Origin of the sequence: Citrobacter sp. CK199, from assembly GCF_030333285.1 — a bacterium.
In the GTDB taxonomy this organism is placed as follows: Bacteria; Pseudomonadota; Gammaproteobacteria; order Enterobacterales; family Enterobacteriaceae; genus Citrobacter_B; species Citrobacter_B koseri.
Genome location: NZ_JAOWGF010000024.1, coordinates 575,670 through 632,386 on the forward strand (window position 1 = coordinate 575,670; position 56,717 = coordinate 632,386).

General features: G+C 52.8%; 56 protein-coding genes, 5 tRNA genes and 1 pseudogene (2 of these 62 cut by a window edge). 19 read left to right on the top strand and 43 right to left on the bottom strand.

The window, feature by feature from the left end:
• The 5 genes from OGX75_RS06815 to OGX75_RS06835 form a co-directional block, all read right to left on the bottom strand.
• Window positions 1-354: the 5' end (the start) of a fimbrial protein gene (locus OGX75_RS06815; protein WP_047462854.1), read on the bottom strand. It extends 642 nt beyond the left edge of the window; only the first 354 of its 996 coding nucleotides appear in the window; the start codon lies at window positions 352-354; the stop codon falls past the left edge of the window.
• Window positions 345-2,831, bottom strand: a complete 2,487-nt coding sequence (locus OGX75_RS06820) for a fimbria/pilus outer membrane usher protein (protein WP_012131867.1) — start codon at window positions 2,829-2,831, stop codon at window positions 345-347. The genes OGX75_RS06815 and OGX75_RS06820 overlap by 10 nt, the downstream gene beginning before the upstream one ends.
• Before the next feature lie 11 nt (window positions 2,832-2,842).
• Window positions 2,843-3,544, bottom strand: a complete 702-nt coding sequence (locus OGX75_RS06825) for a fimbrial biogenesis chaperone (protein ID WP_058669310.1) — start codon at window positions 3,542-3,544, stop codon at window positions 2,843-2,845.
• A gap of 95 nt (window positions 3,545-3,639) precedes the next feature.
• Window positions 3,640-4,248 carry a fimbrial protein gene (locus OGX75_RS06830; protein WP_049011647.1) on the bottom strand — a complete coding sequence of 203 codons (609 nt, stop codon included), beginning with the start codon at window positions 4,246-4,248 and terminating at the stop codon, window positions 3,640-3,642.
• Window positions 4,249-4,857: 609 nt separating this feature from the next.
• Window positions 4,858-4,947: transfer RNA gene (locus OGX75_RS06835), tRNA-Ser, on the bottom strand.
• Between the two features lie 93 nt (window positions 4,948-5,040).
• Between OGX75_RS06835 and mtfA the strand changes: the two genes are divergently transcribed.
• Together mtfA and OGX75_RS06845 are read left to right on the top strand one after the other, a co-directional pair.
• Window positions 5,041-5,838 carry a DgsA anti-repressor MtfA gene (gene mtfA, locus OGX75_RS06840; RefSeq protein ID WP_012131863.1) on the top strand — a complete coding sequence of 266 codons (798 nt, stop codon included), beginning with the start codon at window positions 5,041-5,043 and terminating at the stop codon, window positions 5,836-5,838.
• Window positions 5,839-5,938: 100 nt separating this feature from the next.
• Window positions 5,939-6,014 (top strand) — tRNA-Asn (locus tag OGX75_RS06845).
• A 37-nt stretch (window positions 6,015-6,051) separates the two neighbouring features.
• Here the strand turns inward: OGX75_RS06845 and cbl are convergent.
• Window positions 6,052-7,002, bottom strand: coding sequence for an HTH-type transcriptional regulator Cbl (cbl, locus tag OGX75_RS06850; RefSeq protein WP_058669458.1), 951 nt, complete (start codon window positions 7,000-7,002; stop codon window positions 6,052-6,054).
• Window positions 7,003-7,103: 101 nt separating this feature from the next.
• Entirely contained in the window at window positions 7,104-8,021 is a 918-nt protein-coding gene (gene nac / locus OGX75_RS06855; RefSeq protein WP_047462844.1) for a nitrogen assimilation transcriptional regulator NAC, read from the bottom strand.
• A gap of 327 nt (window positions 8,022-8,348) precedes the next feature.
• Here nac and OGX75_RS06860 point away from each other — a divergent pair.
• Window positions 8,349-8,424, top strand: a tRNA-Asn gene (locus OGX75_RS06860).
• 98 nt (window positions 8,425-8,522) lie between these two features.
• On the opposite strand, the gene OGX75_RS06865 is transcribed toward OGX75_RS06860, so the two are convergent.
• The 3 genes and pseudogenes from OGX75_RS06865 to OGX75_RS06875 all read right to left on the bottom strand — a co-directional run bounded on the left by OGX75_RS06865 (window position 8,523) and on the right by OGX75_RS06875 (window position 11,338).
• Window positions 8,523-9,533 (bottom strand): FecCD family ABC transporter permease, encoded by a 1,011-nt coding sequence (locus tag OGX75_RS06865; protein ID WP_286451244.1) that lies wholly within the window; start codon window positions 9,531-9,533, stop codon window positions 8,523-8,525.
• Window positions 9,530-10,486: an ABC transporter substrate-binding protein gene (locus tag OGX75_RS06870; protein WP_130029182.1), complete on the bottom strand. Its 957-nt coding sequence runs from the start codon at window positions 10,484-10,486 to the stop codon at window positions 9,530-9,532. Before OGX75_RS06870 ends, OGX75_RS06865 begins: the two co-directional genes overlap by 4 nt.
• A gap of 19 nt (window positions 10,487-10,505) precedes the next feature.
• A pseudogene (locus OGX75_RS06875) lies at window positions 10,506-11,338 on the bottom strand (ABC transporter ATP-binding protein).
• A gap of 229 nt (window positions 11,339-11,567) precedes the next feature.
• On the opposite strand from OGX75_RS06875, the gene shiA reads away from it, so the two are divergent.
• The 3 genes from shiA to OGX75_RS06890 all read left to right on the top strand — a co-directional run bounded on the left by shiA (window position 11,568) and on the right by OGX75_RS06890 (window position 16,250).
• On the top strand, window positions 11,568-12,884 hold the full coding sequence (gene shiA / locus OGX75_RS06880; protein WP_275375001.1) for a shikimate transporter: 1,317 nt from the start codon (window positions 11,568-11,570) through the stop codon (window positions 12,882-12,884).
• A 117-nt stretch (window positions 12,885-13,001) separates the two neighbouring features.
• Complete coding sequence (locus OGX75_RS06885) at window positions 13,002-14,456, top strand: AMP nucleosidase (RefSeq protein ID WP_110494095.1); 1,455 nt, start codon at window positions 13,002-13,004, stop codon at window positions 14,454-14,456.
• Window positions 14,457-14,471: 15 nt separating this feature from the next.
• Window positions 14,472-16,250, top strand: a complete 1,779-nt coding sequence (locus OGX75_RS06890) for an aminopeptidase P family protein (RefSeq protein WP_286451243.1) — start codon at window positions 14,472-14,474, stop codon at window positions 16,248-16,250.
• A gap of 212 nt (window positions 16,251-16,462) precedes the next feature.
• Here OGX75_RS06890 and OGX75_RS06895 read toward each other — a convergent pair whose 3' ends face one another.
• From OGX75_RS06895 to OGX75_RS06925, 7 genes are all read right to left on the bottom strand, one after another.
• Window positions 16,463-16,861 (bottom strand): P-loop nucleotide/nucleoside kinase family protein, encoded by a 399-nt coding sequence (locus OGX75_RS06895; protein WP_308385077.1) that lies wholly within the window; start codon window positions 16,859-16,861, stop codon window positions 16,463-16,465.
• Window positions 16,862-17,430: 569 nt separating this feature from the next.
• Complete coding sequence (fdnI, locus tag OGX75_RS06900) at window positions 17,431-18,081, bottom strand: formate dehydrogenase-N subunit gamma (protein ID WP_058669333.1); 651 nt, start codon at window positions 18,079-18,081, stop codon at window positions 17,431-17,433.
• Window positions 18,074-18,955, bottom strand: coding sequence for a formate dehydrogenase subunit beta (gene fdxH / locus OGX75_RS06905; RefSeq protein ID WP_286451242.1), 882 nt, complete (start codon window positions 18,953-18,955; stop codon window positions 18,074-18,076). The genes fdnI and fdxH overlap by 8 nt, the downstream gene beginning before the upstream one ends.
• Window positions 18,956-18,966: 11 nt before the next feature.
• Window positions 18,967-22,017, bottom strand: coding sequence for a formate dehydrogenase-N subunit alpha (gene fdnG / locus OGX75_RS06910; protein WP_072025323.1), 3,051 nt, complete (start codon window positions 22,015-22,017; stop codon window positions 18,967-18,969).
• Between the two features lie 455 nt (window positions 22,018-22,472).
• A complete protein-coding gene (locus OGX75_RS06915; protein ID WP_112001967.1) occupies window positions 22,473-23,168 on the bottom strand; it encodes an alpha/beta fold hydrolase in 696 nt (231 codons plus the stop codon).
• Window positions 23,169-23,209: 41 nt separating this feature from the next.
• Window positions 23,210-23,518, bottom strand: coding sequence for an AzlD family protein (locus OGX75_RS06920; RefSeq protein ID WP_286451241.1), 309 nt, complete (start codon window positions 23,516-23,518; stop codon window positions 23,210-23,212).
• Window positions 23,515-24,222, bottom strand: coding sequence for an AzlC family ABC transporter permease (locus OGX75_RS06925; RefSeq protein WP_047462808.1), 708 nt, complete (start codon window positions 24,220-24,222; stop codon window positions 23,515-23,517). Before OGX75_RS06925 ends, OGX75_RS06920 begins: the two co-directional genes overlap by 4 nt.
• 145 nt (window positions 24,223-24,367) lie before the next feature.
• On the opposite strand from OGX75_RS06925, the gene OGX75_RS06930 reads away from it, so the two are divergent.
• Entirely contained in the window at window positions 24,368-25,219 is an 852-nt protein-coding gene (locus OGX75_RS06930; RefSeq protein WP_225622019.1) for a LysR family transcriptional regulator, read from the top strand.
• Window positions 25,220-25,374: 155 nt separating this feature from the next.
• On the opposite strand, the gene OGX75_RS06935 is transcribed toward OGX75_RS06930, so the two are convergent.
• The gene (locus OGX75_RS06935) at window positions 25,375-26,154 is read right to left on the bottom strand and encodes an SDR family oxidoreductase (protein WP_286451240.1); all 780 of its coding nucleotides are present in this window, start codon (window positions 26,152-26,154) and stop codon (window positions 25,375-25,377) included.
• Window positions 26,154-26,480: a nuclear transport factor 2 family protein gene (locus tag OGX75_RS06940; RefSeq protein ID WP_286451239.1), complete on the bottom strand. Its 327-nt coding sequence runs from the start codon at window positions 26,478-26,480 to the stop codon at window positions 26,154-26,156. The genes OGX75_RS06935 and OGX75_RS06940 overlap by 1 nt, the downstream gene beginning before the upstream one ends.
• Window positions 26,481-26,570: 90 nt before the next feature.
• Here OGX75_RS06940 and OGX75_RS06945 point away from each other — a divergent pair, with 90 nt between their 5' ends.
• Window positions 26,571-26,897: a winged helix-turn-helix transcriptional regulator gene (locus tag OGX75_RS06945; protein ID WP_012131813.1), complete on the top strand. Its 327-nt coding sequence runs from the start codon at window positions 26,571-26,573 to the stop codon at window positions 26,895-26,897.
• A gap of 175 nt (window positions 26,898-27,072) precedes the next feature.
• Here the strand turns inward: OGX75_RS06945 and OGX75_RS06950 are convergent, their stop codons facing one another.
• Entirely contained in the window at window positions 27,073-28,806 is a 1,734-nt protein-coding gene (locus tag OGX75_RS06950; RefSeq protein WP_166792737.1) for an ABC transporter ATP-binding protein, read from the bottom strand.
• 304 nt (window positions 28,807-29,110) lie between these two features.
• Here OGX75_RS06950 and OGX75_RS06955 point away from each other — a divergent pair, with 304 nt between their 5' ends.
• Together OGX75_RS06955 and OGX75_RS06960 are read left to right on the top strand one after the other, a co-directional pair.
• Window positions 29,111-29,584 (top strand): cold-shock protein, encoded by a 474-nt coding sequence (locus OGX75_RS06955; protein ID WP_012131811.1) that lies wholly within the window; start codon window positions 29,111-29,113, stop codon window positions 29,582-29,584.
• 127 nt (window positions 29,585-29,711) lie between these two features.
• Window positions 29,712-30,251 (top strand): DUF2058 domain-containing protein, encoded by a 540-nt coding sequence (locus tag OGX75_RS06960; RefSeq protein ID WP_012131810.1) that lies wholly within the window; start codon window positions 29,712-29,714, stop codon window positions 30,249-30,251.
• A gap of 101 nt (window positions 30,252-30,352) precedes the next feature.
• Here the strand turns inward: OGX75_RS06960 and OGX75_RS06965 are convergent.
• From OGX75_RS06965 to OGX75_RS21215, 3 genes are all read right to left on the bottom strand, one after another.
• Window positions 30,353-30,428, bottom strand: a tRNA-Asn gene (locus OGX75_RS06965).
• A gap of 87 nt (window positions 30,429-30,515) precedes the next feature.
• Window positions 30,516-32,015, bottom strand: coding sequence for an EmmdR/YeeO family multidrug/toxin efflux MATE transporter (locus OGX75_RS06970; RefSeq protein WP_233593963.1), 1,500 nt, complete (start codon window positions 32,013-32,015; stop codon window positions 30,516-30,518).
• Window position 32,016: 1 nt separating this feature from the next.
• Window positions 32,017-32,169, bottom strand: a complete 153-nt coding sequence (locus OGX75_RS21215) for a DUF5951 family protein (protein WP_353622028.1) — start codon at window positions 32,167-32,169, stop codon at window positions 32,017-32,019.
• Between the two features lie 6 nt (window positions 32,170-32,175).
• Between OGX75_RS21215 and OGX75_RS06975 the strand changes: the two genes are divergently transcribed.
• From OGX75_RS06975 to OGX75_RS06995, 5 genes are all read left to right on the top strand, one after another.
• Window positions 32,176-32,251: transfer RNA gene (locus OGX75_RS06975), tRNA-Asn, on the top strand.
• Window positions 32,252-32,477: 226 nt separating this feature from the next.
• Window positions 32,478-34,565 carry a TonB-dependent siderophore receptor gene (locus tag OGX75_RS06980; protein ID WP_286451238.1) on the top strand — a complete coding sequence of 696 codons (2,088 nt, stop codon included), beginning with the start codon at window positions 32,478-32,480 and terminating at the stop codon, window positions 34,563-34,565.
• Window positions 34,565-35,578 carry an ABC transporter substrate-binding protein gene (locus OGX75_RS06985; RefSeq protein WP_286451237.1) on the top strand — a complete coding sequence of 338 codons (1,014 nt, stop codon included), beginning with the start codon at window positions 34,565-34,567 and terminating at the stop codon, window positions 35,576-35,578. The genes OGX75_RS06980 and OGX75_RS06985 overlap by 1 nt, the downstream gene beginning before the upstream one ends.
• Entirely contained in the window at window positions 35,508-36,257 is a 750-nt protein-coding gene (locus OGX75_RS06990) for a class I SAM-dependent methyltransferase (RefSeq protein ID WP_047462788.1), read from the top strand. Before OGX75_RS06985 ends, OGX75_RS06990 begins: the two co-directional genes overlap by 71 nt.
• Before the next feature lie 32 nt (window positions 36,258-36,289).
• Window positions 36,290-37,267, top strand: a complete 978-nt coding sequence (locus OGX75_RS06995; protein WP_172958466.1) for a FecCD family ABC transporter permease — start codon at window positions 36,290-36,292, stop codon at window positions 37,265-37,267.
• A gap of 87 nt (window positions 37,268-37,354) precedes the next feature.
• On the opposite strand, the gene OGX75_RS07000 is transcribed toward OGX75_RS06995, so the two are convergent.
• Window positions 37,355-37,918 carry a flavin reductase family protein gene (locus OGX75_RS07000; RefSeq protein ID WP_104868499.1) on the bottom strand — a complete coding sequence of 188 codons (564 nt, stop codon included), beginning with the start codon at window positions 37,916-37,918 and terminating at the stop codon, window positions 37,355-37,357.
• 243 nt (window positions 37,919-38,161) lie between these two features.
• Between OGX75_RS07000 and OGX75_RS07005 the strand changes: the two genes are divergently transcribed.
• The 3 genes from OGX75_RS07005 (at window position 38,162) to OGX75_RS07015 (ending at window position 40,494) form a co-directional block, all read left to right on the top strand.
• Window positions 38,162-39,286 (top strand): YbdK family carboxylate-amine ligase, encoded by a 1,125-nt coding sequence (locus OGX75_RS07005; RefSeq protein WP_047462784.1) that lies wholly within the window; start codon window positions 38,162-38,164, stop codon window positions 39,284-39,286.
• Window positions 39,287-39,622: 336 nt separating this feature from the next.
• Window positions 39,623-39,991 carry an NlpC/P60 family protein gene (locus OGX75_RS07010; RefSeq protein WP_200096892.1) on the top strand — a complete coding sequence of 123 codons (369 nt, stop codon included), beginning with the start codon at window positions 39,623-39,625 and terminating at the stop codon, window positions 39,989-39,991.
• A complete protein-coding gene (locus OGX75_RS07015; RefSeq protein WP_012131801.1) occupies window positions 39,991-40,494 on the top strand; it encodes a YqhG/Tai3 family protein in 504 nt (167 codons plus the stop codon). Before OGX75_RS07010 ends, OGX75_RS07015 begins: the two co-directional genes overlap by 1 nt.
• Before the next feature lie 478 nt (window positions 40,495-40,972).
• Here OGX75_RS07015 and dctP read toward each other — a convergent pair whose 3' ends face one another.
• Complete coding sequence (dctP, locus tag OGX75_RS07020) at window positions 40,973-42,028, bottom strand: TRAP transporter substrate-binding protein DctP (RefSeq protein ID WP_286451236.1); 1,056 nt, start codon at window positions 42,026-42,028, stop codon at window positions 40,973-40,975.
• A gap of 48 nt (window positions 42,029-42,076) precedes the next feature.
• Window positions 42,077-42,667: a nuclear transport factor 2 family protein gene (locus OGX75_RS07025; RefSeq protein ID WP_286451235.1), complete on the bottom strand. Its 591-nt coding sequence runs from the start codon at window positions 42,665-42,667 to the stop codon at window positions 42,077-42,079.
• Between the two features lie 110 nt (window positions 42,668-42,777).
• Here OGX75_RS07025 and OGX75_RS07030 point away from each other — a divergent pair, with 110 nt between their 5' ends.
• On the top strand, window positions 42,778-43,680 hold the full coding sequence (locus OGX75_RS07030) for a LysR substrate-binding domain-containing protein (RefSeq protein WP_071258852.1): 903 nt from the start codon (window positions 42,778-42,780) through the stop codon (window positions 43,678-43,680).
• On the opposite strand, the gene ldtA is transcribed toward OGX75_RS07030, so the two are convergent.
• From ldtA to OGX75_RS07115, 17 genes are all read right to left on the bottom strand, one after another.
• Window positions 43,655-44,584 (bottom strand): L,D-transpeptidase, encoded by a 930-nt coding sequence (gene ldtA / locus OGX75_RS07035; RefSeq protein WP_058669460.1) that lies wholly within the window; start codon window positions 44,582-44,584, stop codon window positions 43,655-43,657. The two genes, OGX75_RS07030 and ldtA, sit on opposite strands and share 26 nt — an antisense overlap.
• Before the next feature lie 112 nt (window positions 44,585-44,696).
• Complete coding sequence (gene cobT / locus OGX75_RS07040; protein ID WP_286451234.1) at window positions 44,697-45,755, bottom strand: nicotinate-nucleotide--dimethylbenzimidazole phosphoribosyltransferase; 1,059 nt, start codon at window positions 45,753-45,755, stop codon at window positions 44,697-44,699.
• A gap of 25 nt (window positions 45,756-45,780) precedes the next feature.
• Entirely contained in the window at window positions 45,781-46,524 is a 744-nt protein-coding gene (gene cobS, locus OGX75_RS07045; protein WP_058669344.1) for an adenosylcobinamide-GDP ribazoletransferase, read from the bottom strand.
• Window positions 46,521-47,066, bottom strand: coding sequence for a bifunctional adenosylcobinamide kinase/adenosylcobinamide-phosphate guanylyltransferase (gene cobU / locus OGX75_RS07050; RefSeq protein WP_047462761.1), 546 nt, complete (start codon window positions 47,064-47,066; stop codon window positions 46,521-46,523). The genes cobS and cobU overlap by 4 nt, the downstream gene beginning before the upstream one ends.
• The gene (locus OGX75_RS07055) at window positions 47,063-48,583 is read right to left on the bottom strand and encodes a cobyric acid synthase (RefSeq protein WP_114848173.1); all 1,521 of its coding nucleotides are present in this window, start codon (window positions 48,581-48,583) and stop codon (window positions 47,063-47,065) included. The genes cobU and OGX75_RS07055 overlap by 4 nt, the downstream gene beginning before the upstream one ends.
• A complete protein-coding gene (locus OGX75_RS07060) occupies window positions 48,580-49,395 on the bottom strand; it encodes an energy-coupling factor ABC transporter ATP-binding protein (protein ID WP_286451233.1) in 816 nt (271 codons plus the stop codon). Before OGX75_RS07060 ends, OGX75_RS07055 begins: the two co-directional genes overlap by 4 nt.
• An 8-nt stretch (window positions 49,396-49,403) precedes the next feature.
• Window positions 49,404-50,081, bottom strand: coding sequence for an energy-coupling factor ABC transporter transmembrane protein (locus tag OGX75_RS07065; RefSeq protein ID WP_047462753.1), 678 nt, complete (start codon window positions 50,079-50,081; stop codon window positions 49,404-49,406).
• A complete protein-coding gene (locus tag OGX75_RS07070) occupies window positions 50,068-50,349 on the bottom strand; it encodes an energy-coupling factor ABC transporter substrate-binding protein (protein ID WP_012131789.1) in 282 nt (93 codons plus the stop codon). The genes OGX75_RS07065 and OGX75_RS07070 overlap by 14 nt, the downstream gene beginning before the upstream one ends.
• A 1-nt stretch (window position 50,350) precedes the next feature.
• Window positions 50,351-51,088: a cobalt ECF transporter S component CbiM gene (gene cbiM / locus OGX75_RS07075; RefSeq protein WP_012131788.1), complete on the bottom strand. Its 738-nt coding sequence runs from the start codon at window positions 51,086-51,088 to the stop codon at window positions 50,351-50,353.
• On the bottom strand, window positions 51,085-51,798 hold the full coding sequence (locus tag OGX75_RS07080; RefSeq protein WP_012131787.1) for a cobalt-factor II C(20)-methyltransferase: 714 nt from the start codon (window positions 51,796-51,798) through the stop codon (window positions 51,085-51,087). Before OGX75_RS07080 ends, cbiM begins: the two co-directional genes overlap by 4 nt.
• A complete protein-coding gene (gene cbiK, locus OGX75_RS07085; protein ID WP_134769266.1) occupies window positions 51,795-52,589 on the bottom strand; it encodes a sirohydrochlorin cobaltochelatase in 795 nt (264 codons plus the stop codon). Before cbiK ends, OGX75_RS07080 begins: the two co-directional genes overlap by 4 nt.
• A gap of 10 nt (window positions 52,590-52,599) precedes the next feature.
• Window positions 52,600-53,385, bottom strand: coding sequence for a cobalt-precorrin-6A reductase (locus tag OGX75_RS07090; RefSeq protein WP_153257697.1), 786 nt, complete (start codon window positions 53,383-53,385; stop codon window positions 52,600-52,602).
• Window positions 53,382-54,107, bottom strand: a complete 726-nt coding sequence (locus tag OGX75_RS07095; RefSeq protein ID WP_012131784.1) for a precorrin-3B C(17)-methyltransferase — start codon at window positions 54,105-54,107, stop codon at window positions 53,382-53,384. Before OGX75_RS07095 ends, OGX75_RS07090 begins: the two co-directional genes overlap by 4 nt.
• The gene (gene cbiG, locus OGX75_RS07100) at window positions 54,107-55,162 is read right to left on the bottom strand and encodes a cobalt-precorrin 5A hydrolase (protein WP_047462746.1); all 1,056 of its coding nucleotides are present in this window, start codon (window positions 55,160-55,162) and stop codon (window positions 54,107-54,109) included. The genes OGX75_RS07095 and cbiG overlap by 1 nt, the downstream gene beginning before the upstream one ends.
• On the bottom strand, window positions 55,143-55,916 hold the full coding sequence (locus tag OGX75_RS07105; protein ID WP_012131782.1) for a cobalt-precorrin-4 methyltransferase: 774 nt from the start codon (window positions 55,914-55,916) through the stop codon (window positions 55,143-55,145). The genes cbiG and OGX75_RS07105 overlap by 20 nt, the downstream gene beginning before the upstream one ends.
• On the bottom strand, window positions 55,909-56,478 hold the full coding sequence (locus OGX75_RS07110; protein ID WP_012131781.1) for a decarboxylating cobalt-precorrin-6B (C(15))-methyltransferase: 570 nt from the start codon (window positions 56,476-56,478) through the stop codon (window positions 55,909-55,911). The genes OGX75_RS07105 and OGX75_RS07110 overlap by 8 nt, the downstream gene beginning before the upstream one ends.
• Window positions 56,468-56,717, bottom strand: partial view of a cobalt-precorrin-7 (C(5))-methyltransferase gene (locus tag OGX75_RS07115; protein ID WP_047462737.1) — the 3' end only. The gene runs 356 nt beyond the window's last position; 250 of the gene's 606 nt are visible here — the last part of the coding sequence; its start codon lies off the right edge, out of view; its stop codon occupies window positions 56,468-56,470. The genes OGX75_RS07110 and OGX75_RS07115 overlap by 11 nt, the downstream gene beginning before the upstream one ends.

Here is a 56,717-nt window from a genome sequence, read left to right on the forward strand (position 1 = left end):
CGGGTAGACAATATTGACCGTTGCGCCACCGCGGCTAAAACGCAAGCCGATGCCGTCTACGTTTGTCGAATAAATTTTATTCCCCAGGTCGGTGGCTCCGGGCACGACAATTTTCGCCGCAAAACGGTTAGTACCGGCTGAACAGCTATAGCTTGCTCCACCCGACGCCGACATTGTCCAGTCACGGGACACAATCACTGAGCCCACCGGCAGATCCGGCGGAACAACCACTCGCCCGATGGCCATGTCTAATGTCACCGTCGGCTGTGAAAGGCGCGAGCAGAAAGCCCATGCCGATGTTGTCCCCAGCGCCATTAATCCAATAAAAAGCGTCAGTCTTTTACTCAGCGACATAGCGTTTCCTTTGTTTTTGCCTGACTCAGATCCACCGTACATTGCCCGCCATTCCACTTAACCGTGGCTTTTGACGCGCTGGCGTCGCTGATAAACATCATGCTGCCCTGCCCCACAACACCGATCTCTTTTCCGCTCGGGTCAAAAATCGTGGCGGCGAACGGCAACGGCAGGCCATTCGCCTGGCGCGCCTGCACCGTGATGTTGTTTTGCACCGTGGTATTGAAGGCAACTTTGACTACGCTCCCCTCCCACGGCACAACCTGCGCCACGGTACGATCGAAAGCGATATCGTCATTACTGCCTTTCGGGTCAATTTCAACGGCGTTAATCCGGTAAGGCCGCAGATACGGCAGAATGGCGTAGCCGTTGCTGTCAATGCGGGTCCCCGGCGAACCTGGCAACATGGCGCCTGCGGCATCTTTCGCTTCGATCAGCGCCATCGTGGTGCCGCTTTCCGGCGAGAACACCACGCCGTGCTGATGGGCAATCAGCGTCCCGCTGGCGCCCAGCCCGCTCTGACGATACCCTTCGCCCTGACTATAACTGCCGTTCAGCGTGGTCCACGGGGTACGGTAGCTGCCGTTCAGCGCCACATCGTGCTGGCCTCCGGTCGCGGTGGTGGTCGACACGCCATAGTTGAGGTTGTTTTCACTGTCCAGCGAGCCGTTGACGCCAATCTGCGAACTGGCGAAGTGCGAGTTGTTGAACGAGGTATTTGACGTCAGATTCGCGGTGCGATTCTCGCCGAACCACAGCGGGTAGCTAAAGTTGAGCGAAACGCGATCGTCGCGACGATGACCGGAGCTGTCCGGCGTATAGACGCGCTGAGCGCTGACCGACCATGAGAGGCGACCGAACATATTGTTATAGCTGAGCTGATACTGCTTCTCCGTGCCTGAACGGTTCCAGTAATCCGACACCCGACCGCTTAAGTAGAAACCGCCCCAGCCGTCAGGTAGGTTCTGGTTTACGGTAAAGGTCATGCTGTTTTTCTGTCGCCACACGGTGTAGTTGCTGTTGTGGTTCTTTTCCTGATCGACGGCGTACAGCGCGTCGTTCAGGTTGTAGTAGCCTTTGGTGGAGTACCGATACGCCGCCAGGACAATACTGGTCTGCGTTTCGGTGAACATACGGTTAAAGGTGGCGCGGTAGCTCTGACCATGCTCGTCAAGGGTATCGCTCTTTAACCGCGAATGGGTGACATCGAATGACAAGGCGCCGACGCCGGTGTTCATCCCGGTCCCCAGCAGGAATGCCTGATAGTCATCAAAACCGGTCACGCCAGCATAGCCGGTGAACAGGTTATTTAAGCCCTGTTGCCAGGTTGCCTGGTAGAGCATCGGTTTATTACGCAGCGAACTATCATCAACCTTACCGGCAGAGAGCGCATAGCGGGTCATCCCCGGACGCAGTAATTGCGCTACCGAGGCATAAGGCACGCTGAACACCTGTACCGAGCCATCGGCTTCTTTTACTGAAACCTCAAGGTCGCTGCCATAGCCGGAGGGGTAAACATCCTGTAACGTAAACGGTCCCGGCGGCACGGTGGTCTGATAGATAATATTGTTGCCCTGACGTACCGTCACCAGCGCGTTACTTTGCGCCACGCCGCGAATTTCCGGGGCATAGGAACGCATACCGTCCGGGAACATATTGTCATCGGTCGCCAGATTTACCCCTCGCAGGCCGATGGTGTCGAAAAACTCACCGTTGGTAAAAATCTGCCCACCGCTGACAATCGAGTTAATTTGCGGAATCGGACGTTGCAGGTAGGTCTGGTTGCTGTTCCAGTGCGCCTTCCCCTGCTGCTGTTGCCAGTTCAGGTTACCAATGTGTTTGAGCAGCCAGCCGTCCCAGGAAAGACCCGCGTTAACGCCAAGATAGGCGCTGCTGTTATCTGACCCGTTGGCCGATGACGTGTGGCTGTTCCAGGCGTTAGCCATCCAGCCTAAATTCAGCGCCGCAACGCCTTTATCCCAGAACTCCGGGCTGACAAAATTCTTAAAGCGCTGATCTTCGTAGATTTGCGGTACGGAAATATCCAGCCTCAGAGAGGACTGAATCAGGTTGTCGCTGACATTTTCTTCGTTACGCCACTCTTGCAGTCGTCCGCAATAGCCCTCTTTCGCGCTAAGCTGTGGGTTAAATTTTTCTGGCGAGATACCGTATTGCATCAGCATCGCTTTGGTGTAGCAGACGCCCATTTTGCCGTCTTTTCCACGGGTGATATTCAGGTCGTAGCGGCCTTTCCACTCACCATTGGTATACACATCAAGTGAGTAAACACCCTCGGAGATAGCGCTCGTGGAAAAGCGCGACAGATCGACCTTTTCGCGACTGCCGACAATAAAGCCATCGTTAAACTGATAAACCGTTCCTGGGTTTTCCTGGCCGCTTGAAAATGGCGGAAAGCAGTACAGTGCAATCGCAATTGCCGTACTTAATCTTTCCGGGCGGATTGACCTCTGCTTCATGATCGTTTCCCTTATTTAACGGCAACTTTCACTGCGACATCTGCGCCATAGTCATTAATGTTGTTAACAGTCAGGGTCTCGCCTTTGTTCACTGTCGAGGAAAGCACGATAGTCTGACTGGACTGTGGGGCAAACATCACCGTTTTGCTGTTCAGCGCTTTGCCGCCGTCACGAGAGATACGGCTTACGGTGATATAAAAAGGCGTGGGATTGTTGACGGACAGACTGCTGCCGTTGGCGGAAAGCACCAACTTTTCCGCCGCCGCATCACGGTTGCCTAATCCATTCGGACGATAGATAAACTTAAAGCGAGAACGAATCGCCAGTTGCAGGATATTCTGCCCTTCATTTTTCTGGTTAGCCTCTACCGGCGGAATTTCCAGAAGATTCAGCCACCATAATGTCTCTTTATCTTTAGCGAGCCCTGCATTGCTGCCGAGCTTAATACGCAAAGTCTGACCGCTTTTAGCGTCAACGCGGGAAATAGGTGGTGTAATAATAAATGGTGTAGTAATCGTATCCGGCGTCGCATCGGCATTACCGTTATCCAGCCAGGCTTGTGCCAGTGCCGGACGATCTGCGGTATTAGAGAGCTGCACCGTTATTTCTTTTTCATTTCCTGGATAAATAAAGCGGGTGCCATTAACAATAATGTTATTAGCATTAGCCGCAAAACTAAAAATGAAACAGAAAAAAAGGGCAATAAGCTTCATGCTGACCTCTGAATAAAAAATAAGCGGCAGCAGCGGCCGCTTTATTATCGTTTTATACCGCCCCGGCGCGAGGCGGTTTTATCTCTCAGCCGATATTACTGGTAGGTAATTTCGTAAGTCGCATAGCTATTGACCACACCGGTTGTCACGCTGTTAGGCGTGCTGGTGGCATAACCAACATAGTAAGTGAAACGCGCGCCATCCTGAACGGCAGCCGCGTCGCCAGTCGCTTTCGGTTGATCGGCGTCGCCCGGGATGATTTTCTTGGCCAGCGTGGTGGCGTTATCGGTAGACAGAACCAGTTGGATATCCTTCGCGCCAGCCGCTTCCGTATTGGCCAGGTAGCCCTGTTGTTTGCCGGAAGCGCCCGCCAGCAGGTTGCCGCCGGTCCAGTTCACACCCAGTTTGCTCACGTCATCTTGTGGATCACCATTCGCCGCCTGGCAGTTAGAAACATCGATGGTGAAAGATTTTGGTTTCAGATAGGTATCCGCAGCCGCAGCTTTAACTTCCGTTAACGTTACCGGAGACAGATAAACATTAGCATCGCTGCCCTGGCCGTTTACGGAAACAGTACAAGATACGTCGGTAACTTTACCGAAGAAATTAACCTGACCGCCGCCGACATTAGTATCAGCAGCATTTGCCGCAGCCATGCCAAAAAATGCAGTCGCGATTGCAGCAGAGAGAAGAACCTTTTTCATTGCCATTTCCTTGTCAGAGTGAATTAAGTATCAATGAGCAAACAGTGAGTTCACACAAAAATCAGAAGCGATATGCGATTCTTACTTGTGCGACTGTTAATAGAAACTTCGACTGACCGGAAGCTGCTATATTTAAGGTATCAAAAACGAACTCGATAAAAACTCGTTGATGCTGTCGGCGTCAAAGAATGCTATTTCGGAGTCAAATATACATTTTTTCATATCTTGATTGAGGCCGTTTAACAGGATTACACCTATTAATCCTCACCTGAAAAATAGAAAAATCCACTCAATGGCATATTGCTATCTTAAAACTTCTACAATTTCTCTCTGTACTGCCTGTCAGTGCTTCACCAATATTGCCAAATATAATCACCGGTTAAATTCGCGGCGAACCCGGCAAAGAGAAGCCGTTATTCTCCGGTCATAAAACGGAAAGCCAGAGGTTTGTTGCCGATCGCAAAGCGCAAGTGTTCCCCGACGCTGACTCGTCCTGTTCTGGAAAAATCGGAGGAGGATGATGGCGAGAAGCATACCCGGTGAATATACCAACACTATACCAAGTGTGACGGGGGTCGTTGAAAGGGAGTGAACTAAGTGCTTGAATAGTGGCGGAGAGAGGGGGATTTGAACCCCCGGTAGAGTTGCCCCTACTCCGGTTTTCGAGACCGGTCCGTTCAGCCGCTCCGGCATCTCTCCGTTCTGGTGGTTGCCATGATGCCAGGTAATTTGGCATTTTAACAGACCCTGTTCCTGCAATTTTGTTCAAGTGACGAGTTTGCGAGCAAAACGATGATTAAGTGGCCCTGGAAAGTACACGAAACAGACCAGAATGCGGCCTTGCCGTGGGATGACGCCCTGGCAATTCCCCTTCTGGTCAACCTGACCGCGCAAGAGCAAGCCAGATTAATTGCGCTGGCCGAGCGTTTTTTACAGCAAAAAAGGTTGGTCGCTCTTCAGGGATTTGAACTGGATGCGTTGAAAAGCGCGCGTATTGCGCTGCTTTTTTGTCTCCCGGTGCTGGAGCTGGGCATCGAATGGCTCGATGGCTTCCATGAAGTGCTGATCTACCCTGTGCCTTTTGTTGTGGATGATGAATGGGAAGATGATATTGGTCTGGTGCATAACCAGCGCGTTGTCCAGTCCGGGCAAAGCTGGCAGCAAGGCCCAATAATTCTGAACTGGCTTGATATCCAGGACTCCTTTGATGCGTCCGGCTTCAATCTGATTATCCATGAAGTGGCGCATAAACTTGATATGCGCAATGGCGACCGGGCCAGCGGTATCCCGTTGATTCCTCTGCGCGAAGTGGCCAGTTGGGAGCACGATCTCCACGCAGCCATGAACAATATTCAGGATGAAATTGATCTTGTGGGTGAAACCGCATCCAGCATTGATGCTTACGCAGCAACCGACCCTGCTGAATGCTTTGCGGTTCTGTCAGAATACTTCTTCAGCGCCCCGGAACTGTTCGCCCCGCGTTTCCCGGCATTGTGGCAACGTTTTTGTCAGTTTTATCGCCAGGACCCCTTACTGCGACTGCGTGATAACCCAGAAGAGGACAATATACCGACATCACACGTCCATTAAATCGTGGTTTTGAAGATTAATTAACCAATTGAAATGACGTGCGAATTTTACTGTTGACACGTTACAGAGCGGTCAGTATTATTCGCCTCGTTCACACGATTCCTCTGTAGTTCAGTCGGTAGAACGGCGGACTGTTAATCCGTATGTCACTGGTTCGAGTCCAGTCAGAGGAGCCAGATTTAAAGAAGCCCGCTTTTTAGCGGGCTTTTTGCTTTATATCTGATAATCAATGACCGCCTCATCCGACTCCATCACCTGGCGCTTAATATCTTCGACAGACAGCCCCGCATTACACAACTCAATAAACCGCCAGACGTAGTTGCGCTGTAACTGTCCGCGCTTCAGCCCCAGCCAGACGGTATTGGCATCAAATAAATGTCGGGTATCAAGACGCGTCAGCGCCCCCTCTTCCTGCTCGCCGCTGGATTGCTCGGCGACCAATCCAATCCCCAGCCCCAGAGCAACGTACGTTTTGATCACATCAGAATCCTGAGCGCTCAGGACAATATCCGGCAACAACCCTTTGCGGGAGAAGGCTTCATCAATACGGGAGCGCCCTGTAATGCCCTGACGATAAGTGATTAGCGGCCAGTGCGCGATCGCTTCCAGCGTCAGTGGCGAGGTCTGCACCAGGGGATGATCGCGAGGTACTAATAAACTGTGGTGCCAGCGAAACCAGGGAAAGGCCACCAGCAACGGATCATTACTCAGACGCTCACTGGCAATGCCGATATCCGCGCCACCGTTTTGCAACAGCACCTCTATCTCCTGCGGCGTGCCCTGAATAAGCTCCAGTCGGACTTCCGGGAAAATCTCGCGAAAGGCTTTGATCACTTCCGGTAAACTATATCGCGCCTGGGTGTGCGTCGTGGCAATGGTCAGTACGCCAGATGTATCATTGGTGAACAGGTCGGCCAGTCTGCGAACATTGCTGGCCTCATTCAGGATGCGCTCGGCAATGACCAGCAGCGCCTTACCCGGTTCTGTCATCCCGAGCAGGCGCTTGCCGCGCCGGATAAAAATTTCAATACCGAGCTCATCTTCAAGCTCGCGAATATGCCGACTCACTCCCGACTGAGAGGTATAAAGCATATTGGCGACTTCAGTCAGGTTGTAATCCTGACGGGCCGCCTCGCGGATGATTTTAAGTTGCTGGAAATTCACGCTTCGCTCCGAAGACATCAGACATGACGCTATTGTTAAAGTCTGAAGCCCGGCATAACAAATAATAAAAACCTGCATCTTATACCGCGATGGAATAACGCTTAGCTCACCAGCAGAAGCTCACGGTTTTCCAGCATAGGGCGGCTCACCAGCGACATCAGGATCTCTTTCACTGCCTGTGCCTGCGGTGTCAGACTCCCCCTCGCCGACATATTCAGCGACAGCGGTAAACTCATCGACGGCGTGGTGATACGCGCCATCCAGCCATTTGCCGCGCCGCTTAACGATCGGGCTGCCGACTCCGGTAACACCGTCACCCCCATCCCACTGGCAATAGCCGCTGTTAATGTCGCGATGGATTCGATTTCGCCAATCACTTTTGCGGTCAATCGGCGTAAGGAAAAGGCCTCATCCACACGCGAACGAACGGCGCTATAGTCGCGAGGAAGGAAAAGGTTCATCTCCGCAACCGCCGTTAAATCCACGCTCGGCCCAGGGCAATCCCGGGTTCCCACCAGAAAAAGATCTTCTTTCAGCAGCGGCTGGCTGGTAATACCGGCCACCGGAGAACGCTCGTAAAGAACCGCCATATCAAGTTGGCCGCTGAGTAATTTATCATTCAGCACCACCCCGCTGTTTTCATGCAGGTAGACCAACACCTCTGGCAATTCCGCCCGCACGGCCTGTAGCAGCGGCATCGTCACCGACGAGGCAGCCGTTCCCGGCGCCAGACCGATCGACACCTGCCCCCTCAGCGTTTGCCCGACGTTATTAACCGCCAGCTGTGCCTGTTCACACTGACGCAAAATCGTTCGCGCATGGGTATACAGGATTTTTCCTGCTTCAGTCGGCGTCACGCCGCGCTTTGTCCGAATCAATAATTGCTGATCCAGTTCCCCTTCCAGCGTAGCGACCTGCTGGCTGAGTGCGGGTTGCGCAATGTGTAATACTTCCGCGGCCTGCGTCAGGCTACCGATGTCGACGATTTTCACAAAGTATTTCAGTCGTCTGAAGTTCATTTTGCCTCCTGTCAGGAATACCAGTCATGATACTGGCTGTCATGTTATGGAGGATTTTGCAAAAGGCTTGCCAGTTTCTGGCCGACGCTAATTTTTATGCTAACCTGCTGTCAAATAAGAGAATGTGATTACAAGACAACGTTTTTAATGTTAACAACAGTTTCCGATCTGCCCCATAAGAGGTACGTTTGCACCAGAATGGCGCAAAATAGCGGCCGAATGAAAGATCATCGCTTTGTTGATTTTGTCAGCAAACGAACGCGCAATCGCATTTCACCCTTTGACAATGCTCGTGGGCGTCGTTAATATGCGCCCCGTTCACACGATTCCTCTGTAGTTCAGTCGGTAGAACGGCGGACTGTTAATCCGTATGTCACTGGTTCGAGTCCAGTCAGAGGAGCCAAATTTAGAAAAGCCCGCTTTTTAGCGGGCTTTTTGCTTTTCTGTACTCCGAACAACCACAATCAGGTATACGTTCCAGCCGCTTACCGTTTCTGGCCGTCATATTGACGACGTTCTGGCGAGCAACACAATAATAAACAAACCGCCAATACCCGCCGTAATAATGCCGACAGGCAGTTCCTGCGAGGTCAGCAACGTTCGGCTGACAATATCGCCGCCGCACAACAGCACTGCTCCCCAGACACCACAAAGAGGCAGCAACAGCAGATGCTTAACGCCAGAAAAGTACCGACACAGATGTGGCACCATCAGCCCAACAAAGCCGATCACTCCCGTCAGTGCCACTAAGAAAGAAGTCGCCAGCGCGCAGCACAGGAAAATTTCTATCCGCAGGCGGCTGACGTTAATCCCCAGCGATAACGCCGTCTGCTCACCGGCCAGCATGCCATCCAGCGCACGCCATCGCAGCAGAATAAAAGCGCTCAGTAACATCAGGCTCAGTAAGGCAAAAGGCAGATTGCCCCAACTGGCTAATCCCAGGCCGCCCAGTGACCAGAACAACACAGAACTGGCGGCACGTTGATCGCCAGAAAAAATGAAATAGCTGGTTAACGCACCAAACAGAAAGGAGATAGCAAGCCCACTGATAATTAACTGCTCAGCCCCGCGTTGCTTTTTGAAGTGGAACAGTAATATCACCGCCATAGCGGAGCAGATCCCACCAACAAATGCCGATACAGGGAGCGTCAGCGTGCCAAGCTGATTGCCGAATCGGGTAATGACCAGTACCGCGCCCGCCGATGCGCCCGATGACAGCCCAAATAAAAATGGATCGGCAAGATCATTACGTGTGGTGGTCTGCAACAACGCGCCCACTATCGCCAGTCCTGCCCCTGTAAGTACAGAGAGGAGCGTCCTCGGCACGCGTAAATCAATCACAATTCTGCTGACCATATCCGATACCGGCACATCTGCAATCCCTATCGCCCCCAGCACCTGCAACAGCGATAACGAAACAGCACCTTTGGCAATACTGAGTAACATTAATCCTGCCAGTACCACCACCGCGCTCCACATCGCCCAATAGTAACGGTACGAAGTGAAACTCATTGTGCAGCCGTCTGATACATGGCCCGAGCCAGTTTTTCTACTGCTTTGACATTCGCGGGGCCTGGCGTCAGTTCAGCATATTGCAGCTTCAGATAACGTTGGTGTTTCACCGCTGGCGTGAGTTTCATCAACGGGTGATTTTCCAGGAAGTGACGAAGCTCATCAGCCCCACTTCCCGTTTGATAATCCAGCAGAATGATAAAGTCCGGCTCAGTGGCAGCCACACTTTCCCAGGAAGTTGTGCCCCAACTGATATCCAGCGCCTCCATCGCATTTTTACCACCAGCCGCTTCGATAATGGCGTCAGGCATCGCATATTTCCCGCTGGTAAAAGGTTTATCCTCTCCCGAATCATAAACAAACACGTTTAATGGCCGGGCTCCTTTCGGCGGTTTGGGCAGCGCCTCCAGCGTCTTTTTCCAGCGATTAACCAGCGCCCGAGCTTCATCTTGCTTACCAAAAATCTTCCCCAGCGTCAGTACGTCATTATAAAGTAGATCCATACTGGCTTTACGCTTATGTGCGGCAGTAAAGACGCAACTTTCGCTCAGAACAAAAGTCTTGATGCCATATTTATTGAGTGAAGAAGGCGTCACTTCACCCCCTACTTTCATGCCATAATTCCAGCCTGCGAAAAAGAAATCTGGATTAACCGCCAGCAATGTTTCCAGAGAGGGATATTTCGGTGCCAGTTCAGGGATCGACCCCATTGCTTTTTTAAATTCCGGCGTCATTTTGTACCACCCGCTGATACCGGTCAGACCGACGATACGATCCTGTAAATTCAGAGCGAACGCCATTTCAGACATATTAAGGTCATTAATAATCGCTCGCTTTGGCGGTTCCGTGAACGTCACGGGGGTTCCACAACTTTCTATGGTGACAGGAAAATCCGCAGCCTCTACTGCCGATACCGACAAAATAGCAACCATGCCTGCAAGCAATTTTTTCATCACAATCCTCATATATTTATTATGCATAGCCAGGAACTTCAAAAATACGCAGCGCTTTCCCCGTATCAGGGTGTGGTACGGTAAAGCAGGTCAACCCAAAAACGGGATAAAGGTTTTCAGACACCAGCACACGCTCCGGTGTGTCGCAGAGCACCATTCTTCCCTGCGACAGAAGCAGAACGCGGTCAGCAAAAGATTCAATCAGCGACAGATCGTGCAATACCGCCACCACCGTTATCCCCTTGTTTTTCACCAACGAAAGCAGTTCCACCCGACCGGAGGGATCCAGATGGTTGGTTGGCTCATCAAGCAGTACCAGGCTCGGCATCTGAGCTAACACCCGCGCCAGCGCCGCCCGCTGCCTTTCTCCGCCAGAAAGCGCAGACAGCGACCGCTTTCGCAACGCCAGTAATCCCGTCTCTTTAATGGCCTTCATCACGATGGCATCATGCCTGTCGCGTGGTGCATCCCGGGCGCGCGGGATACGCCCCAGCGCCACATAATCCTCAAGAGCCAGCCTCAGATCGGGCGTATCATTTTGCGCCAGAACGGCGATCTGCTTTGCCCGCAGCTGCCGCGACAGCGCCGAAACAGACTGGCCCAGAGCTGAATATCGCCCTTCTGAAGGGGGAGTTCCTGACTTATCGCCCTCAGTAAAGACGTTTTACCGCTGCCGTTAGGCCCAATAACGGCCAGGCATTTCCCTTCCTCAACCTCAAAGCGAATTGCACAAAGCAGTTCTCCGCCTCCGGGTCGCTGTAGCGACGCAATATTGACGCTTAGAGCACTCGCCGGGTTATCACTGGATGCGACGAATTGCACAATACTTAACCTCTTCCATGATCGAATCATTGATTGGATATGTTATATCATAACAATTAACGTTAACAACCCTGAGATACAAGGCGATTTCAACCGGGGCTCCGTACTATTTTTCATCTTGTCTGCGCGTGACGGATAAAATCATTTTCTCTTTCCGTCTGTCGCGGTAGTCTCATAAAGGCCGTTAATATGTCGGCAGCAATATGAGTCATCATTTCTCCATACTAATAACTAAAAAAACAGCACAGACAGGATAACTATGGATTCCACCCTCACCTCCACGCGTCCCCAGGATGAGACGCCTTCGCTTAATCGCGCGCGCCGCGCCGCATTAGGAAGCTTCGCTGGCGCAGTCGTCGACTGGTACGATTTTCTGCTCTATGGCATCACCGCTGCCCTGGTGTTTAATCGTGAATTTTTCCCGCAAATCAGCCCGGCGATGGGCACACTCGCGGCGTTTGCCACCTTCGGCGTTGGCTTTCTGTTTCGCCCGCTGGGGGGTGTGATCTTCGGCCACTTCGGCGATCGTCTGGGCCGCAAGCGTATGCTGATGCTGACCGTATGGATGATGGGTATCGCTACCGCACTGATTGGCATCCTCCCTTCTTTCGCCACTATAGGCTGGTGGGCGCCGGTATTACTGGTGATATTACGGGCTGTTCAGGGTTTTGCCGTCGGTGGCGAATGGGGTGGCGCGGCATTGCTGTCGGTTGAAAGCGCGCCGGAGAACAAAAAAGCGTTTTACAGCAGCGGCGTTCAGGTGGGTTATGGCGTAGGGCTGCTGCTCTCGACCGGTCTGGTCTCGCTGATCAGCACGCTGACGACCGATGAACAGTTTCTGAGTTGGGGCTGGCGCATCCCATTCTTGTTTAGCATTATTCTGGTGCTTGGCGCCTTATGGGTGCGCAATGGCATGGAAGAGTCCGCCGAATTTGAACAGCAAAAACAGGAAACACCACCGGCGAAAAAACGCTTGCCGGTCATGGAGGCGTTGAGCCGCCACCCTGGCGCATTTCTGAAAATCATCGGCCTGCGCCTGTGCGAGCTGCTGACGATGTATATCGTCACCGCGTTCGCCCTGAACTACTCCACCCAAAACCTGGGGCTTCCGCGTGAGCTTTTTCTGAATATCGGTCTGCTGGTGGGGGGACTAAGCTGCCTGACGATCCCCTGCTTTGCCTGGCTTGCGGACCGCTTCGGTCGTCGGCGCGTCTATATTACAGGTGCCTTAATCGGTACGCTCAGCGCATTCCCGTTTTTTATGGCGCTTGAAGCCCAGTCAATCTTCTGGATTGTGTTCTTCTCCATCATGCTGGCCAATATTGCTCATGATATGGTGGTTTGCGTACAGCAGCCGATGTTTACCGGCATGTTCGGTGCAGGTTATCGCTACAGCGGTGCCGGAGTCGGTTATCAGGTCGCCAGCGTCGTGGGCGGCGGGTTCACTCCCTTTATCGCCGCCGCACTGGTCACCTTCTCCAATGGGAACTGGCACAGCGTTGCCATTTACCTGCTGGCAGGCTGCCTGATCTCTGCCGTTACAGCGCTGTTGATGAAAAATAAACCACACGTCTAATCCCTGTACGGGGGCCGTCTGGCCTCCGTCTGTTCTTACGCAACGTCTGACTTTTGTTTCACATTCCTGTGACATACTATCGGGAGAGCAGTACACCTGTGGAACAAGGAGACAGACATGAATAATAAGGGCGCCGGCCTGACCCCGTCTCAGGCGCTGGATAAACTGGACGAACTCTACGAGCAATCGGTTCAGGCTCTGCGTAACGCAATTGGCAAGTATGTTGAAAACGGGGAACTTCCAGACATTACAGCCCGAAATAATGGCCTTTTTGTTTACCCATCGCTTTCCGTCTCCTGGAGCGGCAATGCGACGAATCCCCCCAAGACCCGCGCCTATGGCCGCTTTACCCATGCTGGCTGCTACACCACAACCATCACCCGTCCTGCGCTGTTTCGCCCTTACCTTGAAGAGCAATTAACGCTGCTGTATCAGGATTATGACGCGCATATCGCGGTTGAACCGTCCCATCATGAAATTCCGTATCCTTATGTCATTGACGGTTCCGAGCTTTCGCTTGACCGCTCTATGAGCGCCGGATTGACGCGCTTTTTCCCCACCACTGAACTGGCGCAGATTGGCGACGAGACCGCAGATGGTCTGTTCCACCCCGGTGAGTTTTATCCGCTCTCTCACTTCGACGCGCGCCGTGTCGATTTCTCGCTGGCGCGACTGCGTCACTACACGGGGACGCCGGTTGAACATTTTCAGCCCTTTGTTCTGTTTACCAACTACACCCGCTATGTAGACGAATTTGTGCGCTGGGGATGCAGCCAGATTCTGGACCCGGACAGTCCCTATATCGCACTTTCCTGTGCTGGCGGGATCTGGATCACCGCAGAAACCGAGGCTCCCGAAGAAGCCATCTCCGATCTGGCGTGGAAAAAACACCAGATGCCAGCCTGGCACCTGATTACGGCTGACGGCCAGGGGATTACGCTGGTGAATATTGGCGTCGGGCCGTCAAACGCCAAGACTATTTGCGATCATCTGGCGGTACTGCGCCCGGACGTCTGGCTGATGATTGGTCACTGCGGCGGCCTGCGTGAAAGCCAGGCGATTGGCGACTATGTGCTGGCGCACGCCTACTTACGTGACGATCATGTGCTCGATGCCGTACTGCCGCCCGATATTCCCATCCCCAGCATCGCAGAAGTTCAGCGCGCACTGTATGACGCCACAAAAATGGTGAGCGGTATGCCTGGCGAAGAGGTTAAGCAGCGGCTGCGTACCGGTACGGTCGTCACCACCGATGATCGTAACTGGGAGTTACGCTACTCCGCCTCCGCATTGCGTTTCAACCTGAGCCGCGCCGTCGCCATTGATATGGAAAGCGCCACAATTGCCGCCCAGGGCTATCGCTTCCGTGTACCTTACGGCACGCTATTGTGCGTTTCCGACAAACCGTTGCACGGTGAGATTAAACTTCCCGGCCAGGCTAACCGTTTTTATGAAGGTGCGATTTCGGAGCACCTGCAAATCGGCATTCGCGCCATTGATCTGTTACGCGCAGAAGGCGATCGCCTGCACTCACGTAAACTGCGCACATTCAACGAACCGCCGTTCCGTTAAGGCATGAAGGTGTCTATGAGCAACCCAACTCCCCTTTCCGCCCTGCGTAATCTCCTGATTGCACAGGGGCTGGATGGCATGATCGTTCCTCGCGCCGATGCTCATCAAAGCGAGGACTGCACGCCACACGATAATAAACTGGCCTGGTTAACGGGCTTTAGCGGTTCTGCCGGACTGGCGTTAGTGCTTCGCGACCGCGCATTGCTGTTTGTGGATGGCCGCTACCAGGTTCAGGCCCGCGCCGAAGTCGATCGTAATGATTTTGAAATTCATCACCTGCATAACGAGCCGCTTGCGGAGTATTTGCAGGAACAGGTTGCCTCCGGCGCACGTATTGCCTTCGAACCTCTGCTGATGGTCAACAGCCAGTTTGAGACACTCTCAGCCACCCACTGCGAACTGGTGGCGTTAGACAGCGATCCGTTCGACGTTGTATGGCAAAACCGCCCCGCCGCCCCCTGCGGCATCATCCGGGAAATGCCCGTTGAAATCAGCGGTGAACGCAGCACGCAGAAACGCGCGCGCATTCTCGACGAACTGGCAAAACAGCAGGCGGATTACCTGCCGATCACCCTGCCGGATAATATCGCCTGGATGCTGAACGTGCGCGGCAGCGACCTCAACATGGTGCCTGTTCCTTTCTCGTTTGCGTTATTGCACCGCACGGGCGAACTGGAATGGTTTGTTGATGAAAAGAAAACTCAGCAGTTACCTGCAAGTTTGCTCAGCACGCTGACCATTTCCCCGCCGGGTGAGTTCCTTGCACGCTGTCAGCAACGCGCGGCCGGAAAGCGTTTCCTGGTTGATAAAGATTTCGCCCCGGTCGCCCTGCGCTTCGCTATTGAGCAGCATGGCGGTGACGTCATCTGGTCAGCAGATCCGATTACGCTGATGAAAGCGCACAAGAACGAAACCGAGCTGGCAGGATACCGCGAATGCCATGAGCAGGACGGCGCCGCCTGGGTTAATTTCCTCGCCTGGCTGGCGCACGAAGTGCCGCTGCGTGAAGCCGCAGGCAATCCAATAACGGAGCTGGAAGCCCAGGAAAAACAGCGGGCTTATCGCCAGCAACAACCGGGATTTCTTGAGCAGAGCTTTAACACCATTTCTGCATCGGCAGGCAATGCCGCCATGTGCCACTATCATTCAAGCGAGAAAACAAACGCGCCAGTCACAACCCAGGAGATGTACCTGAACGATTCGGGCGGTCAATATCAGAATGGTACGACAGACACGACCCGTACCCTCGCATTTGGGCCGCAGGAGCCGCAGCGTCGGTTACACTACACCGCTGTGTTGAAGGGCTTTTTGTCGCTGATTACCCTGCAATTCCCCAGCGGAACTCAGGGACACCAGCTTGACGCCTTTACCCGCCGGGCGCTTTGGGATCTTGGTCTGGATTACGATCACGGTGCGGGACACGGCGTAGGCCATCAGCTATTGATTCATGAGCAGCCACACCGTATCGCCAAAAAAGTGAACCCCTGGCCGCTGGTGGCGGGCAACATCATTACGATAGAGCCAGGCTATTACCTCGCCGGACAATACGGTATCCGCATTGAAAATCAGGTCGAAATTATCGAAAGCCGCCTTGGTTTCTGCAAATTCTCCACACTGACGCAGGTGCCGATCGACTTAAGTCTCGTGGAATTGCATCTGCTTAGCGAGGCAGAAAAACTGTGGATTGATGAGTACCATCAGCAGGTAAGAGAAACATTATCCCCTCGCGTAGAAAGCAACGCCCGCCCGTGGCTGTTCGCCGCTACCGCTCCCATACGGGTGCGCGCAAATTAACCCTGTATGCTGAAAACCAAAAGCCCGCTAAAAGTGGGCTTTTTGGGTAGAGGGTCGGGTTTGTGCCAGGAGCGGACATTGCTAAGTTCCCGCTGGAGTATTTCTCAAGACCGAGTCATGGGAAAGAACATCGATGATCCTCGAAACACATTCATCACTGGATAATCTGCTCGAGTCTAGAATGAGGTGTTCTCTGTTCCATGGTTCATAAGTCAAATCGGTGACATCTTTCCAGGCAGGGTTAACCCCTCTACTTCAGACACTCTGGTTTCTACTCGTTTACGATGTTCTATCTTATCGGAGCATATAATCTCAATTTCTAAAAAGCCGGTTCTTGCAGATAAAGCGATTTCTCGATAGGCATCACGGATTAACGCCAGTGGGTTGACTGAGTCAGTGATTACTGTTGCTCCTAATAGCAGATTCTCCCTGGCGAGTGAGTAAGCAACAAAATAACCGGCAGGGCCCATTTCACGGTCACCTTCTTCGGCTTTGAGTATGGCTTGCTCAATCGTGTCAATTCGCAAGTAAAATGCGCTTAACTGCTTTGCCAAAGCCTGAGCGATCGTGCTCTTCCCGCTGCCAGGCAAGCCACTGAAGATGATTAGCATAACGTGTCCTTTAAATGATGAAACCCTGCAGTATTAAAACACAGCAGGCCTTAGATTGTGGGGTTTCGCATCGCAGCGATATGACAAGTGAAGAGTATTACTGCTCATGTTAATACCAGGCGCATCCGCTCCTCGCTCTTAGCTGACATGATTGATCGGGAAAATCTTCCGCACATATCTCCCGACTGTAACTATAAAGCACAGGTTTAAGCTCAGAAAATTTTGGTTTATTAAGTATGGATAAATGCGTAACTTGTTGATTTATACTAAGTGTAATATTGCGGATACACCAGCACGGAAAGTTAACGTGTTGACAATAAATTCGGTATCGAAAACCGTGTTAGGTACAACTCTACCGAGGTTCAAATTCCTATCTCTCCGCTATTATTCAAGAAGTTACCCTTCCTGTTGATAGTGACACATACCGTTGAGAAAAAATGGGAAAAACCAGTGAGAAAAAATAGCGCCAGAGTAATGACTGACGCTACAGTGTTAATCACATTTTTATGTTCAGGGTTGAGCTTATTTTTACCTTTCTGTCGTATACGAGAACCTGAGATTCATGGATGTTATTTGGTCTTTTCTTGTACTTCTTTTTCAGCAGCTTCAACATCACGATACCAGCGAGGATGATGTTTCTTAGCCCACCGTCGACTGACTTTTCCTTCGATCATGCCGGTGATGGAGCCTTTCACCCAGAACGCCATATACATATGAATCAAAATAGCGTGGATCAGCACGATAGCCGCAGTTGCGTGAATCAATAAACTCCAGCGAACGACGACGATTGGAAAATAATGGGTAAAGTAAGGTCGCCAGATAATGACACCCGTCACCAGTAGTACAAAGATCAGGCTCATGATGCTCCAGAACATCATTTTCTGTCCGGCATTATATTTCCCGACATCCGCGACTTTATGTTCATTTCCTTTCAGTACCTCGACAATACCTTTAATCCATGGAATATCTTGTTTATCAGGGATATTGTGATGGACAAAACGGACGAACATAAACATCAGTACGACGAAGATCAGCACGCCAAAGAAGGGATGCAATATCCTTCCCATCTGCGGTGTACCAAAGGTTTCGGTCAACCATTGCAGAGTAGGGAAGAACAGAGCGATACCAGAAAGCGCTACCAGAAAGAAACTGATTACTACTGTCCAGTGACAGGCACGATCAATGAACTTCGTTCTCAGGATCATTTTGCTTTTACTCATGAGCGTTTTCCTCATCATCTGTCTCTTTGTTGGGCCCAATCCCTACATAGTGGTAAATCAGCCCAGCAAAGGTAGCGATAAATCCAGCAGCGGAAAGCGGTTTGAGGATCCCTTTCCATAGATTCACCGGGGTAGCAATATGCGGATCGTTCGGTAAGTTATGGTAAAGTTCCGGCTGATCGGCATGGTGCAAGACATACATCACATGAGTACCGCCCACACCTTGCGGGTTGTACACACCCGCGTTGGTGTATCCGCGTTTTTTTAGTTGTGTTGCACGGGTTTCCGCTACGTTCAGCATCTCTTTCTTGGTGCCAAACTGGATGGCACCTGTCGGGCAGGTTTTCACACAGGCTGGTTCCTGGCCGACGCTGATCCTGTCCACACAGAGCGTGCATTTATAGACACGATCATCTTCAGGGTTCAGCCGTGGGACATTAAACGGGCAACCGGCAATACAGTAACCACAACCGATACAGTGCTCAGACTGGAAATCGACGATACCGTTGGCGTACTGGATGATTGCTCCTGCAGACGGACATGCTTTAAGACAGCCAGGATCCGCGCAGTGCATGCAGCCATCTTTGCGGATCAACCATTCCAGCTTCTCATTCTGGGTGGTTTCGCTAAAACGCATCACAGTCCAGGATTTGGCACTGAGATCTGTAGGGTTGTCATATACACCGTTGCAATATCCGACGTCATCGCGGATGTCGTTCCATTCGGAGCAGGCTACCTGACAGCCTTTGCAGCCAATACAGGTCGTGACATCAATGAGTTTTGCCACTTCGGCACGAAAATCCCGTGCATGCGGCGGTGGAGTAATATTGTTGGTTGCAGAGCGTTTAATAATATCTTGTGATTGCATAGCCATTAGATCCTCCCTTACGCTCGCTCAATGTTAACCAGGAATGCTTTGTATTCTGGTGTTTGTGAGTTGGCGTCGCCGACGGATGGCGTCAGCGTGTTAGCGAGGAACCCTTTGCGTGTAGCCCCTTCAAATCCCCAGTGGCATGGGATCCCAATTGTATCCACCTGCCTGCCGTCAATTGTCAGCGTTTGCAGGCGTTTGGTTACAACGGCTTTCGCTTTGATAAAACCACGTTTGGACATGACCTTCACTGTGTCGCCTGCCGTAATCCCCTTCTTGCTCGCCAGCGCTTCGCCAATTTCGACGAACTGATCAGGTTGGGCGATGGCGTTCAGAAGAGCATGTTTAGTCCAGTGACGGAATAGCTCGGTAATCGAGTAAGTGGTCGCGACGTATGGGAAAATGTCAGATTTGCCCATATTAGCGATATCTCCAGGGTAGATGCGCGCAACCGGACTGGAAACAACATCCGGATGAAGCGGGTTGGTACCAATAGGTGATTCAATGGGTTCGTAATGTTCCGGGAATGGCCCGTCGTTCATTTTGTCGAGAGAAAACAGACGTGCGACACCTTCCGGATTCATGATAAAGGGCCCAACGTTACTGCCCGGAGCGGCCTGACTGTAGTCCGCCACATCCATTCCGGTCCATTTATTACCGTCCCAGTGTAGAAGGGCCCGTTTGACATCCCATGGCTTGCCGGCAGGGTCAGCTGAGGCGCGGTTGTAGAGAATTCGGCGATTTGCCGGCCAGGACCATGCCCAACCTGGCGTACAGCCCAGACCATACGGATCGCTGTTATCGCGATTGGCCATTTGGTTACCTTGCTCGGTCCAGCTTCCACAGTAGACCCAACAGAAGCTGCTGGTCGAGCCATCATCACGAAGCTGAGCAAAGCTGCTCAATTGTTGACCTTTCTTCGCGATCAATTGCCCTTTATCATCGTAGAGGTCTGCCAGCGCTATTCCGTTGGCTTCGCGGGCAATTTCTTCCGGATGTGGGTCATACGGGTCTTTATAGTTCCAGTTGATGCTCATAAGAGGTTCTGGATTCGCACCGCCTTCCTGTTGGTATAGCTCACGCAGACGCATAAACAGACGGCCGAGAATTTTGCCATCATGCAACGCCTCACCCGGCGGTTCGGCCGCTGCCCAATGCCACTGTAACCATCGTCCAGAGTTAGCAATTGAACCGTTCTCTTCTGCAAAACAGGATGACGGCAGGCGGAACACTTCTGTCTGGATATCTTCCGGTTTAACCTCGTTCATTTCGCCGTGGTGCTGCCAGAAGTTAGATGATTCGGTAACCAGTGGATCGATAACCACCATATACTTCAGCTTCGAAAGTGCGCGGGACGATTTGTTTTTATCGGGAAATGCAGCCAGTGGATTGAAACCCTGAACGATGTAGCCGTTTATTTTGCCTTCCAGCATCAGCTCGGCCTGAGTCATCACGTCATAAAGACGATCCCATTTAGGCAGCCAGTCATAACCCCAGCTATTTTCCGCAGTTGCATGATCACCCCAGAAGCTTTTCATCATGCTGACAAAGAACTTCGGCGTATTCTGCCAGTAGTTCACTTCATTTACGCCCAACGCAGGTGGGGTAATTTGCGAGATATAGGTCTGATAGTCCGGCTGTTTTTCGGAAGGCAGCGGCATATACCCGGGGAGGTTGGTCGACAGCAGGCCAAGGTCAGTATAGCCCTGAATGTTTGAGTGGCCACGCAGGGCGTTTACGCCACCGCCAGCCATACCAATATTGCCCAACAGCAGTTGCAGCATTCCGGCCGCACGAATGATCTGCGCCCCGGCAGAATGGTGTGTCCAGCCCAACGCGTACAGAATAGTCGCGGTGCGGTCAGGTACGCTGGTGCTGGCGAGAATGTCGCAAATACGATTGAAGTCCTCCACCGATGTTCCGCACAGGCGACTCACCATTTCCGGGGTGTAACGATCGACATGAGTTTTGAGTAAATTCCAGACACAGCGGGGATGACTCAGCGTTTCATCACGCAGGGCATTTTCCTGCTCATCAAGCTGATAGAACCAACTCGATTTATCATATTGCCGTTTTTTAGGGTCATAGCCGCTGAATAATCCGTCATTGAACTGATAGTCTTCGCGGATCAGTAGAGCAGCATTGGTGTAATGGAGTACGTATTCGTACTGTACGCGCTTGTGTTTCAGCAGATACCGAATGACACCCAGCAGGAACGCGGTATCCGAACCCGCACGGATCGGTGCATAGAGATCGGCAACAGCGGCGCTACGGTTAAAACGTGGGTCGACCACCACAACGGTGGCGTCATTTTTGGTCTGTGCTTCAACCACCCATTTAAAACCAACCGGGTGAGCTTCAGCCGCGTTGCCGCCCATAATCAGCACCACGTTGGCGTTTTTAATATCCACCCAGTTGTTGGTCATTGCGCCACGACCAAACGTTGGTGCCAGCGCAGAAACGGTTGGACCATGGCACAGACGAGCCTGGCAGTCGATGGCGACCATCCCCAGGCTACGGGTAAATTTGTCGTCGAGGATACCGGTTTCATTGCTGGCTGCCGAAGAACACAGCATGCCTGTGGTCGTCCAGCGATTGACGGTCACACCCTGCGCGTTTTTCTCGATGAAATTAGCATCGCGATCATCCTTCATTAACCGCGCGATACGGTTGATGGCATCATCCCAACTGATACGTTCCCATTTATCAGAACCAGGGGCGCGATATTCGGGATACTGCAGGCGTGTTTCACTGTGAATATAATCCAACACGCCAGCACCTTTCGGACACAAAGAACCGCGGCTGACCGGATGATCAGGATCACCTTCAATGTGGTAGATGCTTTCTTTGACGTTTTTAGCTGTATCGCCAAGACTGTACATCAGCATGCCGCAACCTACTGAGCAATAAGTACAGTTATTACGAGTCTCTTTTGCTTTTAAGAGTTTGTACTGACGTGTTTCCGCATGAACGGAAAAAGATGATAAGAATCCGAGAGATGCAACAGTTGTTCCTGCCATACCACCCGCGCAGATTCGAAAGAACTGCCTCCGGCTGAGCTCCATTTTTTCTCCAGCTTAAACTTAAGACATGAAAAAGTTCAGTTATTGTAAGGTTAAATCGAATGATAAACCATTAACTTTTAGTGGTTATTGACATGATGAAATATTGTTTTTTTGATCTCGAGGGGGATTGCCAGGTAAAGAGTTGAACTGATATCTGATGATGGAGAAGCGCTAGAAGGGTTGGCGCTGGATGGTGTCGAACTATTGGGCATCGTGACATACTTCATCAACCGTAGGAGTAATGATAATTGCCCGGTGATCTGACATCGATTCGCGTCGGGATAATACCCCCGGTTTTACCGCAACAATACCTCGCATAAAAAACCAGCATAACAGGCTGGTTCTTAAGGGGAATTTTGGTCGGCACGAGAAGATTTGAACCTCCGCCTCCTGGCACCCTATAATGGAGCTGAAGGCTGCTATGTGCCAATAGCGGACCTTACCCACTGCAGTATTTACCTGACTGAGATCCATTCAGTAATGGTTAACGCCAACGCCTCAGGCTGTTCGAACGGAATCATATGACCGCAATCCTTGATGGTTCTCAACGATGCATCAGGTATGGCATCGACCAGCTCCTCTGCTTCCTGCATGGAACGGATGGCGTCATCTTCACTGGCAATAACCAGTGTGGGACAACCTATCGTTGCTGAAGGAATACCTTGTCGGGTTAAGGTCGATTGCGTAATGAAGGCTTCAAATCCGAGACAACGTCCCATTTGCTGGATAGTTGAAATCATATCCCGATCTGATGCGTTTAGGGGGGGCAGTGACCGGGCAATAGCATGGCTGCTCAGCCCCTTAAACGTTGCGGGTGACAATGACTGCACGCTTTGCCACTTTGATTCCGCCTCTAATGGCGTATCTTCCCGTAACGAACTGGCAATCAGTACCAGGGACTCCACACGATCCGAAAAATCTGCAGCAAACTGCCGGGCAATGTACCCTCCCAGTGAAAAACCTATCAACGTAAATTTGTCTGGCAGACAGGTACTCATATGCTGCGCGATATCATGGAGGGTTAGTCCTCCGGTTACGGAAGCATGATGAACAATACAGTTTGCTGGCAGGTATGTTTCAAATTCACGCCAGAGCATTTCATTCAGCATATACCCGGGAATTAAAACGATCGTTCGTGGCGTTAGACTCATAGCACTTGCTTAAATGTATCGGAGGATTAGCTCAGAACGGTTTAAAAATATCTGACCAGGGCTGAAACGACAATCCCAAGGGTGATAGAAATTAAAGGTCTTTTAAAAACCAGCATCACGACGGCCGTGGTCAATAATGCCATCTGAGCGCCTTTGTCGCCTGTGAGGGCAACGGGGGCTAAAATCGCCACGAGAACGGAGCCTGACATCCCCTGAATAAAGGCTTTTATTCGGTTATTAAAAGGCACAAAAGACATAATCCAGACACCACCCCATCGGGTAACGAGGGTGACCAACGCCATAACAAAAATAATAATAAGAGGTCCTGTGCCTACCGTCTCAATACTCATTTTTTCTCTCTCATGATAATTCCAGTAATACCTCCGGCGAGGGCTCCAGCGATCACATGACTATTTTCTGGTAACCATTTATACGCTATCAGCGAGGCACTGGCCGCTGCGGCCCAGATAATCCACATCCTCAGGTTTCTTTCCCCTTCGAACACCATAGAAAGGAGAAAACACCCCATGACCATATCAAGACCAGCGCTTTTGGGATCCTGGATAACGCTCCCGAAATACAGTCCTGCCAGGGTTCCTGCTCCCCAAAAAAGCCATAACGCAAGACCGCCACCAAAGAGTAATCCCAGCCCCGCGCTTCCCCTGCTGAATGCCTGTATGGACATGGCCCAGTTAGCATCGGAAACGACCATCATGATCCCGTAGCGTTTAGCGGGTGTTAACGCGCGCAACCACGGGTATAAAGTGGCCCCCATTAACAGATGCCTGGCATTAATGGCAAAAACGGTGGCGATAAGGGTTAATACAGGAACCTGATCGGTCCAAAGCTCTAAGGTGGCGAATTGAGCATAACCGGCAAAAACCAGCAAACTCATCATTGTCGCCGACGTCGGGTCCACTCCTTTCTGCGATGCGGCCAGGCCAAAGGCTGCACCAAAAATAGCGACAAACAGTGAAACCGGGATAAGCTGCCGAAAACCATCCCATATCAGCGAATGATTAAGTTGAGACAAATCGGGCTGGTGATGCGTCATCCGGGACCTCATGAACTTCATAACAGTGAAAGCAAACAGGGGGCCACTATGACAGTGTTGTGGAATCGATAAAAACGCATAATAATTGATGTTAATATTTGATTACCGAATGCAAGGCTCAAAGGTGCATTATCAAGACCTCCAGATGGACTGGCTTAAATGTTTTGTCGCGGTAGTGGATGCGGGATCGCTTTCGGCTGCGGCACCTGAAGTCCATCGCTCACAATCTGCGGTCAGCATGCAACTTAAAAAGCTGGAATCTGCATTAGGGTGTCAGCTATTACTTCGCGGTCCTCGTCAACATCAACTCACGTCTGAAGGTCAAAAACTGCTGGGATATGCCCGAAGGATACTCGACCTTCATGCTGAAACGCAGGCCGCATTTCACGGTAAGGAGTTAACAGGGCGTATTCGTCTGGGGGTCCCTGATGACTATGCAGCAAAATACCTTACCCCTGCGCTGAAGAGATTTGCCCCTAACTTTGGGTCAGTCGAGATCGAACTGAGCTGTGAGCAATCAACGTCTTTAATTCCCCGCGTTGAGGTCGGCGATCTCGATTTGGCACTGGTTTCCCGGGAACATCCCAACCAGGGCGCGTTACTGTTTTATGAACCGATGGTGTGGGTGGGTTCTCCACAGTTTGAGGTCTGGCGGCGCGATCCATTACCCATTGCGGTTTATGAAAGTACAAGCCTTGCTAAACGTAGTGCTATCAACGCATTAGCACTGCAGGGGCGGAGATATAAGGTGGTGTATAACAGCTCCAGCCTGTCAGGGCAGATTACCGCAGTGGAAAGTGGACTGGCTGTTGCGGTGCTGACCCAGTGCAGCGTGCCGCCTCATCTGCAAATTCTTGGCAGTGAACATCTTTTGGGGCCTCTTGAACCCATGGAAGTCTCATTGTTCAGAAGCCGTACTTCCCAGGGTTCTCCTGCAGTGGATAGTTTGTACGATTTGCTCCTCAGGACATTACGGGTCAGAAAAGTTGAAAGTTGAGACGATTTTTAGGTGCCTCAACGTCCGCTCATCGCTCATAGCAGACTGTTCACTTACGTCAGACTGTTTTGCGTCAAAACGGACGCTACGATTAACCATTTTCTGCCTCTGGCGATCTTAATCGGCTCATAATTCGAGCCGATTAAGATACATGATTACACCGTCGGGATGGTACCACCATCTATCACATATTCGGTGCCGGTGATGGTGGCAGCATGAGATGACGCGAGGAAAGCAATGAGATTCGCCACCTCAATGGGCTTTGATGGACGACCAAGAGGAATACCCCCGAGTGCATTCATGATAATTTGCTTACCGCCTTCGTAATCCGTTCCCGCCTGCTTCGCCAGTCGCTCTGCCATCGCTACCGAAGCTTCGGTTTCGATCCAGCCGGGCGCAACACGAACCACACGAACCCCCTTCGGGGATACCTCTTTCGACAGGCTCTTGCTGTACGCCGACAGCGCAGCTTTTGCCGCCGCATAACCGGTGGTCGATTCCGGTAACGGCAGTTCACGCTGGATAGAGGTGACGTGAATGATAACCCCGCTGCCCTGCGCCAGCATCCCTGGCAGCAGCGCACGATCTAAGCGTACCGCTGGCAGCAGATTAAGGTTGAGTTCCTGCTGCCACTCCGTTTCGCCCAGTGCTGCAAAACCACCTCCAGGTGAGGTAGAACCGCCCGCAACATGGATGATGGCGTCGACACCGCCCAGATGCTTCTGAACGGCTTCAGCTACTGAAGCACACCCGTTGACCGTGGTCAGGTCCGCCGCCACGAAGGCGTCGGCGATACATTCTGTGGGCGTATGACGCGCGGTGGTTAACACCCTGGCACCCAGTTGCTTTAATAATCCAACGACCGCTTTGCCGACGCCTTTGGTGCCGGCAGTAACCAGTATGCGTTTGTCCTGAAAATCAAGATCTAACGACATCAGATAATCTCCAGTGTGTTGATCTTGCCGCCGACCAGGCCGAAAGCATGCTTAAGCGCTATCGGGCTGCCGGGAAAATTACCGACGACGTTTGAGGTGACTGTCACCCGGTGACCTTCGGTGAGGAACTGAACCGGCTCAACGCTGTAGTCAAACGCGGCCTGTGCGGCACGTTGCCATGCCTCGATCGCTGCGTGTCCCTTATGCGTTTTACCTTCGTCTGTCACGACAGCATCGGCAGTAAAACAGTACTTAACGTTGGCAATATCTGCTCCGTTGCTGATCGCAAAATAGTCAGAAATAGCGTGCGGTAGGGCTAATGACATGGCGCTTTACTCCTGTTGTTTACAGTACAGGAATTTTCAACATAGACTGTGAAATTGACAAGTACGCACGAAAAAGTGAGCAACTGAATTATGAGTAAGTTATACACTCCAGAATCTGCCGCAAGCGGCGTGGAGCATGTGCTGCGACTGCTGGAAGGTCGCTGGAAATTAATTATTCTTTTTCATCTGTTCGATGGAAAAGTACAGCGCTATTCCGATTTTGAAAAACTGATCCCGGGTATTTCACAGAAGATGCTGGCTCAGCAACTGCGACAACTGGAAGCCGACGGCATCGTATCACGCACGGTGTACCCTCAGGTGCCGCCGAAAGTGGAATATCGCCTGACCGAGTGGGGGCAAGAACTGTGCCCGGCCCTTGATGCAATGCTGAAATGGGCGGAAAAACGCGAGGATTAGTTGTCACCGGGGCCTTTTTGTCGTGAGCGAAAATTACTGATATCTGGTTTTCGCTCAAATCGGACATGGTTATGCCGAACCTCTTGTCCGGCGTACACTGGGGAACAATGACGATATATTTGGATGGGTTACATCTGGAATAACGTGCAAATACCTGCGTACCATTCCCGTAGTATTAAACTGCCTGAGTCATCACCGATTTAAACTGCGCATGCCACATGTCGTAAAATTTTCCCCGACGGCTTATCAACGCAGTGAAGTCCCCATTTTCGATGACCTCTCCAGCAGACATCACGATAATCCTGTCGAACTCTTTTATATTACCGAGCCTGTGCGTCACTGCGATCACGGTTGTGTTCAGGGCAAGAATATCATTAAACAGCCGGTGCTCAGTTTCAGGATCGAGTGATGAAGAGAACTCATCAAAAATAAACAGATTGGCCTTTCGGTATAGCGCCCGTGCAATCGCGAGCCGCTGCCACTGCCCTATGGAGAGTTCATCGCCGCCGAACTGCTTGCCCAGCCGGGTGTGCTGGTCATACGGAAATCCTACCTTTTTCAGTAATTCATCAACCGCTGACGACGGGGTTTCTGCATCATAATTATTCAGGGCAATGTTTTCGCCCACCGTGAACTCGTACTTTCCGTAATCCTGAAACACGGTGGCTATCTGATTCCGGTAACTTTCAATATCCAACCTGTCGAGCGGCACGCCTGACACAGACACCGCTCCCTCACTGAAGGCGTACATGCGCAGGATCATTTTAATCAGAGTTGTTTTTCCGCTGCCGTTCTCACCGAGAATAGCAACCTTTTCACCGGGGGCAATTTCAAGGTTAACCCCATTCAGGGCTGGATGATTACGCCCCTCATACTGAAACCGGAGTTTGTGAATGCTGAGGGCAAAAGGTGTTTCGGCGGGTAAGGTAAGGTGCCCGTTTTTCACCGGTTCAATCTTATCCGTCATAAACGCATGGTAGCGGGTGAAAAAACTGCTCATGCTGACGAGATTCGAACCATAATTGGCTATCTCGTCGAGGTGCGATTTCATCATCACAATGGACTGAAACACCATCACCAGCGCGCTCACGGCAATATCACTGGTGCGTAAGTTGTTTAAAAAAAGAGTTACCCCGACGAACAGCATAGTCAGGCTCAGCATCATGGCCGGCACAGGCGTGATTAGCGCGCGGATGCGCTGTTTGTGCATGCGATTATAGGTATTGCGAGCGGACGCATTGAATTTAGTCAGCAGATATTTACCAAGACCGTAAAGCCGGATCTCCTGCAAAAAACTCTTGTCCATACTGACGCCATATACGTAGCGCATCGCAATTGCATCTTTAGACGTGAAGAATAAATCCCGCACGTATCTCTGCTGGATACGCATATTGATGGCAATCATCGGTATGGCGGAAAGCGCGCAAATGGCCGCCCCTGCTCCTGAATAGTTGATCAGAACCAACAGCAGACTGCCAGCCATGACGATTGCCCGGATAACGTAAATGATACAGATGATGAAATTAAGCGGTCGATACGCCGCTTCTTTTTTCAAATATTCCAGTTGCTCGTAACGCTCCTTATTATCAAACAGGCTCAGGGAAAAAGAGTCGTTCATACGGCACATAATCTTAGCGCTGAAGTGATTGGTCGAAATCTCCGTGACATCCCCCTGAACAAGATTGACCAGGGGCTGCATAAGCTGCATGCCAAGGAGTGAAACACACCAGACCGCAACGCTCAGCATCAGATCACCGTCGGTGGTTTGCACTGCATGCAGCGTGTTGATTATTTGGCCGGTCATAAAGATGTTGAGGGCCGGTATCAGCCCCTGAAGCAACACAACGACGATAAGTGCGGTAATACGAAGTGGGCATGACGCAAAGACGTACCTGATAGCCAGTAGCACTGACGACCTCCCTTGTTGCAGTAGCCATAGATCGTGTGAGTCGCAGATCATGATAGATGAGAATGGCACTCAATTGCATTAATGGAATGTATTGAACAGTGAACTGGGTTGTGAAGTAGACGTTCTCTCCATCCCTGACCATCGGCCAAATGCAATCGCGACTTCCCCTCCCCCAACGGCCCCCTGGTCTGATGGACATTTATCACCCAAACTTAAGCCAAAGACATGGTCTGCGTGGGCATTGTGCTTTACACTGCGCGCTGTAAAAACTGAGTAGATAAACGATTAACCAGGCGGTAAGGCGATGAACGGAACAATCACAACGTGGTTTAAAGATAAAGGTTTTGGATTTATCAAAGATGAAAATGGTGATAATCGCTATTTTCATGTGATTAAGGTTGCCAACCCTGAGCTGATTAAGAAAGACGCGGCGGTGACTTTTGAACCCACCACCAATAACAAAGGCTTATCCGCTTATGCTGTGAAAGTCATCCCGGAAAGCAAATACATCTATATCGCGGGCGAGCGCCTGAAGCTCACGTCAATCAAGTCTTATCTGGTTTACAGCGAAGAAGTGCCAGCCGATACCCGAATTGATAAAGAAAACGCGGTGCTGTCTGTGGGCGTGCTGATGAGTAGTATCAGACCCAAATCAGCCGCAAAGCCCGGTGAAATGCGCTCGCTGAGAAAACTGGCAATCACCACCTTCCAGGGAACGACGTTAATCTTCTCGGAAGATGAGATAGACATAGAGGCCACGGTGAAACTGCTCAAGTAATTCATCTGAATCCCGTGCCGGAATCCTGCGCCATTCATAAACAGAATTCCGGCTCGCGTGCGCCAGGTACAGACGCAAAAATTACGGGTATAATCACATACATTATTCAACGGTTTCAGAAGCGAAGATGACAAAACTCACCTTACAAGAGCAGATGCTAAAAGCAGGATTAGTAACCAGTAAAAAAATGGCCAAAGTCCAGAGAACGGCTAAAAAATCACGAGTTCAGGCGCGTGAAGCAAGAGAGGCTGTGGAAGAAAATAAAAAAGCGCAACTTGAGCGTGATAAACAGCTAAGCGAGCAACAAAAACAAGCGGCGTTATCCAAAGAATATAAAGCGCAGGTGAAGCAACTTATTGAAATGAATAGAATCAGCATTTCAAAAGGCGATATTGGTTTTAACTTCACAGATAATAACTTAATTAAAAAAATAGATGTGGATAAGGCGACGCAAGCCCAGTTGATTAATGGTCGCCTCGCCATTGCGCGTTTGGTTGTTGATAACGGTGGGGAATGTGAATACGCGATTATCCCCGCAAGCGTAGCCGATAAAATTGCGCAGCGAGATGCTAACAGTATCGTCTTAAATAGTGCGCTTAGTCAGGAAGAGCAGGACGAAGAAGATCCGTATGCTGATTTTAAAGTACCTGATGATTTGATGTGGTAATCAACGTTTGTCGATCAGCGTCCGGCGTGCCGGGCACTGAAAGAACTGAATGCCGATGACGGAAAGCAAAAAGCCCGCTAAAAAGCGGGCTTTTCTGAATTTGGCTCCTCTGACTGGACTCGAACCAGTGACATACGGATTAACAGTCCGCCGTTCTACCGACTGAACTACAGAGGAATCGTGTGAACGGGGCGCATATTAACGACGCCCACGATCATTGTCAAAGCCTGAATGCACAAACACGTTCGTTTGCCGAAATATTCTTCATTTCGTTGGAGATTCAGGCTGAACGGGCGATTTTATACGCTCTTCACGCTCAGGACGCGGGTATTTCCATAGCCAACGACCGCTGACCATACGCCAGTAAAACAGTGCGGCGCGCACCGCCCAGTCAAAGAACATCCCCAGCCAGACCCCGACAACGCCCCAGCCAAGCACGATCCCCAGCGTGTAACCCGCAACCACGCGGCAGCCCCACATCCCCAGCATCGAAACCCACATTGCAAAACGTGCGTCCCGCGCCCCTTTAAACCCTGAGGGCAACACCCAGGACGCAGACCAAATCGGCATAAACGCCGCGTTCAGCCAAATCAGAACCACGACAACATCTTTTACATCCTGATCGTGGGTATAAAACGAGGCCATCAGTCCCGCAAACGGCGCGCTTAACCATGCAATCGCGGTCAGTCCAATGGTAGATAGCCAGAACACATGACGAAGCTGAATCTCTGCCTGGGAAATCTGACCATTCCCCAGTCGTCGGCCAGTGATGATTGTCGATGCAGAACCCAGCGCGTTTCCGGGCAGGTTGATCAGCGCGGCAATTGAAAAAGCGATGAAGTTACCGGCAATAACGCTGGTCCCCATCCCCGCCACGAACATCTGCGTTAACAATTTCCCACCGTTGAACAAAACAGATTCGATGCTCGCAGGGATGCCAATCCCCATCACTTCCCAGATAATGGTAAAGTTCAGCGGCTTAAAATAGCTCTTCAACGTAATGCGCAATGCCGGGTTAAAACCAATCATCAACACCCAGATAATGGCGACGGCTCCGATATAGCGAGAGATGGTCAACCCGAGTCCCGCCCCGACAAAACCCAGCCCCTGCCAGGAAAAAACGCCATAAATCAGGACGCTGCTGATCATGATGTTAAGAATATTCATACCGCCATTGATCAACAGCGGAATTTTGGTATTTCCGGCTCCACGCAATGCACCACTGCCAATCAGGGCGATGGCCGCAGCGGGATAGCTGATCACCGTCAGTTCCAGGTATGTCAGCGCCAGAGCCTTCACCTCGGAAGACGCCTCCCCGGCCACGACATCAATAATCTGTTCGCCAAAATAGTGAATAACCGCCGCCAGCACGATGGCAAAAAGCGTCATGATCACCAGTGACTGTCTCGCGGCGGCCCTGGCGCGACGACGATCGCGTTTTCCCAGGCTAAACGCCACAACCACGGTCGTCCCCAAATCAATAGCAGCAAAAAACGCCATAATGACCATGTTGAAGCTATCGGCAAGCCCTACCCCGGCCATCGCCTCTTTACCCAACCAACTGACCAGAAAGGTGCTCAGCACCCCCATTAGCAGTACGCAGGTATTTTCCAGAAAGATAGGCACGGCAAGCGGGGTGATTTCACGCCAGAAAAGAACCTTATAACTCTTACGTTTGGCATACCAGGGCGTACGGGAGACGGCCTGGCGTAAGACTGCGGAGACGTTCAAAGTGGACCTTAATGAAGAAAGTTGAAACCTCATTTCAAATAATGAGGGAGAATCCAAAAAGCTGCAAAGTTTTTTCCCTGTAAAATGTCTGCAATTGCAACAAACTGTTGAGAGAAGCAGCAATTGAAGCGTCACCAGGGAAATGAGGTTTGACAAAAGATTTTTCGCCGCTAAGATAAGCCTCCACAACGATTCCTCTGTAGTTCAGTCGGTAGAACGGCGGACTGTTAATCCGTATGTCACTGGTTCGAGTCCAGTCAGAGGAGCCAGATTTTAGTCTCGAGATATCTCAGTGAGTCTTGAGGCGTTTTAAAAGCAGCAGTTAAATTGAACTGGTTGTCCTGATAAGGATTGCCGGTTTTTTTGACGCCTGTCGTTTTTGGACAACCCCACAGACCTCTCCTGCCCCCTTCCCACTTGTTCTCATTTGTCTACTTTTTTTCTTTATGAAACATGTTATGTTATAACATATCCATTATAATGTAATGCCAACCTATGAAACTTAAGCCTTCTTTGATAGCTCTCGCAGTAGCAGTAAATACTTCGCCTCTGGCCTATGCAGCAGATGAAACCATCGTCGTCACCGGCGGTGACGTATCCGACTATTCCGCCGAATCCGACTCGGCACGTCTTTCATCCGGTTCAGCCTCACGTCTCGGTCTGACCGATAAGCAAACGCCACGCCATACTGAAACCATCAGCGCCAGAACCATTACGGCTAAGGGCAAACGCACGCTCACCGAGGTTGTTGAGACCGCCCCGGGCATGTCCGGCACCAGCTCACCTACGCTCTCAAACAGCGTTTCACTGCGCGGCTTCTCCGGCGTTTCCTGGCTGCTAAACGGCGTGGCTGTACCCGGTAGCACCATTCAAATCGCCGACCCGGTTCATTATGAAAACGTGGACATCCTGTATGGCACAGGCTCCGTTTTAAATGGTCTGAGTTCTGCCGGTGGCAGCGTCAACCTGATATCACGTAAAGCAACCTTTGGTCGACAGCCAGTAGAAGCTGACTATAGCTGGTCAAGCTATAACAGCCATCGCGCCCACATCGGCGCGGGCGGTACGCTCGTTGAGGGTATAGCTGCTGGCCGCGTGGATGTAAGCGCATCAAATACCGGCACTCAGGTTGATAAAGAGCGCAGTCGCCCGAAGCGCATCAGCGCACAGCTCCTGCTGACGCCGACCGATAACACACAGGTCACTTTTGACATCGATCGCAGCTTAACGGATATGCGCAATCCCTATTTCGGGACGCCTGTCATCAACGGCAACGTTGATCGCGACTTGCGCCATGTAAACTACAACAACATTCAGGATGCGCATATCCGCAGCCAGGCAACCTCATTCCAGTCGACCCAGTCCTGGTATGCGACGCCTGATGTAACCTTTGATAACCAGTTCTACTATTACAAAGGTTTCCGCGAATGGCAGAACGTTGAACGCTATTACCCGTCAAACAAAGCGGGCTATGTTACCCGTGATTCTTATGGCGATCTTGCTCATGATGACAAGCTGACGGGCAACCGTACTATGGTCACCTGGGATCACCCGATTGCATCATTCGCCAACCGCGTGACTGCGGGTGTCGATTTTTCAAAACGCGAATTCCAGTACTATTCTAACGGCTTCCCGGGCGGCGAAGATGTTCTGCTGACCAACCCCGCCTCCAATGACTTTCGCACTGGTGCGGGTGGCAAGATGCGCTCACCTGTTCGTCACATCACTCAGAACCAGTATGCCTTGCTGCTGGAAGACAATCTGAATATCACTGATGCTGTCGCCCTGTTAAGCCAGTTGCGCTATACCAACCTGGATATGCACTGGAATTACCAGCAGGACAATAAAACCATCAATCATAGCTATAGCTTTATGAGCGTTGGTATTGGGCCGAGCTGGGCCATTAACGAAAACTGGACGGTGTATGCCAACTATTCCACAGGTAAAGAGCCCGGCAGTGATATCTTCTTTATCAGCCCTGAACAAACGTCCCTGCCACTTACAGAAGTTCAGCAATATGAAGCCGGTGTAAAAGGGACATTCGACCACGGCGAAATGAAGCTGGCCGTTTACGATCTCCAGAAAAAAAATCTTTATCAGCAATCGGCTGTCCAGGCCGGTGTATGGAATGCGGTTGGCAAGCAGACTTCGCGCGGCATTGAGTTCAGCGGATTGATTAAACCGCTGGATAGCGTCACGCTGGCGGGAAATGTGGCTTATACCCATGCGCGCTTTGACAATTTCAAACAAGGTACGCAGGACCTTTCCGGCAATCAGCCGCGCTATATCCCGGAGTGGACGGCTAACCTTTCTGGCCGTTATATGCCGATTAGCAAACTGGGGCTGGGCGCGCAGCTCCACTATGTTGGCAGTAGCTATAACGATGATGCCAACAAAAACAAAATGGGCGATTACACGACTGTCGACCTGAACGCCGATTATGAAGTGATTAAGGACGTTACCGTAGGCACCCGCGTGCGTAACCTGACGGATCGCTTCTACACCTGGCAGCGTACTTATACAGGGCAAGAAATGATTGCGCCAGGTCGAACTTACGAAGCCTATGTCAACATGCGCTTCTGATGAAACGCCTGGCCTCTCTCGCATTGCTGGCAACCTTCGCCAGCTTTGCGCATCCCGTTACGTTACAGAATTGCGGAAGCTCCTGGACGTTTGAGCATGTACCACAGCGGGCAATCGTCTATATGCCGACCGCAATGGAAAACATGCTCGCATTACGTCTGGGAGATTCCGTGATCAGTGCTGTCGGTTATCGGCCAGATGAAGATACCGCGCCCTCCCCCTGGTATAAACCGCTAAAAGCACGTCTCGACAGTTCGCCCTGGTCGGGAGAGGCTTTGCTGAGTTCCCGGCCAGATTTTATCTATTCCGGCAGCTACTACTGGTTTAACAGCCCGGAGACCGCCGGTCGTGAAAGGATGGCTGAATGGGGAATTGGAAGCTGGCTCATTGAAGGGATGTGCAATGGCCTGCAAAGTGGGCCTCCTGCGCCTGTAACCTTCGACAGCATCTACGACGAGTTGCGTAATATTGCGCGCATATATGGCGTGGAGCCGCATGCAGAAGCGCTTATCAATGAACTGAAGCAACAGGTCGCGGCTGACAGCCGCATAAAACTGCCACGCAGAACGCTCATGTGGTGGTATTCCGGTACGGCAACACCTTATGTGGCGGGTGGTTATGGCGCTTCTGAGCTGTTAACCAAAACCATCGGCAGTAAAAACATCTTTGATAACAGTGCTGAACTGTGGCCCGCCATGAGCTGGGAGGTCATTGCCGAACGGGACCCTGACTACCTGATCCTGGGCGATCTGCAAAGGGGGGGAGATGGCGACAGCGCCCGGAGCAAAATCGATTTTCTTGAACGTAATCCCCTCACCGCAGGCATGAAGGCGGTTAAAGCAAAACGTTACATCATTTTACCTGGCTATGACATGGACGCATCTGCGCGTTCAGTTCTGGCCCTTCACCGACTAGTCACACAAATACACGCTAAGGAACAACATGACCTTTCCAGCCCGCGAATTACTGAAAAACTGGGACGAACAACAAAGCGCCTACATCGCTCACCGTGAAGAACGCTATAACGCCGCGCTGGATGTTCTGGCAATGCTATATGGCGAAGAATTCCATGTGGTGGATCTGGCCTGTGGTCCAGGCTCATTCAGCATGCGTCTTCTGAATCGCTTTCCGGCGATAAGAGTAACGGCTATTGACCTCGACCCGCTTCTGCTTACGCTGGCCAAAGAAGCCTTGTCTGAATACAGTGACCGTATTCAGTTCTTCAGCGGCGATATTGCAACAGCGGATTGCTTTGCCGCTATTACCGACAAACCACAGGCCGTTGTTTCCAGCACGGCCATCCACTGGCTGCTGCCGGAACAGCAGGTCGCGCTTTATCGCAACATCTTTAACCTGCTGGATGAACATGGCTTATTCATGAACGCCGATCATCAGCGATTTGATAATCGCAATCCATGCCAGAAACGGATTGCCCAGCTTCATGACGAAGATACGCAGAAAAAAGCCTGGACAGCGGGAGTGCAGGACTGGGATAGCTGGTTTGCATCGGCCACCCGTCATCATGAGCTGGCTGATTTGATGGACGCGCGCACCGCTATCTTTAAAGACCGCCCGACACCACTGCCCACCACGGTCGAATTCCAGCTCGCTGCTCTGCGCCAGGCGGGTTTTAGCGAAACGGGTACTCTCTGGCAATTCCTGGATGATTATGTGATCGCTGGCTGGAAATAATCATGCTGCGTTCTCCTGTTTTTCGCCTTTCCATGCTGTTTCCGGCCCTGATGCTGGCGTTTTGCATTGCCATTATGTATGGCCCGGTGACCTTTTCCATGAAGGACGTGGCAAATGCCATACTGGCAGGCTACTGGCATAGCGATACAGCGGGAACGCTTCATCAACGGATCGTATGGTCTCTGCGTATGCCGCGCACCCTGCTTGCTGCGCTGGCGGGTGCCGCATTAGCGCTGGCTGGAACGGTGCTCCAGTCGTTGACACGCAATCCTCTTGCCGACCCCTGGGTGTTGGGGATCTCATCCGGCGCAGGGTTTGGTGCGGTACTGGTCATTGCGCTTGGTCTCAGTGCGGGCTGGGCCGCTGTACCTGCCGGAGCGTTCTGCGGCGCGATGCTGGCTTTCGCACTGGTGCTTTTCATGGCGCGGAAATCGCTATCCGGCCAGTCCAGCCGTTTTATCCTGACCGGCGTCGCCGTGACACAGCTTCTCTCCGCCGCCACATCATTAACCACGCTCTGGAAAACGGATGCAGACACCACGCGAGGGGTGATGTTCTGGCTGCTGGGAAGCTTTGCACAGGCATCCTGGCTTCAGGTACTGCTTTGCGCACTGGTGCTGTTGCCGATATTTCTGCTCTGCTGGTGGCGGGCAATAGAGCTGGATGTGCTCACGTTTGGCAATGTGACGGCAGCGTCGCTTGGTGTGGACGTTGGCGCAATCAGGCTCGCCCTGTATTGTTTGTTGACCTTATTGACTGCGGTCATTGTGGCATGTTGCGGAGCAATAGGTTTTATTGGGCTGACCGTACCTCATATCGCCCGTATATTCATTGGTCATCGCCATCGTTCGCTGCTGCCGGCATCCATGCTGTGCGGCGCGACTTTTACCGTTCTGGCTGATACGCTTGCCCGAACGCTGTTTGCGCCCCGTGAATTACCCGTCGGCATCCTGACGGCGATGCTCGGGGTTCCGGTATTTCTGTTCCTGATTTCACGGACTTCCCGATAAAATACTGACGAAGGCGATCCCTGGCAGAAAGCCCGCTTTTTAGCGGGCTTTCTGCCATTTATCCGTGACGAGCGCCACCGCAAACGCTCAGATAAGCATTTCCGGCCTGAACAGCGCGCTCAGATTCATTGTCTTGCCCGACACCATAAACTCCCCCTTCCCTGTATAGTGAATCGTCTCAGGGTGTTCCGGTGATGTGGCCACATGCGCCTTCACGACCTCGAAAATGAAAAAATTGTAGCGTTCCACCAGCACATCATCATACAAACAGCACTCAAAATTCGCATAACATTGCTGGATCAGCGGGGCATCAACCTCATCGGCTTCCTGTGCCGTAAGATTAAATTCGGCAAACTTATCGATGTCAGCGCCGGACGAGTTGCCGATTCGCACGACCGTCTCGGCCAAATCCGTCAACGGAACGTTGATCACGCATTCCCGGCTATGACGGATCATCTCAAAACTGTGGTTGCCGCCCGAAATCATCAGCCCGACCAGCGAGGGAGAAAATTCCAGAACGGTATGCCAGCCCAGCGTCATGATATTGGTCTTCCCGTTCCATTTGGATGACACCAACACAACCGGGCCCGGTTCTAAATACCGGCGAACCTGACTGACCGGATAATCGACTTTAGTAATAGCTAAGCTCATAAGATGACTCCTGTTAAAGTGTTCCACAAAAACAGGCCACACTGCTGCGGCAATACCTGAGCAGTCCTCGCGCTACAGCATACTCTCTCTCGTCATATCGCAAAAAATTAACCATACTAATAAAATGGTTTTATGACCGTAATCAGGGTTCCGCGATTCACCTCTGGCAGGCATGACCGTCTGACCTACACTTTTAACAATAGAATTTCAGGCCAACCACAACAACTCAGTGCAGAGGACATTATGGTATCTCTACCTTTTACCCGCTCACTGCGGTTTACGACGGGCACCGAGCTGGAACTCCAGTTAATCGACAGAAACGATACCAGGCTGGTGGATAAAGCGGATATCGTGCTGGCCGATATGGCGCACACTCAGCAAATAAAGCATGAGCTAACCAAGTCAATGATTGAACTGAACAGCTCAGTACACTCTTCGGTGTTTAAACTGCATGAAGAATTATCTTTATTAGCCTGTAACGTCAGGGAAGTCGCCAGAAAACACGGCTGCGATGTTACCGGCGGCGGCCGCCATTTAGATGGCGACTGGCGAGAACAGGTGATTAGCGATTTACAACGTCATCAAAATCTGGCCGTACGCTATGGCTACATCACCAAAATGGCCTGCGTATTTGGGCAGCATATTCATATTGGCGTTCAGGATGGCGATGACGCCATTTATCTGTGTCATGCGCTTATTCCCTACCTGCCCCATTTAGTTGCACTCAGCGCCTCTTCGCCGTGGCTGGATGGCGTGGATACCTCTTTTTCAAGTTCCCGCTTTACCGGGCAGAACGCCTTTCTGAACAGTGAACTGATTGAAAACATCTATAACTGGGACGAGTTCGTCGTATTTTATAACGAGATGGTCGATGTCGGGATCATTAAAAGTATCAAAGATATTTACTGGTACGTCAGGCCACAGCCTGCTCTGGGCACAATTGAAATCAGAATATGCGATATGCCGCTGACAATATTTCATGCCGCAATGCTCACAGGCTATAGCAAAATACTGGCTCAGTATCTGTTAGCCAACCGGACGAATATCGTCAAAAAACATCATGCTATTGAAAAATACAATATCTTTAACGCCCGGCGCGATGGCTTACAGGCCAGCTACGTCAACACGTTAACCAGGCAGCGTCAGTCGCTGGCGAGTCAGATATTGCAGACCGTAGAGAACCTGTCATTACGCACCCACAGTGATGAGGATAAGTACGTTCTGCAATATATTGCCCGGTATGTCAAAAAGGGCATCAATGATTCAGACAGAATACGCAGTATGATTAAACGCGCGGTGGACTTAAATACCGTCATGGAACGTATGCGAAAAATGCTGTTATCAGCACCAAAGAATTATAAAAAATGATGCACGCCAGGGCCGAAAATGGTTATTCGGCCCTTTTATCAGGCAACTGTAGTAATACGTTCCCGAGCGTTACGTTTTGCCTTCTCGCTTAAGGGGCCGGAGACATCATCTCATCCAGAATGCTAGTGACCTGTTTCCCGCTCATATTCCGATACCCGCATTCTTTTTTTTCGGAATTCGTTTAGGCAATCCCTTCGCTATTGATTCCGCCTGCTCTCAGCGTCAAGCGCACTTGCCTCGCTTATCACGTTACGCTTTCTGTGGCACTAAATGATTAACCCTCCTAACTAATTGGGTATCTATTAGCAATTTCTCTAACTGAAATGGATGATAATCATGGGATGGGACACAAGAAGCGCCGGAAACTGGGCAAAACATCACGCCGAACCGGGGCCAACGAATAACTGTGCATCGTATGTGCGCAAGGCCATAAAGGCAGGGGGCGTGATCGTAACAAACACGCAAAACGCCAAAGATTACGGCCCAATGCTGGAGTCTGCGGGGTTTAGAAAAATATCTTCAACGCAATCCCCCAGAGCTGGCGACGTGGTAGTGATTCAGCCTTACGCGGGAGGACACGCCGCCGGTCACATGGCTATTTACGACGGCCAGGATTGGTATTCAGACTTTAAACAGCGGGATTTTTGGGGCGGTCCTGGATACCGTTCGTCAAAGCCAGCGCATCAAATGTACAGGAAGGATTGATGAAAGCCCTTTATGTTGTTCTCATGATATTTGCAATTACCGCGTGCAGCTCAGGACGCGATAACGCAGAACGGCGCGTTTCAGATTTCTACACTTACTATCTAAACGTGTTTGCAAATAGTGAAGGGAAAATAAAGCCTGCGCCTGAAAAGATGGATGAATATATTTCGAAGGATACGCTAGCCCAACTAAATACTATCTCTCATATTTATGAGCAGGAGATTATCGACACCGATTACTATACATATGCGCAAGATTATTCAGCAGATTGGATCCCCTTATTGAAAGTTGGAAAAGCTAAAAACTGTTTTGGTGGTGAATACGTCGATGTTTGGTTGGGTCGACAAAACAATCAGACGTATCAAATTGGAGTCTACCTAAAAAGAGAGGGCGGCAAGTGGAAAATATACAGAGTGAAGAATGTTACCGCCGGTTATGAGCATTACATATTTGACGCGCACGCCATTGAGAAAGCGAAGCAACATGCTGCAACCACCAATTAAATAGGGAGATTATGACGGCCGCTAAATTAGTCCCAATTCGCGGCCGTCCTTAACAGTCATTATACTTTTTTTTCGTCCTCCGGTGGATTCAACAACGTCAGCGCTACAGAATGTTTTATGATTCAGCCGTCGTTTAAGGATATAAGAGCCCACTCCCGCCAGCGTCAGTCGCTGGCGGGTCAGATATTGCAGACCGTAGAGAACCTGTCATTACGCACCCACAGTGATGAGGATAAGTACGTTCTGCAATATATTGCCCGGCATGTCAAAAAGGGCATCAATGATTCAGACAGAATACACAGTATGATTAAACGCGCGGTGGACTTGAATACCGTCATGGTACGTATGCGAAAAATGCTGCTATCAGCGCCAAAGAATTATAAAAAATGATGCACGCCAGGGCCGAAAATGGTTATTAGGCCCTTTTATCAGGCAACTGTAGTAATACGTTCCCGAGCGTTACGTTTTGCCTTCTCGCTTAAGGGGTCGGAGACACCATCTCGTCCAGAATGCTACTGACCTGGTTCATCACCCTTCCCGCCTCGGTAAGCCCGTTCTTTTCCTGCTCCTTCACCCACTCAGACTGAATCTCCTGGTATCGGGTGGCGGCTTTCCATTGCGCAACGTCTTCAGAGTGCAGGATTCTGACCGTCGCACCGCTTTTTTCCAGATCGGCGACTTGTGTGGTGAAACTTTTATCCATTACGGAACCCAGGGATTGATAAGCGACGTCAGCGGCCCGTTGAATCGCCGCCCGATCGTCGCGGGAAAGGTTATCCCAGGTGTTTTTATTCATCACCAGCAGGTAAACATGCCCAAGCCAGAGATCCCGCGAAACCAGCACATCAGGCGCGAATCGCTGAGCATTTAACGCATAGCCGCTATCCACATTCAACATTAATCCGTCGAGACTTCCGCTTTGTAAGGCCTTGTAGGTTTCATCTCCCCAGGGCATGGTCACGGCTTTAGCTCCGACATTTTTCAGAAACCCATGGTGCCAGAAACTGGCGGAGCGCCACGTTCCCCCTTTAAGTCCTTCAGGATTACTCAGCGCGGTAGTGCTAAAAAAAGCCAGCGGATAGCCGGTCGCAATGAAAACATTCACCACATTTTCTTTCTTGAGTTCTGCCGAAAAATCCGGGATATCCGCATAAACGCGGCGAAAGAAAGCAACCTGCTTTTCCCCAGCAGGGCCGACGGGAAAGCTTTTAAAGATTTGCTGCAATGGTAATGCCTTAGCCGCATATTCAGGTACAACAACGGCCATATCCGCTTTGCCCCCCTTTCCCGCCATAGCCAGAGCCGTATAACCATCACTTAGCTCACCTCCCCAGTGCGCCTCTACCTTCAGGCGACCACGCGACTCTTTTTCGATTGCGGGGAAAAATACGTCATTGATAAAACGAGTGCGCATTCCACCCAGCGGTTCATGGTCGCTGTAGATTAGGGTTTGCGCAGCCGAAGCCGCACCGGGAAACATTAGCATCGCAAACAGAACGGCAATACATTTTCGTCCTGGTATAGTGGTGAGCATTTCTCTTATCCTTTTGAGAATCATGATGATCGCAGACGCTGATGAAGATTAAACAACGGGCTCAGACAGCCAGCGCTGCCCTTCGGTTTTCATCTGCTGTTCGAGCGCACTGCCGCGCGTTGCAAATACACGCGTGACCGGAAATCCGCTTTTTTCCAGCAGGTATGCCAGCGCGGCGTATTCTCGCGGGTATTTTGCTACCATGCTTTGATCAATATCGACCACGCCCAGCGGGAAGGTAAAACTCCCCATGTCATAAATGCTCTGGCGTCTGAAGAGCTTCCACACGCCATCGCGTTTTTCTGCCATATCGTAAAAGCGATTATGGGTCACCATCCCCAGATTCAGCTTCACATTCTCGCCGATGATCATGGCATTGGTTTCAACAATGGCGCGGTTGACGCTGCTATTGAAGGTCACTACCGGCGTGCCAATCAAATGTTTGGTACGGATGTCAGAAGCCCCCATACGCATTGAGCCTTCAACAAAATCGCTCGCCAGCCCTTCAAACCAGGTTATCTCAATGGTGCCATCCGGGTGAAACAGCCCGCGAAGTTGCTCCCACTCGCCCAGATCGCGATGCATCCAGCCAGTGAGAAGATCGGTAATTTGCTGACGATCCGCCAGGTGATTGTGCATAATTTTTACTCCAGCCAGTTAAGTGGATTCAGTTTCCTCGCCATTAACGTTAAAATCCAATAGATAAATCTTACAGATTATTCAGTTTAGATGAATGATGAGGCCATCGTATGGATCTGCGCCACTTACGCTATTTTCTTGCCGTTGCACAAGAAGGACACTTTGGCCGCGCCGCCGAAAAACTCAATATTGTTCCTCCCGCGCTGAGCATGCAGATCAAGGCGCTGGAAGAAGAGTTAGGCGGCCCGCTGTTTATTCGTACCAGCCGGAAAGTTGAGTTAACCGAAGCGGGAAAATTGTTGCAGACTGAAGCGCAACGCACGCTTGAGCAGGCGGAACATGCCCGTCTGACAGTACAACGGTCGATGCGCGGAGAAACGGGTCTTGTGCGCGTCGGCTTTGCTGGCAACGCGGTGTTCAGCGGCAAATTGACAGAAGATCTGCGCGCCTTTCGCCAGGCCTATCCCGATGCGGAACTGGTTGTGTGTGAAATCGCGCCGTTGCTACAAGCGGATGCCATTCTGAGCGGCCAGCTCGACATTGGTTACACACCCGATCACCATAACGTACGCCAGCCAGAATTAGCGGCTGAAAAAATAGGCCTCTGGGGCCGGATGGTCGCCATCGCCGACGATCATCCGCTGGCTTGTGAAACCCATTTGACGGTAGATATGCTGGCTGAAGAGCCCCTCATTTTCTACGACACCCACCGTGCGGATGAGCCGCTTTATATGATGCTCACAGAGATTATGGGTCATGTTCCGCACGTCGCCCATTGCACCTCCAGCACGCTCAGCGTACTGGCTCTGGCCGCCGCCGGGCAAGGGCTGGCGCTGGTGCCTGAGCCGCTGATGCACATCGCCATTCCCGGCCTGGTCTATCGCCCTCTCGACGCGCCGGAATTATCGGCCAATCTGATGCTGCTCAGCAGAAAGAACGACAATAACGGCGCGGTAAAGGCTTTTCTGGAGATTGCGCGGAGAAACGTCAGAACCCCGTCAGACCCGCGCTGATATTTGTCGGCATCCCGGAGCGGCGCTCCAGCGCCTCGTTGACGCGATGAATGTCAACGCCGTCGCCCTTCATAAAAGTACGCATCACCGGCGTGATCGGCAGCGGTACTTTTTTGTCGGATTCAAATTCAGTGCGATTACGCGATAACGGCTCATGCACTTCAATCCAGCGACTGCCGTCCGCTTCGACGGTGGTTTTCAGCGGTTGATCGATAATCTGCACGCGAGTGCCCACCGGCACACTGTCAAACAGGTATTTGATGTCATCGTTACGCAACCGGATGCACCCCTGGCTCACGCGCAGCCCAATACCGAAGTTCGCATTTGTGCCATGAATGGCATACAGCTTACCGATATAAATTGCATACAGCCCCATCGGGTTATCCGGCCCGGCGGGGACAAACGCGGGCAGACTTTCGCCTCGTTTAGCATATTCACGTCGGGTATTCGCCGTCGGCGTCCAGCTCGGCGCTTCCTGCTTACGCTCTACCGCAGTCACCCAGTTACGTGGAGTTTCTCGCCCCGCCTCGCCAATGCCAATCGGCAGGACATCAACGGTATCGCCCCCTTTCGGATAGTAGTAAAGACGCATTTCCGCCACGTTAACCACAATGCCTTCACGCACGGTATCCGGCAAAATAAGCTGCTGCGGCACCACCAGCGTCGAACCGGACTTCGGCAAAAAGACGTCCACATCGGGATTCGCTTCGAGCATATTGCTCAGCCCCTGTCCGTACTGCGCCGCAAATGCTTCCAGCGGTTGAGTATTATTGTCCGGGACGGTTATCGTCAGCGGGTTGCCGACCAGACGACTCCCTTCTGGCGGTAGTGGATAACTTACCGCCAGCGCGCTCTGGCTTGCGAACAGCAGAATAAAAGAACAAAACAATTTCACACGAGGCATCATTTCCCTTTCCTCAAATCGCAGCAGATGTCGGTTAATTATAGCTTTTTTATCGCCTTTCCGACGTTAACAGCGAATGAGCGCCACCGAAGGGAAACGATACGGCTTATCTTTATTTACCATCCGGCAGGACTATATTACTTGCCGCCAGTTGCCCCATGTTGCGGTACATTGCGCAGGCGGCTTCAACGATGGGCATTGCCAGCGCTGCGCCGCTGCCTTCGCCGAGACGCATTCCCATATGCAGATACGGCTCCAGCTCCAGGTGCTCCAGCGCAATCCGCGCGCCCTTCTCTGCCGAGAAATGCGACGGAATCAGATACGGTTTAATTTCCGGCGCAATCTGACAGGCCGCCAGCGCCGCAGAATAGGAGAGAAAACCATCCAGCACAACCGGCAATCCACATGATGCGGCGCCCAGCATCACGCCCGCCATACCGACCAGGTCAAAACCGCCCACCTTCGCCAGCACCTCAACGCCATCACGCGGATCGGGCCGGTTTACCGCAATAGCGCGGCGCACAACCTCAACTTTATTGCCAATTCTGGAGAGCGGAAGATTCGCGCCAATCCCCACCACATCTTCGGCATCGCTACCGGTCAGTACACTCACAATCGCCGCCGCAGGGGTGGTATTCGCCATTCCCAGTTCGCCAACGCCAAACAGCGTCACGCCGCTTTGCGCCAGTTCGCGGGTGTAGCGCATCACTTCCAGCAGCAGTTCTTCGGCCTGAACGCGGCTCATCGCCGGGCCTGTCGCGATATTCCCGCACCCACGCGCCACGCGCATATTCACCACGCCGGGGATCGGGTCGGTATCAATCCCGACGTCAATCACATGGACTTTTGCCCCGGCCTGAGCAGCCAGTACACAAACACCGGTTGTTCCCTGCGTCATGTTGGCCGCCTGAATGGCAGTGACAACTTTCGGCGAGACCGCAACCCCTTCATCCCACACGCCATGATCGGCGCACATCACCAGCATCGCCTTCTTACCGACATGCGGAGTGCCGTTGAGACCGGGCATCCCCGCTAACTGTACGGCCAGCGCTTCCAGGCGCCCGAGGCTGCCCGGCGGTTTGAGCAAGCCGTCAATGTGCTGCCGGGCGTGCGCCATTGCGTCGCTGTCCGGTTTGGGAATGTCACGGAGTAAAGAGGTTAACGTCTGCATAAGGGTTCTCATCGTGTTGGCTGGCTCACAGCAGAGCCAGCAGGAAGATCAACTCGCCAAGTTCAATCGCCGCACCCAGCGTATCGCCGGTTTGCCCACCCAACGTGCGTTTTAATAATTGCCCAAGAATAAAAATTGCCGCCAGAGTGACCACCAGCGCAGCGACCCCGCGCATCCCCGGCATGAGTATCGCCGCGAGAATAGCGGTTAATCCCAGCGTAACGCAGGTTTGTCGCCCGGTAACTTTGCCGATAAACACGTTGCCCAGCCCTTCTTCACGGGCATAGCGATGACGATACATCAGCAATACGGCGACACCGCGCCCCGCCGCGCAAGCCATCGCCAGCGCCGCCAGCATCGGCGTGCCTCTCAGCGCCAGTTCGCTAATCACCAGCACTTTCGCCAGCAGGACAAAAATCAACGCCAGCCCGCCGTGGGTGCCCAGGCGGCTGTCACGCATAATTTCTAACATCCGCTCCCGGCGGCGGGCGGAAAAAATACCGTCACAGGTATCCGCCAGACCGTCGAGGTGAAAACCGCCGGTCAGCAGCGCCAGCGTCAAAACGCAAAACAGGGCCGCCAGTGGAATGCCGCACCAGGACTGAAGCGCCACAAACACCAGGCCGCCAATCGCGCCCAGCAGCATGCCGATTAGCGGGAATGTCACAATACCGCGGGAATACTCCTCAAAATCCAGCCCCTGAGACCAACGGGTCGGAACAGGCAAACGCGAAATAAAAGCGAGCATCGCCCAGAACAACTTACTCATTTAATTTTGACTCCAATACCCGATACCACCAGCCAGACCTCATCCGCCGCCGCAGCCAGACGCTGATTGACCCGCCCGGCGATGTCGCGAAAATGTCGCGCCAGACGATTTTCCGGGACAATGCCCATGCCCACCTCATTGGTCACCAGAACCACCTGAGCCGGACAGCGCTGACAGGCGTCGATCAACGCGCGAATTTCGTCTTCAATCGCCTGCTCCATCGCCGCGTAATCCCAGTTGTCCGGGTCCGTATCGCCACCCATCGCGAACAATAAATTGGTCACCATGGTCGTGATACACTCCAGCAGAATGGCCTCTTCGGGGGCGTTATCTGGCGTAATCAGCGCATCAAGATGTCGCCAGCATTCCGCTGTCCGCCAGTGCGGCGGTCTGCCATCCCGATGGTGCTGAATCCGCGCCGCCATCTCCTCGTCAAAAATCTGCGACGTGGCGATGTACAGCACCTGCGGCGAATCCGCGATTAACGCCTCCGCATGGCGGCTTTTCCCGCTGCGCGCGCCGCCGGTCACCAGAATCATCATACGGGCTCCCGGTGCTGCTGCATGATGGTATAAATTTTCTCAATATCGATGTGTTGTCGCATCGCATCCGCCAGCAGATCAAACTGCTGCGATTTATATTGCGCGTAATGGAAGGCGTGATCCAGCGGCGTCAGCCCCTTACGCACGCGCAGGCCATTGACCAGCGCCCGCGTGAACGCATCGCTGTCGAACAAGCCATGAAGATAGGTGCCAAAGACCAGTCCGTCGTCCGTTACCGCGCCGTCAGCGATGGCGTTTTCGCCTTTGCGTAATGTCATAGCTGGCTGGCATTGTGCATTCAGTGTCGTCTCGCCCATATGAATTTCATACCCGCGCACCGCCAGGCCAGACGCCGCCGCCAGCCATCCCGGCAGCGCAGAGGCCATCTGCCCTTCAACCTGCGTGGTGGTTTTATCCTGCGCGAAGTGCGTGACGGTATTAAGCAGACCAAGACCGGGGAGCGTGCCCAGCCCGGACTCCACCTCATCAATAATGGTGTCGCCCAGCATCTGATAGCCGCCACAGATGCCTGCCACCGGTACGCCCTGACGATGCGCCTGCAACACGCCATGCGCCATTGCGCTTTCACGCAGCCAGACCAGATCGCCAAGCGTATTTTTGCTGCCCGGCAGGATTATCAGGTCCGTGCCCGCCAGTTCTTCAGGATGGCGCACATAGCGCACGCGAACATCCGGCTGCGCCGCCAGCGCGTTGAAATCGGTGAAATTCGAGATGTGCGGCACCTGAACAACGGCAATGTCGATATCACGCCTATCGGTACGCAGGTATTTGCCTTTTTGCAGCGCCACGCCATCCTCATCTTCAAGATCGACCTCCAGCCAGGGCATCACGCCCAGAACCGGCACGCCGGTCAGCGCTTCAATTTGTTCAATGCCGGAGTAGAGCAGCGTCACGTCGCCGCGAAACTTATTGATGATCACCCCTTTCACTCTGGCGCGTTCACTATCATGCAGCAGCGCCAGCGTACCGTAGATAGAGGCAAAAACGCCGCCGCGATCGATATCCGCCACCAGAATGACCGGGCATTGCGCCATTTCCGCCATCCCCATATTGACGATGTCGCGGTCACGCAGGTTTATTTCCGCCGGGCTACCGGCGCCCTCCAGCACCAGAACGTCATATTCTTGCGCCAGGCTATTGTAAACCATGAGGATCTGCTCACGCAGACGCGGCTTATATTCATGGTAGCTAACCGCGTCCATATCGGTGGCGACTTTGCCCATCAACACCACCTGCGCTTTCCGATCGCTGGTCGGTTTCAGCAGAACCGGATTCATCCGCACATCCGGCGCAATCCCCGCCGCTTCCGCCTGGAAAATCTGCGCGCGTCCCATCTCTTTGCCGTCCGGCGTGATGCCGGAATTCAGCGCCATATTCTGTGACTTAAATGGCGCCGTGCGCAGGCCATCCTGATAAAAGATGCGGCACAGCCCCGCCACCAGCACACTTTTACCTACATCTGATGCCGTTCCCTGCAACATTACTGCCTGCGTCATGACGCCTCCTTCAGCGCGTTCTCTCGCATACGCCCAAAAAATTCTTCTTCCGTTTTACACAGCGGCAACCCCAGTTGCGCATGCAGTTTGACCAGCCACGGTTGCGTCAGCCCGGCTTGTTCGATCAGTTCAGTGCGTGCAAACACCTCCCCCGGCTCACCGTATGCCAGTACCTCGCCACGGCGCAGCACGTAAACGGCATCGCTGACTTCATAAATGAGATCAATATCATGGCTGGAAATAACCACATGATTCCCCTGCGCCACAATCCGCTTGATGATCGTGATCATCTGCGTGCGCCCGGCAGGATCAAGCCCTGCAGTGGGTTCATCCAGCAGCAGGTAGCGGGCCTGCAACACCATCGCGCCCGCAATCGCCACACGTTTTTTTTGCCCGTGGCTTAAACACTGGATCGGCTGATGACGGAAATGCTGCGCATCAACCAGGGTCAACGCATCGTCCACGCGGCGGGCAATCTCATCCTCAGCCACGCCTAGATTTCGCAGACTAAAAGCGATATCGCTGTCGATATCGGTATAAAAAATTTGTTGATCGGGGTCCTGAAAAACGGTTGCCACCTGTTGGCGCAGCGCCAGCAGCCCGCGCTTACTGTAATCCAGCGCTTTTCCCTGCCACAAAACCTCGCCTTTTTGCGGGCGCAGTAAACCGCTCAGGTTCATAAATAGCGTCGATTTTCCGCAGCCGTTCGCGCCCACCAGCCCGGTAACCGCATGGGGGGAGAAATCCAGCGTTAGCCCCTTGAGCACCTGCTCATCCTGATAGCGAAACCAGAGACCGGAGGTGGCAAGCATACGAATCCTTACAGGTGAAAATCACCCTGATACAGTTTGATATCAAGCACGGTGGTCATTTGCTGATAGCGGATAAGCACACGCGTAAACAGCAAACCCACCAGCATTGCCAGAGAACGATAGCCTTTCGGCAAACTACGATAGCCAAAACGCAGCGTTTGCGCGCGATGAATGGCCAGCGCTTCGTCTAACAGGATAAAAATAAAGCGCCATGTCAGCAGGATCTGCTCGGTCAGCAGCCGTGGCACATGCGCGCGCTTAAGCAAAATAATCAGTTGCGGAAACGGCAGATTCAACACCAGCCAGAACGTCGCCGCCAGCGCGCTTAGGCTGCGCCAGAAGGTTTCATTGGCGGTATTCAGCCCTGACGAGGTCACCCCCAGCCAGTAATCGCCAACCGGAACGCTTGCCAGTAACGAGTGGGGATCGCGGCTCACGCTGAATAAAATCGTCACCACACCCACGCTTAAAAAGCCAAACGGTATCGCCATCCAGCGACACCAGCGCCAGAACGAAATCCGCAGCAGCCAGCAGCTCAGCCCGGCGATGAGCGCCAGTTCAATACCCTGCCCCAAAGGAGGCAGGGTAAAGGCCAGAATCATCATCAGCAACCAGAGCAAAAACTTACGCACCGGCGTAACATGAAGCCAGCGGCTCTGGTAGCTGAGTCGATCAAGCCCGGTCATCACGGCGCTGTCTGCCTTTGCTGTAACCGAGAATATAGAAAATCACCGCCGCGCCAAGCGAACCTTGCAGCGTAAACAGCAGACTTTCAATTTCACCGCTGGCCGGTTCATACAATGGCTGGAACCACGGTTCATAGTGCGGCGCCACCACCTGGATCTGGCTTTCCGCTTCGCCGTCAGAGCCACCGAACTCACCGCCATGATCGATAAAAAACGGCAGGATCACCAGGGCAATCACCATAGCTAACAATATCAGCGTCTTTTTCATCTTAATGTCCTTGTGCGGTAATCAACCGGCGTTTGGTCAACTGGTCGTAAATCATGACGGTCAGCAGCCCCTCCGCGATCGCAATGGGGATCTGCGTCAGGCAGAAAATCCCCATAAATTTAATCACTGAACCCATTGCCCCTGCCTGCGGGTCCGGGAACGCCACCCCAAGCTGCACCGACGTCACGAAGTACGTCACCAGATCCGCCAGCATGGCGCAAAGAAAGACGCCGACATCGCGGCGCAGCCCGGCGCGGCAGGCCATTTGCCATACCAGATACCCGACAACGGGGCCGATAACCGCCATCGACATCCCGTTCGCACCCAGCGTGGTCAGGCCGCCATGCGCCAGCAGCAGCGCCTGAAACAGCAGCACAATCGCCCCGAGGATCGCCACAACGCCTGGGCCAAATAAAATCACCGCAAGCCCTACCCCTGTCGGGTGCGAGCAACTACCTGTAACAGAAGGAATTTTCAGCGCCGACAGCACGAAGATAAACGCCCCGCACAATGCCAGCAGCACCTTCTGGTTGTTATCTTCCTGCACGATACGGCGCAGGCGCACCAGTCCGTACCACAGGCACGGTAAAAACAGCACCCACCAGGCCAGCGCCCACATCGGCGGCAGGAATCCCTCCATGATATGCATGGCGAACGCCTGTTCCGGGACAACCATCAGCAATAACGCCGCAGCTAACCCGCTGAAAGACAGCTGTTTTAGCTGTTGTTCAAGTTTCATTCTGCATACTCCCACTGTTTGTTGACCAGAATGGTCGAAAAATAGGGCAGCGGCTGCTCGTCGCTGACCTCATTCAGGTGACGCCAGCACTGCTCACCGGGCAGCGTGGCTTCCGCCATCATCAGGGCGCACTCCAGCAAACCTTCCTGTTGCAGCAATGCTTTAATACGCGCGAAGCGACCGTAGACCTTCATCAGCACCAGACTGTCATGCTGTCTTAACGCCTGCTGAATTGTTTCTTCCGCCGCGGTGCAGGAGATCACCGCCAGCGATTGTTGTTCCATCGCCAGCGGCGTTTTTGCGCGGGCGGCAATGGCGGCAAACGAGGTGACGCCAGGAACGATTTCCAGCCACGCCGGGTTGCCGATCCGCTGGAGTAAAAAGACCCAGGTGCTGAACAGCATGGCATCGCCAAGGGTGATGAACCCCACCTGTTTACCCGCCTCCACTTCCTGAACCAGCGCTGCGGCTACCTCATTCCAGACGGCTTCTTTTTCCGCGCTGTCAGCGCTCATTGGAAAGTGGCAGCAGCGGACTTCCGTCTGCTCACCCAGATACTCACGCACAATAGAGAGCGCCAGACTGTCGCCGCCTTTGCGCCCTGCCGGAGCGTAAAGGATATCGAGCGAGCCAAGTATTCGCGCCGCGCGCACGGTGATCAGATCGGCTGCGCCCGGCCCGGTACTTAACGCATACAGCTTTCCACTCATGCCGCTTCCTCCATGGCCGTATTCAGCGCCTGTTGCAAATGCGCCACGAACATGGCGCGTACCGCCGGATTCTCCCCCAGACCGCTCAGCCACGGCGTCGCCGGGATGCCTGCGGCGTTGAACTGCGTTTTCCAGGAGTCCTCTTCATCGGAAGCCATATCGTTGATGGCATGATCGCCGGCGACAAGCATCAGCGGCATCAGATGCACCGCCGTTACGCCTTCCTGACGTAAGCTCCCGATGAGAATATCCACCTCCGGGTAACTCTCAACCGCTCCCACACGCGCCGGAAAACGCTGCGCCGTCATCATATGGTCCAGACACGCATAGGCCGCAAACGCGTGGTGGCTGGCGCCGTGCCCCATAAACACCACTTTCTCCGTCGCGCCAAGCGTCGGCATCTGCTGCTGTAAAGCCTGCATCAGCTGCGCGTAATCGGCATGGCTGCTCAACAGCGGCGCGCCGAGCGTAAGACGGGTAAATAACGGGCGCAGAGTCTGAACTTCACGCACAATTTTTTCGTATTCGTCGCCGTTAATAATGTGCAGGGACTGAATCGCCACATCCTGATACCCCTGTTCAGCAAGCTTCTGCAATGCCTGAAGCGGCGTATCGATTTCAATGCCGTCACGCTGTTTGAGCTTGCGGATAATCATCCCGGAGGTGAACGCGCGAAACAGATCGCGATCCGGGCAGCTGGCTGCCAGATCGCGTTCGCAGGCCACAATGTTCTTCTCACAGGTGTCGTGATAGCTGGTGCCAAAACTCACCACCAGAAGCGCTTTTTTCATCTCTTACTCCTTAAGCAGCGGCCAGCCAGCGCGCCAAACGCTGCGCAAATGCGGCCTGACTTTCCAGTAACTCATCACCCGTTACAAGCGTTGCCGGGCGGGTAATCACGATGCAGGGGATACCGGCATCCAGACAGGGTTGAACTTTTTCCTGATAACCGCCCTCCGCCCCCGACGCTTTTGTCACCACGACATCGGCCTGGCACTGACGATAAAACGCCGCGTTAAATTCAGCGCTGAACGGCCCGCACAGGGCGAAAATCTCACCAACGCCAAATCCCAGGTCGGCACATTGCTGAATGACCTCAGGAACAGGTAAGACGCGGGCCAGCAGTTTTTTGTGCGGCAACCCGGCTCGCCAGGTCGCCAGATCTTTACTTCCGGTCGTTAACAGAACGCGTTCGCCAAAGCGCTGCGCCACATCGCAGGCCTCAGCAATCGTGTGGACATGGTGCAACAGCGGGTGCGTAAGCTCGCTGAGCTGTTCCGGGCGCTGATAGCGGCTCAGCAACACCCCCGCGCGTTCACAGGCGTGCATAATGTTGCGGCTGACGACCTCGGCATACGGGTGCGACGCATCAATGACCCAACGCGTTCGGTGCGCTTTCAGCCAGGCCACCATCTCCTCTGGCTCCAGGCGCCCGCAGCGGATATGCCCTTTAATGTCGCCAGCCAGCTGCTTTCCTGTCGGCGTGGCAACCGACAGGGTGTATGCCACCTTTGCCGCATCCAGTTGCTGACACAGCATCCGGGCATCGCTGGTGCCGCCCATAACCAGCACGTCGCCGTAACTCACAGTACGTAACCTCGCGGCGTGATCATCAGACCATCCTGTACGTAAGTGGCTTTGTTGCCGACAATCACCAGGCTGGTCATATCGACAGGCTCAAAATCCATATCGCCGAGCGTGGTCAGCCATTTTTCCTGCTTTTTACGCCCGGCCGACTTCACCACGCCAACCGGCGTTTGCGCGTTTTTGCTGGCGGACAGCAGTTCAAAAGCACGCGCCAGATGGCCTTCACGGCCACGGCTGCGCGGGTTATAGAAACAGATCACGAAGTCTGCTTCTCCGGCGGCGATAATCCGTTTTTCGATGACCGGCCACGGCGTCAGGAGATCGCTCAGGCTGATATGACAGAAATCGTGCATCAACGGCGCGCCCAGCAGGGAGGCCGCCGCGATACTGGCGGTCATGCCGGGGATCAGCCGCACTTCAACGTCCAGCTTCTGTTTGCTGACCAGTTCCAGCACCAGCCCCGCCATGCCATAAATCCCCGCATCGCCGCTGCTGATCAGCGCCACATTGTGTCCGGCCTGCGCCAGTTCAATCGCCGCCTGACAGCGTTCGATCTCTTTGCACATTCCGGTTTTGATCACCTGCTTGTCGCCGGTAAAGGCTTTTACCAGATGGGTGTACGTTTTATAGCCAACGACAATTTCCGCCGCCTGTAAGGCTTCTACGGCTTCCATCGTCATCATTGCCTGCGAGCCAGGGCCAATTCCAATTACGCTTAACATCAGTGTGAAACTCCCAAAGTAATAGTGACGCCCTGTTCGCGCAGGGTTTCGCCAGACAGTTTTCCGTGACTTAACAGCCAGGCCGCCGGGCCGGATACGCTGCCCACACCGACGGTTTGCCGCACAAATCTGGAGGCCGGGAAGCGATGTTCATGCTCACGCAACGCGTCAGCGGTAAAGGTTTCAAAGGGAACGCGACAGCAGGAGGCAAGCTGGATTAATCCCTGCTCATCTTTTTTGAGCGAGACGCTGCCAATCGCTTTCAACGCCAGCGGATCAAATTTCTGCGCCTCCAGCTGTCGCGCCAGCAGCGCTGCCAGCAGCGGGAACGGCGTGTCGCGGCGACAGCCGATTCCGGCGACCACCCGCTGCGGCACCAGCTTCCAGTGTCGGACGGGTATTTCTGGCAATTCATTGCGCAAAGTGATGCAAATCAGCGCATCAAGCTCAGGAAGTTGGTGCAGGTCGGTCACGGTGATGAACCCGCGTCGATCGCAGTGACTGACATCGTCTGCCAGCTCCTCATCCCACCACAGCCCGACGCGCTGGTGGCTGACCAGCATCTGGTTGACGATTTTTACCGCCGAGCGGAAGTCGGTCATCCGGGCATTGAGCTGAAATGCCAGCGTATCAAGCGCCGCCATATCGTTAACGTCAGTCGCCGTCGTGATAACCGGATCGGCGCCGAGCATGCCCGCCAGATAGCGGGTCAGCGCATTGGCGCCCCCCGCATGACCAGAGAGCAGGCTGATCACATGCTGGCCCCGCTCGTCGATCACCACCACCGCCGGGTCGCTGAATTTGTCGTTTACCAGCGGCGCCAGCACGCGTACTGCGATGCCGGTCGCACCGATAAAAATCAGCGCCGAATAGTTAGCAAACGCATCGCGGGCCGATTGTGCAAATCCGCCTTCGAAGGGCATAAATCCGTCTTCCAGCAGTTTCTCACTGGTAAAGCAGGTTAACGGCAGCATCGCCGCCAGCCGCTTCGCAAGCTGTACGCCGCCGGGCGTCAGACAAAACAGGGCTATAGATTCAGGCTTTACGGTATTCATGGCTAAAGTCCGCCGCATAGAGTTTTGAGTAGTGATACTCATCCCCCAGGAAATTCCCGACCAGAATGAGCGCCGTTTTACGGATACCCGCCTCACGTACTTTGTCGCCGATATCCGCCAGCGTGCCGCGCACGGTCTGGCTTTCCGGCCAGGTCGCTTTGTAGATAACCGCCACCGGCGTGGTGGTCGGATAGCCGCCTTCAATCAGCCGCTCGGCGACCCGGTGAATACGCTGCACGGAGAGATAAATCGCCATTGACGTCTGGTGGCTGGCGAAGGACTCCAGCTGTTCACGTTCCGGCACCGGAGTACGTCCTTCCAGGCGGGTAATGATGAGGCTTTGCGAAACTTCCGGGACGGTATACTCCACCCCCAGCTCCGCAGCAGCGCCGAGAAACGCGCTGACGCCCGGCACCACCTGCCAGTCGATGCCGCGCCGGGTAAGTTCTTCGCCCTGCTCACGCACGGAGCCGTACAGCGACACATCGCCCGTTTGCAGGCGTACGACCGTTTTTCCGGCTTTCACGCCCGCTTCCATCAGATCCAGAATTTGCTCCAGATGCAGTTCGGCGCTGTCGTGGCACTCCGCGCCTGGCGGGCAATAGTCCAGCAGTTCAGTATTAATCAGCGATCCGGCATAAATAACGACCTGCGCCTGTTGCAACAGGCGATAACCTTTAAGCGTGATCAGTTCACGATCGCCCGGACCTGCGCCGACAAACCATACACAGCGGGGATCAAATGTCTCAGACATGGTTCTCTTCCTTCTGACAGGCGATAACAAAAACAGGATTATTCGGTTTGAAATAGTGGCCACTGCCGAGGGGAGTGAGTGACGACACCTGCACTTGCAGGCAATCCACCTCATGGATGCCAATCTGTGTCAGATATTCCAGCGCAGTATTCAGGTTTTCCTGAAGGATAAAGGTCATCACCAGACGGCCGCCGGGATGCAATTGCCGCATAGCCCAGTCAATCAGCGTCGTCAGATGGCCGCCGCTCCCGCCCATAAACACCGCATCCGCTTTTTCAGTCATCGTCATCGGCGCTTCACCCGGCAGAATGTCGATATTGCCGCAGGCAAAATGCTGGCGGTTTTCATCCAGCAACCGCAGGGCTGCCGGGTTACGTTCAATCGCCGTAACGTGCAGCGAAGGGTGCTGTAACGCCGCCTCTATCGACACACTCCCGGTCCCGGCGCCTACGTCAATCAGATGGCTGGCACGGTGCAAATCAAGTTTTGACAGCGCGAGCGCGCGAACCGCTTCTTTGGTCATCGGCACGTTCTCGCCACGTAGAAAAAGCTCATCTTTCATCAAGGATCACCACTGCGTTCATGTCATAGTCGGCATTGACTTCACTGACGCGCAGCCAGTGAATCCGCTCGTTTTCCATTGCCAGGTTTTCGCCTATCACCATCCAGCGATGACCCTTGTCGCGCGCCATTAACTGCGTCGCAATTTCTCGCGGCCCGCAGCGGGCATCCGTCACCATCGCGACCTTGCGATGACGCGCCAGCTCATCAAAACAGACGCTGCGACCGTGGCTGCTGGTC

Coding starts and splice junctions, on each gene's coding strand:
- OGX75_RS06820 (WP_012131867.1), bottom strand. CDS start 2,831: ATGAAGCAGAGGTCAATCCGCCCGGAAAGATTAAGTACGGCAATTGCG.
- OGX75_RS06825 (WP_058669310.1), bottom strand. CDS start 3,544: ATGAAGCTTATTGCCCTTTTTTTCTGTTTCATTTTTAGTTTTGCGGCT.
- OGX75_RS06830 (WP_049011647.1), bottom strand. CDS start 4,248: ATGAAAAAGGTTCTTCTCTCTGCTGCAATCGCGACTGCATTTTTTGGC.
- mtfA (WP_012131863.1), top strand. CDS start 5,041: ATGATTAAGTGGCCCTGGAAAGTACACGAAACAGACCAGAATGCGGCC.
- nac (WP_047462844.1), bottom strand. CDS start 8,021: ATGAACTTCAGACGACTGAAATACTTTGTGAAAATCGTCGACATCGGT.
- OGX75_RS06865 (WP_286451244.1), bottom strand. CDS start 9,533: ATGAGTTTCACTTCGTACCGTTACTATTGGGCGATGTGGAGCGCGGTG.
- OGX75_RS06870 (WP_130029182.1), bottom strand. CDS start 10,486: ATGAAAAAATTGCTTGCAGGCATGGTTGCTATTTTGTCGGTATCGGCA.
- shiA (WP_275375001.1), top strand. CDS start 11,568: ATGGATTCCACCCTCACCTCCACGCGTCCCCAGGATGAGACGCCTTCG.
- OGX75_RS06885 (WP_110494095.1), top strand. CDS start 13,002: ATGAATAATAAGGGCGCCGGCCTGACCCCGTCTCAGGCGCTGGATAAA.
- OGX75_RS06890 (WP_286451243.1), top strand. CDS start 14,472: ATGAGCAACCCAACTCCCCTTTCCGCCCTGCGTAATCTCCTGATTGCA.
- OGX75_RS06895 (WP_308385077.1), bottom strand. CDS start 16,861: ATGCTAATCATCTTCAGTGGCTTGCCTGGCAGCGGGAAGAGCACGATC.
- fdnI (WP_058669333.1), bottom strand. CDS start 18,081: ATGAGTAAAAGCAAAATGATCCTGAGAACGAAGTTCATTGATCGTGCC.
- fdxH (WP_286451242.1), bottom strand. CDS start 18,955: ATGGCTATGCAATCACAAGATATTATTAAACGCTCTGCAACCAACAAT.
- fdnG (WP_072025323.1), bottom strand. CDS start 22,017: ATGGAGCTCAGCCGGAGGCAGTTCTTTCGAATCTGCGCGGGTGGTATG.
- OGX75_RS06915 (WP_112001967.1), bottom strand. CDS start 23,168: ATGAGTCTAACGCCACGAACGATCGTTTTAATTCCCGGGTATATGCTG.
- OGX75_RS06920 (WP_286451241.1), bottom strand. CDS start 23,518: ATGAGTATTGAGACGGTAGGCACAGGACCTCTTATTATTATTTTTGTT.
- OGX75_RS06925 (WP_047462808.1), bottom strand. CDS start 24,222: ATGACGCATCACCAGCCCGATTTGTCTCAACTTAATCATTCGCTGATA.
- OGX75_RS06930 (WP_225622019.1), top strand. CDS start 24,368: ATGGACTGGCTTAAATGTTTTGTCGCGGTAGTGGATGCGGGATCGCTT.
- OGX75_RS06935 (WP_286451240.1), bottom strand. CDS start 26,154: ATGTCGTTAGATCTTGATTTTCAGGACAAACGCATACTGGTTACTGCC.
- OGX75_RS06940 (WP_286451239.1), bottom strand. CDS start 26,480: ATGTCATTAGCCCTACCGCACGCTATTTCTGACTATTTTGCGATCAGC.
- OGX75_RS06945 (WP_012131813.1), top strand. CDS start 26,571: ATGAGTAAGTTATACACTCCAGAATCTGCCGCAAGCGGCGTGGAGCAT.
- OGX75_RS06955 (WP_012131811.1), top strand. CDS start 29,111: ATGAACGGAACAATCACAACGTGGTTTAAAGATAAAGGTTTTGGATTT.
- OGX75_RS06960 (WP_012131810.1), top strand. CDS start 29,712: ATGACAAAACTCACCTTACAAGAGCAGATGCTAAAAGCAGGATTAGTA.
- OGX75_RS06970 (WP_233593963.1), bottom strand. CDS start 32,015: ATGAGGTTTCAACTTTCTTCATTAAGGTCCACTTTGAACGTCTCCGCA.
- OGX75_RS06980 (WP_286451238.1), top strand. CDS start 32,478: ATGAAACTTAAGCCTTCTTTGATAGCTCTCGCAGTAGCAGTAAATACT.
- OGX75_RS06985 (WP_286451237.1), top strand. CDS start 34,565: ATGAAACGCCTGGCCTCTCTCGCATTGCTGGCAACCTTCGCCAGCTTT.
- OGX75_RS06990 (WP_047462788.1), top strand. CDS start 35,508: ATGACCTTTCCAGCCCGCGAATTACTGAAAAACTGGGACGAACAACAA.
- OGX75_RS06995 (WP_172958466.1), top strand. CDS start 36,290: ATGCTGTTTCCGGCCCTGATGCTGGCGTTTTGCATTGCCATTATGTAT.
- OGX75_RS07000 (WP_104868499.1), bottom strand. CDS start 37,918: ATGAGCTTAGCTATTACTAAAGTCGATTATCCGGTCAGTCAGGTTCGC.
- OGX75_RS07005 (WP_047462784.1), top strand. CDS start 38,162: ATGGTATCTCTACCTTTTACCCGCTCACTGCGGTTTACGACGGGCACC.
- OGX75_RS07010 (WP_200096892.1), top strand. CDS start 39,623: ATGGGATGGGACACAAGAAGCGCCGGAAACTGGGCAAAACATCACGCC.
- OGX75_RS07015 (WP_012131801.1), top strand. CDS start 39,991: ATGAAAGCCCTTTATGTTGTTCTCATGATATTTGCAATTACCGCGTGC.
- dctP (WP_286451236.1), bottom strand. CDS start 42,028: ATGCTCACCACTATACCAGGACGAAAATGTATTGCCGTTCTGTTTGCG.
- OGX75_RS07025 (WP_286451235.1), bottom strand. CDS start 42,667: ATGCACAATCACCTGGCGGATCGTCAGCAAATTACCGATCTTCTCACT.
- OGX75_RS07030 (WP_071258852.1), top strand. CDS start 42,778: ATGGATCTGCGCCACTTACGCTATTTTCTTGCCGTTGCACAAGAAGGA.
- ldtA (WP_058669460.1), bottom strand. CDS start 44,584: ATGCCTCGTGTGAAATTGTTTTGTTCTTTTATTCTGCTGTTCGCAAGC.
- cobT (WP_286451234.1), bottom strand. CDS start 45,755: ATGCAGACGTTAACCTCTTTACTCCGTGACATTCCCAAACCGGACAGC.
- cobS (WP_058669344.1), bottom strand. CDS start 46,524: ATGAGTAAGTTGTTCTGGGCGATGCTCGCTTTTATTTCGCGTTTGCCT.
- cobU (WP_047462761.1), bottom strand. CDS start 47,066: ATGATGATTCTGGTGACCGGCGGCGCGCGCAGCGGGAAAAGCCGCCAT.
- OGX75_RS07055 (WP_114848173.1), bottom strand. CDS start 48,583: ATGACGCAGGCAGTAATGTTGCAGGGAACGGCATCAGATGTAGGTAAA.
- OGX75_RS07060 (WP_286451233.1), bottom strand. CDS start 49,395: ATGCTTGCCACCTCCGGTCTCTGGTTTCGCTATCAGGATGAGCAGGTG.
- OGX75_RS07065 (WP_047462753.1), bottom strand. CDS start 50,081: ATGACCGGGCTTGATCGACTCAGCTACCAGAGCCGCTGGCTTCATGTT.
- OGX75_RS07070 (WP_012131789.1), bottom strand. CDS start 50,349: ATGAAAAAGACGCTGATATTGTTAGCTATGGTGATTGCCCTGGTGATC.
- cbiM (WP_012131788.1), bottom strand. CDS start 51,088: ATGAAACTTGAACAACAGCTAAAACAGCTGTCTTTCAGCGGGTTAGCT.
- OGX75_RS07080 (WP_012131787.1), bottom strand. CDS start 51,798: ATGAGTGGAAAGCTGTATGCGTTAAGTACCGGGCCGGGCGCAGCCGAT.
- cbiK (WP_134769266.1), bottom strand. CDS start 52,589: ATGAAAAAAGCGCTTCTGGTGGTGAGTTTTGGCACCAGCTATCACGAC.
- OGX75_RS07095 (WP_012131784.1), bottom strand. CDS start 54,107: ATGTTAAGCGTAATTGGAATTGGCCCTGGCTCGCAGGCAATGATGACG.
- cbiG (WP_047462746.1), bottom strand. CDS start 55,162: ATGAATACCGTAAAGCCTGAATCTATAGCCCTGTTTTGTCTGACGCCC.
- OGX75_RS07105 (WP_012131782.1), bottom strand. CDS start 55,916: ATGTCTGAGACATTTGATCCCCGCTGTGTATGGTTTGTCGGCGCAGGT.
- OGX75_RS07110 (WP_012131781.1), bottom strand. CDS start 56,478: ATGAAAGATGAGCTTTTTCTACGTGGCGAGAACGTGCCGATGACCAAA.